At 65.3% G+C, this 42,861-nt stretch carries 44 protein-coding genes and 7 tRNA genes (1 of these 51 only partly in view); 18 read left to right on the plus strand and 33 right to left on the minus strand.

Translation table 11 applies throughout. The features are described 5' to 3' along the window. Window positions 1-299 carry the 3' portion of a hypothetical protein gene (locus B5X73_RS06915; RefSeq protein WP_079521078.1) on the plus strand. It extends 85 nt beyond the left edge of the window, so only the last 299 of its 384 coding nucleotides appear in the window; its start codon lies off the left edge, out of view; its stop codon occupies window positions 297-299. Between the two features lie 209 nt (window positions 300-508). Further along, window positions 509-1,555: a tyrosine-type recombinase/integrase gene (locus B5X73_RS06920; RefSeq protein ID WP_217699743.1), complete on the plus strand. Its 1,047-nt coding sequence runs from the start codon at window positions 509-511 to the stop codon at window positions 1,553-1,555. An 84-nt stretch (window positions 1,556-1,639) separates the two neighbouring features. Here the strand turns inward: B5X73_RS06920 and B5X73_RS06925 are convergent. The 9 genes from B5X73_RS06925 to rlmE form a co-directional block, all read right to left on the minus strand. Further along, a tRNA-Leu gene (locus tag B5X73_RS06925) sits at window positions 1,640-1,724 on the minus strand. Window positions 1,725-1,768: 44 nt separating this feature from the next. Continuing rightward, on the minus strand, window positions 1,769-3,421 hold the full coding sequence (locus B5X73_RS06930) for a phosphoethanolamine transferase (protein ID WP_079521080.1): 1,653 nt from the start codon (window positions 3,419-3,421) through the stop codon (window positions 1,769-1,771). Window positions 3,422-3,515: 94 nt separating this feature from the next. Further along, window positions 3,516-3,591, minus strand: a tRNA-Lys gene (locus B5X73_RS06935). Between the two features lie 28 nt (window positions 3,592-3,619). Further along, window positions 3,620-3,696 (minus strand) — tRNA-His (locus B5X73_RS06940). A gap of 14 nt (window positions 3,697-3,710) precedes the next feature. Next, window positions 3,711-3,787: transfer RNA gene (locus B5X73_RS06945), tRNA-Arg, on the minus strand. 24 nt (window positions 3,788-3,811) lie between these two features. Then, window positions 3,812-3,888, minus strand: a tRNA-Pro gene (locus B5X73_RS06950). A 145-nt stretch (window positions 3,889-4,033) separates the two neighbouring features. After that, a tRNA-Arg gene (locus tag B5X73_RS06955) sits at window positions 4,034-4,110 on the minus strand. 185 nt (window positions 4,111-4,295) lie between these two features. Next, window positions 4,296-6,224 (minus strand): ATP-dependent zinc metalloprotease FtsH, encoded by a 1,929-nt coding sequence (gene ftsH, locus B5X73_RS06960; protein ID WP_176167763.1) that lies wholly within the window; start codon window positions 6,222-6,224, stop codon window positions 4,296-4,298. Further along, window positions 6,221-6,871 carry a 23S rRNA (uridine(2552)-2'-O)-methyltransferase RlmE gene (rlmE, locus tag B5X73_RS06965; RefSeq protein ID WP_036112043.1) on the minus strand — a complete coding sequence of 217 codons (651 nt, stop codon included), beginning with the start codon at window positions 6,869-6,871 and terminating at the stop codon, window positions 6,221-6,223. The genes ftsH and rlmE overlap by 4 nt, the downstream gene beginning before the upstream one ends. A gap of 84 nt (window positions 6,872-6,955) precedes the next feature. Here rlmE and B5X73_RS06970 point away from each other — a divergent pair, with 84 nt between their 5' ends. The 3 genes from B5X73_RS06970 to panE are packed head-to-tail and all read left to right on the plus strand — an operon-like array spanning window position 6,956 to window position 8,570. Continuing rightward, window positions 6,956-7,252 (plus strand): YhbY family RNA-binding protein, encoded by a 297-nt coding sequence (locus B5X73_RS06970; protein WP_036112039.1) that lies wholly within the window; start codon window positions 6,956-6,958, stop codon window positions 7,250-7,252. Between the two features lie 5 nt (window positions 7,253-7,257). Then, window positions 7,258-7,635: an Mth938-like domain-containing protein gene (locus tag B5X73_RS06975; RefSeq protein ID WP_043694775.1), complete on the plus strand. Its 378-nt coding sequence runs from the start codon at window positions 7,258-7,260 to the stop codon at window positions 7,633-7,635. 5 nt (window positions 7,636-7,640) lie between these two features. Continuing rightward, window positions 7,641-8,570, plus strand: a complete 930-nt coding sequence (gene panE, locus B5X73_RS06980) for a 2-dehydropantoate 2-reductase (protein WP_079521081.1) — start codon at window positions 7,641-7,643, stop codon at window positions 8,568-8,570. Here the strand turns inward: panE and B5X73_RS06985 are convergent. From B5X73_RS06985 to surE, 4 genes are read right to left on the minus strand one after another with little or no spacing between them, the layout of a single operon-like run. Further along, window positions 8,563-9,558 (minus strand): peptidoglycan DD-metalloendopeptidase family protein, encoded by a 996-nt coding sequence (locus B5X73_RS06985; RefSeq protein WP_079521132.1) that lies wholly within the window; start codon window positions 9,556-9,558, stop codon window positions 8,563-8,565. The two genes, panE and B5X73_RS06985, sit on opposite strands and share 8 nt — an antisense overlap. 29 nt (window positions 9,559-9,587) lie before the next feature. After that, window positions 9,588-10,196, minus strand: coding sequence for a YqaA family protein (locus tag B5X73_RS06990; protein WP_036112032.1), 609 nt, complete (start codon window positions 10,194-10,196; stop codon window positions 9,588-9,590). 29 nt (window positions 10,197-10,225) lie between these two features. Then, window positions 10,226-10,909, minus strand: coding sequence for a protein-L-isoaspartate(D-aspartate) O-methyltransferase (locus B5X73_RS06995; protein WP_036112029.1), 684 nt, complete (start codon window positions 10,907-10,909; stop codon window positions 10,226-10,228). Beyond that, on the minus strand, window positions 10,909-11,691 hold the full coding sequence (gene surE, locus B5X73_RS07000; protein WP_036112027.1) for a 5'/3'-nucleotidase SurE: 783 nt from the start codon (window positions 11,689-11,691) through the stop codon (window positions 10,909-10,911). Before surE ends, B5X73_RS06995 begins: the two co-directional genes overlap by 1 nt. Before the next feature lie 116 nt (window positions 11,692-11,807). Here surE and B5X73_RS07005 point away from each other — a divergent pair, with 116 nt between their 5' ends. After that, window positions 11,808-12,350: a Smr/MutS family protein gene (locus tag B5X73_RS07005; protein WP_079521082.1), complete on the plus strand. Its 543-nt coding sequence runs from the start codon at window positions 11,808-11,810 to the stop codon at window positions 12,348-12,350. A 6-nt stretch (window positions 12,351-12,356) separates the two neighbouring features. Here the strand turns inward: B5X73_RS07005 and truD are convergent, their stop codons facing one another. The 8 genes from truD to B5X73_RS07045 form a co-directional block, all read right to left on the minus strand. Beyond that, on the minus strand, window positions 12,357-13,376 hold the full coding sequence (truD, locus tag B5X73_RS07010) for a tRNA pseudouridine(13) synthase TruD (protein WP_079521083.1): 1,020 nt from the start codon (window positions 13,374-13,376) through the stop codon (window positions 12,357-12,359). Between the two features lie 10 nt (window positions 13,377-13,386). Beyond that, a complete protein-coding gene (gene mgtE, locus B5X73_RS07015) occupies window positions 13,387-14,814 on the minus strand; it encodes a magnesium transporter (RefSeq protein WP_079521084.1) in 1,428 nt (475 codons plus the stop codon). Next, on the minus strand, window positions 14,811-15,284 hold the full coding sequence (ispF, locus tag B5X73_RS07020; RefSeq protein WP_079521085.1) for a 2-C-methyl-D-erythritol 2,4-cyclodiphosphate synthase: 474 nt from the start codon (window positions 15,282-15,284) through the stop codon (window positions 14,811-14,813). Before ispF ends, mgtE begins: the two co-directional genes overlap by 4 nt. Next, window positions 15,284-15,973: a 2-C-methyl-D-erythritol 4-phosphate cytidylyltransferase gene (ispD, locus tag B5X73_RS07025; protein ID WP_079521086.1), complete on the minus strand. Its 690-nt coding sequence runs from the start codon at window positions 15,971-15,973 to the stop codon at window positions 15,284-15,286. Before ispD ends, ispF begins: the two co-directional genes overlap by 1 nt. Next, on the minus strand, window positions 15,973-16,302 hold the full coding sequence (gene ftsB / locus B5X73_RS07030; protein WP_036117324.1) for a cell division protein FtsB: 330 nt from the start codon (window positions 16,300-16,302) through the stop codon (window positions 15,973-15,975). The genes ispD and ftsB overlap by 1 nt, the downstream gene beginning before the upstream one ends. Window positions 16,303-16,325: 23 nt before the next feature. After that, the gene (eno, locus tag B5X73_RS07035; protein ID WP_043694793.1) at window positions 16,326-17,624 is read right to left on the minus strand and encodes a phosphopyruvate hydratase; all 1,299 of its coding nucleotides are present in this window, start codon (window positions 17,622-17,624) and stop codon (window positions 16,326-16,328) included. Window positions 17,625-17,634: 10 nt separating this feature from the next. After that, window positions 17,635-18,018, minus strand: a complete 384-nt coding sequence (locus B5X73_RS07040; protein WP_036111998.1) for a hypothetical protein — start codon at window positions 18,016-18,018, stop codon at window positions 17,635-17,637. 97 nt (window positions 18,019-18,115) lie between these two features. Next, complete coding sequence (locus tag B5X73_RS07045; protein WP_036111996.1) at window positions 18,116-19,807, minus strand: CTP synthase; 1,692 nt, start codon at window positions 19,805-19,807, stop codon at window positions 18,116-18,118. 104 nt (window positions 19,808-19,911) lie between these two features. Between B5X73_RS07045 and B5X73_RS07050 the strand changes: the two genes are divergently transcribed. Both B5X73_RS07050 and parE read left to right on the plus strand, forming a co-directional pair. Beyond that, window positions 19,912-21,711: an aminopeptidase P family protein gene (locus B5X73_RS07050; RefSeq protein WP_079521087.1), complete on the plus strand. Its 1,800-nt coding sequence runs from the start codon at window positions 19,912-19,914 to the stop codon at window positions 21,709-21,711. Window positions 21,712-21,835: 124 nt separating this feature from the next. Next, complete coding sequence (parE, locus tag B5X73_RS07055; protein ID WP_036111990.1) at window positions 21,836-23,725, plus strand: DNA topoisomerase IV subunit B; 1,890 nt, start codon at window positions 21,836-21,838, stop codon at window positions 23,723-23,725. Between the two features lie 13 nt (window positions 23,726-23,738). Here parE and B5X73_RS07060 read toward each other — a convergent pair whose 3' ends face one another. From B5X73_RS07060 to pcnB, 7 genes are all read right to left on the minus strand, one after another. Then, window positions 23,739-24,596 carry a hypothetical protein gene (locus B5X73_RS07060; RefSeq protein ID WP_139382687.1) on the minus strand — a complete coding sequence of 286 codons (858 nt, stop codon included), beginning with the start codon at window positions 24,594-24,596 and terminating at the stop codon, window positions 23,739-23,741. Window positions 24,597-24,753: 157 nt separating this feature from the next. Beyond that, a complete protein-coding gene (gene pgi, locus B5X73_RS07065) occupies window positions 24,754-26,388 on the minus strand; it encodes a glucose-6-phosphate isomerase (RefSeq protein ID WP_079521089.1) in 1,635 nt (544 codons plus the stop codon). Between the two features lie 253 nt (window positions 26,389-26,641). Beyond that, a complete protein-coding gene (gene panD, locus B5X73_RS07070) occupies window positions 26,642-27,022 on the minus strand; it encodes an aspartate 1-decarboxylase (protein ID WP_036111981.1) in 381 nt (126 codons plus the stop codon). A 137-nt stretch (window positions 27,023-27,159) separates the two neighbouring features. Then, window positions 27,160-28,005 carry a pantoate--beta-alanine ligase gene (gene panC, locus B5X73_RS07075; RefSeq protein ID WP_036111978.1) on the minus strand — a complete coding sequence of 282 codons (846 nt, stop codon included), beginning with the start codon at window positions 28,003-28,005 and terminating at the stop codon, window positions 27,160-27,162. Between the two features lie 10 nt (window positions 28,006-28,015). Further along, window positions 28,016-28,843, minus strand: a complete 828-nt coding sequence (gene panB, locus B5X73_RS07080; RefSeq protein WP_079521090.1) for a 3-methyl-2-oxobutanoate hydroxymethyltransferase — start codon at window positions 28,841-28,843, stop codon at window positions 28,016-28,018. A gap of 69 nt (window positions 28,844-28,912) precedes the next feature. Beyond that, on the minus strand, window positions 28,913-29,398 hold the full coding sequence (gene folK / locus B5X73_RS07085; protein WP_254857250.1) for a 2-amino-4-hydroxy-6-hydroxymethyldihydropteridine diphosphokinase: 486 nt from the start codon (window positions 29,396-29,398) through the stop codon (window positions 28,913-28,915). Beyond that, on the minus strand, window positions 29,395-30,759 hold the full coding sequence (pcnB, locus tag B5X73_RS07090; RefSeq protein WP_079521091.1) for a polynucleotide adenylyltransferase PcnB: 1,365 nt from the start codon (window positions 30,757-30,759) through the stop codon (window positions 29,395-29,397). Before pcnB ends, folK begins: the two co-directional genes overlap by 4 nt. 183 nt (window positions 30,760-30,942) lie before the next feature. On the opposite strand from pcnB, the gene B5X73_RS07095 reads away from it, so the two are divergent. Next, a tRNA-Glu gene (locus tag B5X73_RS07095) sits at window positions 30,943-31,018 on the plus strand. A 29-nt stretch (window positions 31,019-31,047) separates the two neighbouring features. Next, a complete protein-coding gene (gene fdxA, locus B5X73_RS07100) occupies window positions 31,048-31,371 on the plus strand; it encodes a ferredoxin FdxA (protein WP_036111970.1) in 324 nt (107 codons plus the stop codon). Window positions 31,372-31,734: 363 nt separating this feature from the next. Here fdxA and B5X73_RS07105 read toward each other — a convergent pair whose 3' ends face one another. Both B5X73_RS07105 and B5X73_RS07110 read right to left on the minus strand, forming a co-directional pair. Beyond that, window positions 31,735-32,550 (minus strand): hypothetical protein, encoded by an 816-nt coding sequence (locus B5X73_RS07105; protein ID WP_079521092.1) that lies wholly within the window; start codon window positions 32,548-32,550, stop codon window positions 31,735-31,737. A gap of 216 nt (window positions 32,551-32,766) precedes the next feature. Further along, the gene (locus B5X73_RS07110; protein WP_139382688.1) at window positions 32,767-33,690 is read right to left on the minus strand and encodes a hypothetical protein; all 924 of its coding nucleotides are present in this window, start codon (window positions 33,688-33,690) and stop codon (window positions 32,767-32,769) included. A 142-nt stretch (window positions 33,691-33,832) separates the two neighbouring features. Here B5X73_RS07110 and B5X73_RS20975 point away from each other — a divergent pair, with 142 nt between their 5' ends. Both B5X73_RS20975 and B5X73_RS20980 read left to right on the plus strand, forming a co-directional pair. Continuing rightward, complete coding sequence (locus tag B5X73_RS20975; protein WP_176167764.1) at window positions 33,833-34,090, plus strand: hypothetical protein; 258 nt, start codon at window positions 33,833-33,835, stop codon at window positions 34,088-34,090. 23 nt (window positions 34,091-34,113) lie between these two features. Further along, window positions 34,114-34,398 (plus strand): hypothetical protein, encoded by a 285-nt coding sequence (locus B5X73_RS20980; RefSeq protein WP_090351042.1) that lies wholly within the window; start codon window positions 34,114-34,116, stop codon window positions 34,396-34,398. A gap of 122 nt (window positions 34,399-34,520) precedes the next feature. Here B5X73_RS20980 and B5X73_RS07120 read toward each other — a convergent pair whose 3' ends face one another. From B5X73_RS07120 to dapA, 3 genes are all read right to left on the minus strand, one after another. Further along, window positions 34,521-35,483 carry a hypothetical protein gene (locus B5X73_RS07120; RefSeq protein ID WP_079521094.1) on the minus strand — a complete coding sequence of 321 codons (963 nt, stop codon included), beginning with the start codon at window positions 35,481-35,483 and terminating at the stop codon, window positions 34,521-34,523. Between the two features lie 208 nt (window positions 35,484-35,691). Further along, entirely contained in the window at window positions 35,692-36,276 is a 585-nt protein-coding gene (locus tag B5X73_RS07125; RefSeq protein WP_079521095.1) for a hypothetical protein, read from the minus strand. 29 nt (window positions 36,277-36,305) lie between these two features. Further along, on the minus strand, window positions 36,306-37,199 hold the full coding sequence (gene dapA / locus B5X73_RS07130; RefSeq protein ID WP_079521096.1) for a 4-hydroxy-tetrahydrodipicolinate synthase: 894 nt from the start codon (window positions 37,197-37,199) through the stop codon (window positions 36,306-36,308). Between the two features lie 180 nt (window positions 37,200-37,379). Between dapA and B5X73_RS07135 the strand changes: the two genes are divergently transcribed. The 6 genes from B5X73_RS07135 (at window position 37,380) to B5X73_RS07160 (ending at window position 42,487) form a co-directional block, all read left to right on the plus strand. After that, complete coding sequence (locus tag B5X73_RS07135; protein WP_036111955.1) at window positions 37,380-37,940, plus strand: glycine cleavage system transcriptional repressor; 561 nt, start codon at window positions 37,380-37,382, stop codon at window positions 37,938-37,940. 22 nt (window positions 37,941-37,962) lie between these two features. After that, window positions 37,963-38,424 carry a peroxiredoxin gene (locus B5X73_RS07140; protein WP_036111952.1) on the plus strand — a complete coding sequence of 154 codons (462 nt, stop codon included), beginning with the start codon at window positions 37,963-37,965 and terminating at the stop codon, window positions 38,422-38,424. 82 nt (window positions 38,425-38,506) lie between these two features. Continuing rightward, window positions 38,507-39,895 (plus strand): PhoH family protein, encoded by a 1,389-nt coding sequence (locus B5X73_RS07145; protein ID WP_079521098.1) that lies wholly within the window; start codon window positions 38,507-38,509, stop codon window positions 39,893-39,895. A 242-nt stretch (window positions 39,896-40,137) separates the two neighbouring features. Beyond that, complete coding sequence (thiD, locus tag B5X73_RS07150; protein ID WP_079521134.1) at window positions 40,138-40,932, plus strand: bifunctional hydroxymethylpyrimidine kinase/phosphomethylpyrimidine kinase; 795 nt, start codon at window positions 40,138-40,140, stop codon at window positions 40,930-40,932. 76 nt (window positions 40,933-41,008) lie between these two features. Next, complete coding sequence (locus tag B5X73_RS07155; RefSeq protein ID WP_036111945.1) at window positions 41,009-41,956, plus strand: aspartyl/asparaginyl beta-hydroxylase domain-containing protein; 948 nt, start codon at window positions 41,009-41,011, stop codon at window positions 41,954-41,956. Window positions 41,957-42,028: 72 nt separating this feature from the next. Next, on the plus strand, window positions 42,029-42,487 hold the full coding sequence (locus B5X73_RS07160) for a hypothetical protein (RefSeq protein ID WP_079521099.1): 459 nt from the start codon (window positions 42,029-42,031) through the stop codon (window positions 42,485-42,487). Window positions 42,488-42,861 lie beyond the last annotated feature (374 nt).

Here is a 42,861-nt window from a genome sequence, read left to right on the forward strand (position 1 = left end):
AGCTCAGCCTCGCGGCCACGGCAACGCTGTTCGCCGCGATGAAGAACCCCGGCGAGCTTCAATTTGACCTTGTGAAAGAGGTGGGCGGCGTAACTGCTGCCGCTATCTCACGTCAGATCGACGTCCTCGACGGCAACACAAAGACGAAGGCGGGCGAGTCCATCCCCCGCCTCCTCCAGCGCAACCGGGCCAACACGAGCCGGGTGAACAACCAGATCGACCTCACCCCTGAAGGGGAGGCATTCGCGAAGGAATTCGCGGAGTACATGAATACGCTGCTGGAGCGCGCAACGCGCTAGCTCCCGGCTACATCCGAAACAAATCGAACCCGCCCTCGTGGCGGGTTTTTTATTGGGAGTTCGAAATGCCCCTCGCCCTCAAGGGAACCGTAAAGCCCGGCCAGCCGGACAAGCGCTATTACATGATTCGCGTGCAGGTTAATGACCGCCGCGTCGTCGTGTCCTCGGGCACGCGTGATCGCGTACGCGCGGAGGCGAAAGAGCGTTTGGTGATCGACGCGCTCGACGCCAACCGTGACCTTACACAGGCTGAGCTGGTAGCGCTGGTTCGCGGAGAGGGCCACGTACGTTCCATCGCTGCGCTGCGCGCCAGCGGAGGGCTGACTCTCAAGACAGCATTCGATCGCTGCTTCGCCGACCCGCATGTGTGGCGAAGCATCCGCGCCCAGGCGACCTACCAGACAAACTGCAAGCACGTGATGAAGCACTTCGGCGAGGACCGCGTGATCGCATCGATCACGTTCTCCGACGTCCAGGCGTACATCACCGCCCAGCTCGACTCCAAGCCGCCCAGCGCGCCCGGAACCATCAACCGCCGCCTCGCCTGCCTCGGCCGCATGTTCAGCGCCATGAGCGAGCTGCCTGACGGCCCCAAGACGATCCCGAAGATCAAGTACCTCCCCGAGCTGGGCGCGCGTAAGTTCTCCTTTACGCACCAGCAAGAAGCCGCGATGTTCAAGGCGGTCGCCGAGCTGGATTCCCTGGTGCCAGGCTCCAAGGGAGGCCCTCCGCGTCGCCGTGACGCACATCTCTACCTCAGGCTATTCAAGGTCCTCGTGGAGACCGGCGTGCGCCTTGGCGAAGCTCTCCGGCTGCGCTGGTCCGACGTCCAGGGCATCGAGCACGACGCCGGAGTCATCCGGCTGTACCGCATGAAGGAGATCAAAAACAACAAGGCGCGGTCAGTGCCGCTGACGGCGGAGGCTACGGCCATCCTGCTCGCGATCAAGGCTGAGGGCACACGCCCGGTAGGTCCATTCCAAGACCTCGGAAAGGATCGCGCCGAGCACGTCTGGAACGCTGCTAAGAAGCTCGCTGGAATCGTTGACCACGACTGCGTGATCCATGCGCTACGGCACACATGCGCGACGCGCCTGCTGAAGGCCACGGGCAACATCAATCTCGTGAAGGAATGGCTGGGCCATACGACGATCAAGACGACCGCCGACACGTACGCACACGTCGAGACAGACAGCATGGTCGACGGCGCTGCGGCACTCACTTCCCTTCGCGGCACCTCGCTTGCGAGGTCGTGAGCGTTACGGGACAGAGATTGTTACGTCAGATATAACTCTTACGACCTCGTAACCCCTAAGTGCATGATTCAATTCACTTGGGCGTGGTGCGAGAAGGGGGACTCGAACCCCCACGGGTTACCCCGTCAGAACCTAAATCTGGTGCGTCTACCAATTCCGCCACTCTCGCTCGCGGCGCCATTCTAGGCGCCCGCAGGACGCAGGTCTACCGACTCAGCCGCGGCAGCCGGAAAGCAGGTCGAGCTCCGGCTTGTACACCGACGTGCGCGTGCCGAAGAAGCCCAGCAAGGTATGGAACAGGTTGTCCTGACTGGCCGGCTGCACGCGTCGCTGATTGAGGCACTCCAGCCGCATGCCCGTGTCGCTTACCCAGCCGGGTGAGAACCACATCAGCATCGGGATGTGCTTCTGCTGTGTGGGGGCCGTATCCCAGTCCGCGCCATGGAGATAGATGTCGTGCTCACCCAGCGACTCGCCGTGATCGGACAGGTACATCATCGCGCTGTCGATGTCGGGCGCGGCCTTCAGCGTATCCACGACCCGGCCAAGGATATGGTCGGTGTAGAGAATGGTGTTGTCGTAGCTGGCCACGGTCTGCGCATAGGTGCACGTCTGCACTTCGGCGGTCTCGCAGCCGGGTTTGAAGACATTGAAGGCGGACGGATAACGCTGGAAGTAAGACGGCCCGTGGCTACCCTTGATGTGCAGCACCAGCAACGCGGGTGAGCGCATCTTCGCCAGACGCTCAGGCAGGTCCGCCAGCAACACTTCGTCGACGCAACCATCCGCGTCGCACAGACCCGCGACCCTGGCATTGGTCAGGTCATCGTTGGGCACTCGGGCGCAGACGTCCTTGCAGCCTTCATCGTTGTCACGCCAGAACACGTCCACGCCGGCGTGCTGAAGCACATCCAGCGCATTCCAGTGCGACTTGGCGACCGGCTTATCGAACTTCGCGCGCGTCATGTCCGAGAACATGCAGGGGACCGACACCGTCGTCGCCGTGCCGCACGACCAAGCATCGCTGAAATAGATCGCGCCCGCCCGCTTCATCTCGGGATTGGTGTCGCGCGCATAACCCTGCAGCGACTGATTTTCCGCGCGCGCCGTCTCGCCCACCACCAGCACGACAACACGCTTGCGCGGAGCGACGGACGCATCCGTCGGTGGCAGCGTCGCGTCGGTGCCGATCGGCACCATCACCCTCTTCCGACGGAACACATCGCGCTGCAGGTAGTGAAACGTGCCGCTGAGCGCCGCGTAGGGATTGAAGACCTCGTACATCGTGCGGTGATTGCGCTCGAAGTAGACGTAGGTGCGACCCATCAACATGGGCGGCACGAGCATCAGCGCGGCCGCGACCAGCACGATGACGGCACGCCAGCTGAGGCTTCGCCAGACAGGCATGAAACGCACGGGCACGAGCAGAACGAGGACGGCGGGCAGCACGCCGAACAGCGCGATCCATGTCACCGACCCGGTCGTGATCATCGCCATCGCTTCGGCGCGCTGCGTCTCGAAAATGCTCTGGATGATTTCTTCGTTCAGCCGCACACCGAAGGTGTCGGCGTAGAAGGCGCTCGCGGCGGAGATAACGATCAGCAGCGCAAGCAGCGCTTTACCGATACGCGGCCACATGACCAGGGCGAGCGTCAGAACCAGATTGCCAACCAGCCGACAGCAAACTGTCACGCTGAGACCCCAGAATCCTTGTATGCCCTGCGATGCTGCCAGAGCCGCGTGCAGCTCCGTCCACAAGCCACGATTCAACACGGCGAGGATGTACACGGCGACCACGGCGCCGAGCGCCCATGCCGGTAGCGCTCGCCTGGCGCGGCGCTGAGACGGCTGGTCTTGAATGATCATCGGGTATCCATCCTGGCCCGAGACAGTCGCGAGCACATGAAATATCGCACATAAGAAAAAGGCACCTAGATTTCTCTAAGTGCCTGATTCAAATTGGTGGGCCGTGTAAGATTCGAACTTACGACCAATTGATTAAGAGTCAACTGCTCTACCAACTGAGCTAACGGCCCGTTTTAAACTTGCAAACCACACTAAAAGTGGGGTGGACGATGGGACTCGAACCCACGACATCCGGAATCACAATCCGGTACTCTAACCAGCTGAGCTACGCCCACCATAAAACACGATCTGGCGCGCCCGACAGGAATCGAACCTGCAACCGTCGGCTTAGAAGGCCGATGCTCTATCCGGTTGAGCTACAGGCGCAGGCACTGTACGTAGAACGCCAATTGGTCGGGGCAGAGGGATTCGAACCCCCGACATCCAGCTCCCAAAGCTGGCGCTCTACCAGACTGAGCTATACCCCGAACTTCTAAGCTGCATCCCGATGACCCGGGGTGAAGCCGTCAAATGTTACGGGTCTAACTCAAGCCCGTCAATCCGTATGAACACACCACACTTTCAACTACCGCTACCGTCGCGCATGTACCGCGCCGGCTTACCGCTTAAAGATGGTGCGCCCGGAGAGATTCGAACTCCCGACCACCAAGTTCGTAGCCTGGTACTCTATCCAACTGAGCTACGGGCGCACACTTTAAACCTTTAACCCGGCGACTTCCGCTGCGAAGCGTTGGCGCCGTGTCGAGAAGCGGAATTATTCAGATATCGGAGCTGTGCGTCAACCCTTTTCTGCATCTTTTTTTCTCGAATCGGTAACACGCAGTTCAAATAGCCGTCCGAATGAAGAAGGGCGGCCATGGGCCGCCCTTCTCTTTTACAGCTGTGTCGCTGGTTTACCGACTTTGTCCGGCGCCGGACCCGTGTCGCGCGGCGGCGGCGGCGGGGTCGAACCCGGCTTCTGCCAGTCGGCCGGCGGACCCGGCTCACGACCATTCATGATGTCGTCGATCTGGCGCGCATCGATGGTCTCGTAGAGCAACAGTGCTTCGGCCATACGGTGCAGCTTGTCGATGTTCGTCGTCAGGAGGTCCTTGCTGCGCGCGTAAGCGCGATCCAGGATCGTCCTGACCACTTCGTCGATCTTGCGCGCGGTCTCGTTGGAGACGCTCTTGTGCTGCGTGACGGAGCGACCGATGAAGACCTCGTCCTCCTCCTCGCCGTACATCACCGGACCGAGTTCGTCCGACAAGCCCCACTTGGTGGCCATGTTGCGGGCCATCTTGGTGGCGCGTTCGATGTCGTTGGAGGCACCGGTAGTGATCTTGTCGTGGCCGAAGATGACCTCTTCCGCGACGCGGCCGCCGTACAGCGAGCACAGCTGCGATTCGATCGCGACCTTGTTCATGCTGTAGCGATCGCCTTCCGGCAGATACATGGTCACACCGAGCGCGCGACCGCGCGGAATGATGGTGACCTTGTAGACCGGATCGTGCTCGGGCACCAGGCGGCCGATGATGGCGTGGCCGGCCTCGTGGTAAGCGGTCAGCTTCTTCTCTTCGTCGTTCATGGCCATCGAGCGGCGCTCGGAGCCCATGAGGATCTTGTCGCGCGCACGATCGAGGTGGCTCATGCGGACTTCGCGCGCATTCTCGCGCGCCGCGAACAGGGCGGCCTCGTTAACCAGGTTGGCCAGGTCGGCGCCGGAGAACCCGGGCGTGCCGCGCGCGATGACCATCGCTTCGACATCGGCCGCTGTCGGCACCTTGCGCATGTGGACCTTGAGGATCTGCTCACGCCCCTTCACGTCCGGCAGGCCGACCACCACCTGGCGGTCGAAACGGCCCGGACGCAGCAGCGCGGGATCGAGGACGTCGGGACGGTTCGTGGCGGCGATGACGATGATGCCTTCGGTACCCTCGAAGCCGTCCATCTCGACCAGCAGCTGGTTGAGGGTCTGCTCGCGCTCGTCGTGACCGCCGCCCATGCCGGCGCCGCGATGGCGACCGACGGCGTCGATTTCGTCGATGAAGATGATGCAGGGAGCGTGCTTCTTGGCCTGCTCGAACATGTCGCGCACGCGGCTCGCGCCCACGCCGACGAACATCTCGACGAAGTCCGAACCGGAGATCGAGAAGAACGGCACCTTGGCTTCGCCCGCGATGGCCTTGGCCAGCAGCGTCTTACCGGTACCGGGCGGACCCACCATCAGCACGCCGCGGGGGATCTTGCCGCCCAGCTTCTGGAACTTGCCGGGGTCGCGGAGGAACTCGACCAGTTCGCCCACCTCTTCTTTCGCTTCGTCGCAGCCAGCGACGTCGGTGAAGTTGACCTTGACCTGGTCCTCGCCCTGAAGCTTGGCGCGGGAGCGCCCGAAGCTCATGGCACCGCGACCGCCCGAGCCGGCCTGCATCTGTCGCATGAACCAGATCAGGACGGCGACGAAGATGATGATGGGCAGCCAGTTGAAGACCAGCCCCAGAAGGGAGAAGCCGTTATCGGCCGGCTCCTGGCGCAGCTCGACGCCCTTGTCGCGCATCTGCTTGACCAGGTCGCTGGTCGACAGGCCGACCACCGGCACGACGGTGCGGTAGGAACCGCCGTCTTTCAGTTTGCCGGTGATGGTCGGAGGTGCCGTCGACGTAATGGTGCCGCTGGCTACGTTCCCGTTATCGACCTGCTGGGCGAAGGTCGTGTAGGACATGTCCTGCGACGATCCGCCGTGCGGGTTGAAGGTCTGGAACACGGTCAGGAGGACCACCGCGATGATCAGCCAGAGCAACAGATTTTTTGCCATCTCATTCATGCGCGGTTCTCGCCTGGTTGCCGGGTCGCGGACTTCAGTCCGGTCGCCAGTGCATACACCTCCGGCGAACGTGCGCGGGAGGCTTTCGGTTTACGCATCGTCACGCGACTGAAGTCAGCGCGCAAGGTCTTGAGGTACTCGTCGAATCCCACGCCCTGGAACAGCTTCACGAGAAACGACCCGCCCGGCTTCAGCCATTCGAGGCTGAACTCACGAGCGAGATCGCAAAGGTCCATCGCGCGGATCTGATCCGCCAGTGCCACACCGGACATATTGGGGGCCATGTCCGACAGGACAAGATCGACCTTCTGGCCGCCAAGCATGGATTCCAGCTCGCGCAGGACCGATTCCTCACGGAAATCGCCCTGCATGAACTCGACCCCGGCCAGGCTGGCCATCGGCAGGATGTCCATGGCGATGACCTTGCCGGTGTCGCCCAGGCGCTGGCGGGCCAGCTGCGACCAGCCGCCCGGGGCGGCGCCCAGATCGACCACGGTCATGCCGGGCTTGATCAGGCGGTCGCGCTCGATCAGCTCTTCGAGCTTGTAGATGGCGCGCGAACGCGCCCCCTCGGCCTGAGCCTTCTTGACGTAAGGATCGTCGAAGTGCTCTTTAAGCCAACGGGAGCTGGTCTTGCTGCGTGCCATGGGCTTTTGCCGGATTCTTAATAAGGAGCGGGCCTTGCATGATACCCTTTGCCGCCTATCCGCCGCACATCGAACCTGAACGCAATGTCGCTTTCCCCTACACAGCGCCGATATCTCCGTAGCCTCGCCCACGACCTGCGGCCGGTCATCCTGCTCGGCAACAAGGGCGCGACCGAAGCCGTCGCCAAGGAGCTCGCCCAGGCCCTGGATATCCACGAGCTCGTGAAAGTGAAGCTTTCCGGCGGCGACAAGGACGAGCGCCAGGCTCAGATCGCCTTCCTGTCGGGCCAGACCGGTGCCGAGAACGTCCAGGAAATCGGCCACATCGTCGTCCTGTTCCGCCGTAACGAACAGGATCCGAAGCTCGCCCTGCCCCGGTAAACCCCATGGATCTCTCGTTCGAACACCCGGGTGAGTACCTGTTCGTGCGCCGGGTTGGCCCCGGCACGGTCACCGTGGTCGACCGCGACTTCCGTACGAGCCTCCTGCTGACGCCCGAGCGGGTGGTCGAGGACTGGGCCGTGAGCGACGCGAGCCAGCTTACCGCCGACGATGTCGAGACCTTCGTTGCCCTCGGCCCCGAGCTCGTCCTGCTCGGTACCGGCGAGCGCCAGGTGTTTCCGCCGGCCGCCTTCATGGCGGGACTGCTGAAGAAAGGTATCGGCGTCGAAGCCATGACCAACGGATCGGCCGCCCGAACTTACAGCCTGCTGGCTGGCGAGGGCCGCAAGGTCCTGGCCGCCTTCATCCTTCCCAAGGTCTGAACCCCATGCGACTCCTGGTCCTCGGCGCCGGCGGGACCGGCGGTTACTTCGGGGGCCGGCTCGCACAGGCCGGCTCCGATGTCACTTTTCTCGTCCGCCCCGAGCGCGAGCGCATACTGGGCGAACAGGGACTGGTGATTCGCAGCCCGCTCGGCGACGCGACGGTGAACGTCGCAACGGTCACCGCCGAAACGGTCGGCAACGCGGGCGCGTTCGATATCGTCCTGCTTTCCTGCAAAGCGTATGACCTGCATTCCGCCATCGAGGCCATCGATCCGGCCGTAGGTCCCCGGACCGCCCTCCTTCCGATCCTGAACGGTCTGGCGCATTACCCGACGCTCGACCGGCGCTTCGGGCCGGACGCCGTCATTGGCGGACTTTGCTTCATCAGCGCGGCGAAGGGTCCGCACGGCGAAGTTCTGCACTTCGGCAACGCCGCCTCGGTCACATTCGGCGAACGTGACGGCCAGGCGCATGACAACCGTTGCGCTGCCCTGGCACAGGCCTTTACCGCGGCCGGGGTCGACCACGCTCACTCGACGGACATCCACCGCGACATGTGGGCGAAGTTTTCCTTCCTGACGACGCTCGCCGGCGCGACCTGTCTGTTCCGCGCAAGCATCGGCGACATCGTCGCCACCAACGACGGCCGCCAGCTGATCGAGCGCATGTACGAGGAGTGCCTGATGGTGGCGCGCGCCTCGGGCCATGCCGTGCCCGACACCGCACGCTCGTTCGCCTGGAAGACGCTCACGCAGGAAAGCTCACCGCTGACGGCCTCGATGCTGCGCGACCTGGAGTCGGGGCAGCGGGTCGAAGCCGATCACATCGTCGGCGACATGCTGACGCGGGCGCGGGATGCGGGCATCGCCGCGCCGATGCTGGAGGTGGCGTTCGCGCACCTCCAGGCGTACGAGGTAAGGCGCCCTACTTAGCCGGCAGATACTGCAACGGATCGACCGGATTGCCATCCCGCCGGATCTGGAACTGCAGTTCGTCGCGCGTCGCACCCGACGAGCCCATCTCGGCCACCGACTGCCCCGCCTTCACCTTCTCGCCTTCCTTCACCAACCGCTTCCGGTTGTGCCCATAGGCGGAGAGGAAGCTGTCGCTGTGTTTGATGATGACGAGCTCGCCGTAACCGACCAGTCCGTTGCCGCTATACACCACGACACCGTCGGCGGCCGCGCGCACCGGATCGCCCGACTTGCCGGCGACCTCGATGCCAGGGATGGCATCGCCCGACGCGAATTTCTTGATCAGCGTGCCGTCGGCCGGCCAGCGCCAGTTGATGCCGCCCGCACTGCGCGTCGCGCCGCTGGTGACGATCGGCGTCGCCGCCGGCGGGTTCTCGACCGGCGCCGGGGCGGCCGCGGGAGCGGAAGGCGTCGGCGCCGGAGGCACGAGCGACTCGCCGGGCTTACCCGCCACGACCACCGGCGTATTGGTGGTCGTAGCCGGCGCGGGCACGGACGGCGGAGCCGACTCGGCGGCGGTCACATTCTCGAAGGCGGGCCTGGTCGGCTGCACGGGCGGTGGCGATGAAGCCGGTGCCGGATGCCCGGCAGGCGGCGGCACGGCAACGACCACCGGCGGAGCGGCGTGCGACGGAGCCGGTGCATTCTCATGGCCTGGCGGCGACAGGCGAAGATCCTGCCCCGGCCAGATGGTGTACGGCGAAGCGATACCGTTCCAGCCGGCCAGATCGCGGAAATCGACCTTGTTCCGGAATGCGATGCTGTAAAGCGTATCGCCCTTGACCACGCGGTAGCTCCCACCCGGGGGCGGCGACGGCGATGTGGCGGCGTGCGCCGGACCGTAACCACCCGGTGAGCGGGTCACGACCACGGTGCGGGTCGGCGCGCAGGCGGAAAGAGCCACAGCCAGGCCCAGCACGACGGCCAGGGCCAGCGGACGGGTCATGAGCATCGCGGATTTCCTTTCTCGGGCACTCATCGCAACAGGAACCACCAGACGGCCAGGAGGACGACCGCCACGATAACAGCCCAACCTATCCACTCGATGTGTTTGCGGAGCATCTTTTCGGCACGCTCGCCGAAGATGCGGATCAGCAGCGCCAGCAGCCAGACGCGCTTGCCGCGACCGATGAGCATGCACAGCAGGAAGGGCAGCAGGGGCACGCCGACTATGCCCGAGGCCCAGGTGACGAACTTCATCGGCACCACGGGCTGCAACGCGGCCATGGCGAGCACGATGTACAGCCCGAACGAGTGCGCCTCCATGTCCTTCTGCAGGTTGCCCACGCCCGTCATGATGGGCGCCAGGAGGTGCATCGACTCGAGCAGCGGCTTCAGCGCTTCGAAGGCGTAGTGGCCGAGCATGTAGCCGACCAGCGAACCCAGCAGCGAAAACAGCAGGCTCCAGTTAGCGAGGCGGAAAGCCTTGCGCGGCTCGGCCAGCATCATCGGCGCGAGCATCACCTCGGGCATCACCGGAAAGATGAAGGCCTCGACGAACGAAAGTCCCGCGAGGTAGCGGACCGCGTGACGATGGCGTGCCCAGACGATGGCGCGCTCGTAGAGCGATGAAAACATCCGCATTCAGCGGTTTCCCTTATGGTGTGAGGGCATCAGCCGATGCCGCCGAGCAGCGGAACGAAACTCACCGCGCCGAGTTCTTCGCGCACGACCTCACCGTCGTCGCCCTTGCGCAGGCGGAGCAGCAGCTGCTGGCTCGGACTACCGACCGGCGCGACCAGTACCCCGCCCGGCTTGAGCTGATCGAGCAGCTTCGCCGGTACGCGATCGCCCGCGGCGGTCAGGATGATGGCGTCGAACGGTGCGTCGGACTCCCAGCCCAGCTTGCCGTCGTCGTGGCGCGAGCGGAGGTTCTCGATACCCAGCTGGCGGAACCGGCGGCGCGCCTGACGCAACAGCTCTTCGATCCGCTCGACGGTGTAAACGGTCGGCACGATGCCGGCGAGCACGGCGGCCTGGTAACCCGAACCGGTGCCGATCTCGAGCACGCGTTCGGGGACGCCGTGCTCGATCAGCGCTTCCGTCATGCGCGCGACGATCCACGGCTGCGAAATGGTCTGGCCGTGGCCGATGGGCAGCGCGGTGTTCTCATAGGCGCGCGAGTGCAACGCCTGATCGATGAAGTGATGCCGCGGGAGCTGGCGGATTACTTCCAGGACACGCTCGTCGCGAATGCCCTCCTCCACCAGCCTGGCGACGAGACGATCGCGCGCCCGTTGCGAGGTCATGCCTTCGCCGCGCAGCGCGGAAGGAGGAAGGGCGTGCAGGTTCACCATCAGGCCGCCTCCTCGCTGTCCATCGCCGAGGAGAGCGACAGCATCCAGCTGCTCACTTTCTCCAGTGCCTGAAAGCGCGTCAGGTCGGTGTGGATCGGCGTCACCGAAACGAAGCCCCGGCGCACGGCATCGAAGTCGGTCCCCGGACCGGCATCGTCGATTTCACCGGGCGGACCGATCCACCACAGGGTGCGCCCACGCGGATCCTCGCCGCGGATCGCCGGAGCGGCGCGATGGCGACGGCCGAGGCGGGTTACTTCAAAACCCCGGATGGCTTCCCAGGGCAGATCGGGGACGTTGACGTTGAGAATGGTGTCGGCAGGCAGCGGATCGACGATCAGGCGCTGCATCAGCATGAGCACGGCGCTCGCGGCCGAATCGAAATGCCGGCCGGTGCCCTCGCCCGTCACCAGGGAGACCGCGATGGCGGGCAAGCCAAGGAAGCGCCCCTCCATCGCCGCGGAGACGGTACCGGAGTAGATGACGTCGTCGCCCAGATTGGCGACGTTGTTGATGCCCGAGACGACGATGTCGGTCTCGTGATCGAGCAGACCCGAGAGCGCCAGATGCACGCAATCGGTCGGCGTGCCGGCGACACGGTAAAAGCCATTTTCGAGACGCTGCGCACGGATCGGCGCATCGAGGGTGAGCGAATTGCTCGCCCCGGAGCGATCGCGGTCGGGCGCGACGACCGTCACCGCGCCGAACTCGCCCAGACGCCCGGCGAGGACCCGGATGCCCGGAGCCTCCACGCCGTCGTCGTTGCTAACCAGAACTTGCATGCTGATCCAGATCGAAAAACGGGTACGGCGGCCACAGCTGTAACGATGGCCGCCCGACCGCCCAAGTCTACCGGACCGGGCAGCGGGATTCACGAAAGGCCGCTAGGATGTGAGGCATGAAGCGACGCTCGCCCACGGTCAATGAGGACGACAGCCAGCTGTTTCGCGAGGCGATCGGCGACGTTCGGCCCATGGCGCCCGTCGAGCCCGTGCCAGAGCGCCCCCGGCCGGCGCCGCACCCGCACATGCGCGACGCGGACGAAGCCGCCGTGCCCGCGGATTCGATGCTGTTCGATTACGACCCGGCGGACCTGGAGGTGGGTGAGGAACTCTCCTACCTTCGCGACGGCTATCCGCCGAAACTGCTGAAGCAACTGAAGCGCGGGCAATTCAGCATCCAGGCGGAGGTGGACCTGCACCAGATGAACGCCGCCGCCGCGCAGCTGACCATTGCCGAGTTTCTGGCCGAGTGCCGGCACGACGGAATCCGCTGTGTGCGGATCATTCATGGGAAGGGACTGCGGTCGAAGGCGGCGGGGCCGGTGCTCAAAGGGCTGACCGACCGGCTGCTGCGGCGACGGGACGATGTCGTGGCGTTCGCTTCGGCGAGGCCGGCACAGGGTGGGACCGGCGCGGCGGTGGTGTTGTTGAAGGGGTGACCCGGGTTACGAGGTCACCGCCACTTCCCGAAGCACGGTGGTCGCATACGCCCCGGCCGGCAGCCCGAACGACACTTCCAGCGCGCCGTCGTCCAGCCAGCGCCACGCCAGGTCGCGCGGCATCAGACGCAGCGCCCGGCGCTCCTGATCCAAGCGCGCACCCGCAAGTCCCCTGACGAGGACGTCATCCCGCGCGGCGACCGAACGCTCCAGCTCACCGACCGCCTCGGTGGTCGGCGGCTCACCATCGCCCCACAACGGTCCGGACGGATGGATGTCGAAACGTCCCAACCGCTCGGCCAGCGTCTCGTTGAACGGCTCCGGCCCGAACCACGAGCGCGAGCCATCGAGGGACCAGATCTCGCCGTCCATCGGCGTGTCCCACTGCCCGTTGCGGACACGCTCGGCGAGCACGCCGTTATAGATGTGCGAGCGTGCGGCGGAAAGCAGGATCGACCGTTTGTCGCGATCCACTCGGCGACCTCCGAACATCGCCTTCGCCTGCTCGACGTTGTTGCCACCCAGGCCGAAACGCTGCTCACCGAAGTAATTGGGCACGCCACGCGCGGCGATCTCCGTCAGACGCGCATCGGCGGCCGCGCGATCGCCCTCGATCTCGCGCAGCACCAGGACGAAGCGGTTTCCACGCAGGGCACCGCGCTTGATCTTGCGCGAGTGACGCGCGGCCGAGACGATTGTCACGTCCTCATGAGGAAACGCCGACCAGTCCGGATCGGCCTTGCCCGGCAGATGTGCCGTGAATACCTGGCGCGTCACGGCGTGACGGTCCTTCATGCCCGCATAGCCGACGTTCATCGCCTGGATACCGGCGAACTTCGCCAGCTCGCGGGCCACCCACTCGGTGTTCTGACCGCGTTTCTCGACGACGAGAAACGCATGCTCGCCCGCACCGTCGGCTTCGTAACCGAGGATTTCCTCGACGAAGAAATCCTCGGGCGCGGAGCGCAGGCGACCGCGCAACGGCGGTTCGCCGTAGGCGTAGGGAAGTTCGTTATGGTCTGTCATGTTCGGGCCTTCAGAGCAGGAAAATCGTCGCCAGCCCCAGGAAAATGAAAAAGCCGCCGCTGTCGGTCACCGCCGTGATCAGCACGCTGGAGCCCAGCGCCGGATCGCGGCCGAGTCTGGTCATGAGCATCGGGATACCGACCCCCATGAACGCGGCGAGAAGAAGATTGAGTGTCATGGCCGAGGTCATCACCAGACCGAGCGACACGCTGCCGTAGAGCAGCCATGCGACCACGCCGATGCAACCGCCCCAGACGACACCATTGATCAGCGAGACGCCGAGCTCCTTGCGCCACAGACGCTTGGCCTGCGACGGACCCACCTGCTCCAGCGCCATGGCGCGGACGATCATGGTGATGGTCTGGTTGCCGGAATTGCCGCCGATGCCCGCGACGATCGGCATCAGTGCCGCGAGCGCGACGAGCTTTTCGATCGAGTGTTCGAACAGGCCGATCACCCGGGAGGCGATGAAGGCCGTGATCAGGTTGATCGCCAGCCACGCCCAGCGATTGCGCACGGACTTCCATACCGAGGCGAAGATGTCTTCCTCTTCGCGCAGACCGCCGCGCGACAGGGCTTCGGTCTCGCTTTCCTCGCGGATGAAGTCGAGCATCGCGTCCACGGCGATACGGCCGATCAGGCGCTGCTGGTGGTCGATGACCGGCGCCGTGACGAGGTCGTAGCGTTCGAACGCCTGGGCGACGTCGTAAGCGTCGTCTTCCGGACGGAACGTATTGACGTCGGGCGCCATGATCTCGTGAACCATCTTGTCCGGCGAGTTCACCAGCAGCCAGTGCAAGGGCAGTACGCCGGTGAGCACGTTCTCCGAATTGACGACGAACAGCTTGTCCGTCTGCGCGGGCAGTTCTTCGAACCGACGCAGGTAGCGCAGCACCACCTCGAGGCTGATGTCCTCGCGGATGGTGACCATGTCGAAGTCCATCAACGCGCCGACCTGGTCGTCCTCGAAGGACATGGCCGCCTGCACGCGCTCGCGCTCCTGCGCGTCGAGGCTGGCCATGAGTTCGGGCAGCACATCGGTCGGCAGGTCGTCGACGAGGTCGGCGAGTTCGTCCGCGTCGAGCGGCTCGACGGCGGCGAGAATCTCGCTGTCGTCCATGTCCGCGATCAGCGCTTCGCGCACCGAGTCGGAGACTTCCAGCAGGATCTCGCCGTCCCGGTCCGAACGCACCCGCTGCCAGACCGCGAGGCGATCTTCCAGCGGCAGCGATTCGAGCACGTCGGCGAGATCCGCCGGATGCAGTTCATCCAGGCGTGACTGGAGCTCCGCATCGGTCGCGCCGAGCGCGGTCTCGTCGTCGTTGGGTGCCGCACCCGCGTACTCGAGCAGGCCTTCCCGGCGCCGCAGCAACTCGGTGATCGCCTCGAGCCTGTCGTGCAGGCGCGGCGTCGAGGTGCGCGGTTCGGCCTCGCTCATGCGCGCAGCACCAGCACGGTGGCCAGTGCCGCGATGCCTTCGCGACGACCGGTGAAACCGAGGGTTTCCGTCGTCGTCGCCTTGATGCTGATGCGGTCGATGTCGACACCGAGATCCTCGGCGATGATCGCCCGCATGGCCTGCGCGTGCGGACCGACCTTCGGCGCCTCGCAGATCACGGTCATGTCGGCGTTGCCGAGCTCGTAGCCGCGCTCGGCGAGAAGATCACGTACGGCGCGGACGAACGAACGGCTGTCCGCGCCCCGCCACTTCTCGTCGGACGGCGGAAAATGCTTACCGATATCGCCAAGCGCCAGCGCACCGAGCAATGCATCGCAGAGCGCATGCAGCACGACGTCGCCATCGGAATGCGCAAGCACGCCCTGACGGTGCGGCACGCGCACGCCACCGAGCATCACATGGTCGCCGTCGCCAAACGCGTGGACGTCGAAGCCCTGGCCAATACGCATCACCGAGTTCTCCCTGACAGGAACTCCGCCAGGGCGAAGTCGGCCGGCGTCGTTACCTTGATATTGTCTTCCGAACCTTCGACCAACAGCGGCGAAACACCGGCCCGCTCCATCGCCATCGCCTCATCGCTGACGACGATACCCGCGTCGGCGGCAAGGCGAAGTGCACGCGCCAGCGCGCCGCGCCGGAACATCTGCGGGGTGAACGCACGCCAGCGGCCGTCGCGCGGCTCGGTCGCCACGCTGCGATCCTGCCCATCCGCCCGTTTCAGCGTGTCACGCAGGGGTGCGGCAAGCAGGCCACCCTCACCCGCCGAGGCGAGCTCGATCAGGCGGGAGATGTCGGTGGCGCGCACGCACGGCCGCGCCGCGTCATGCACGAGCACGAAATCACCCTCACCGACCGACGGCGGCAAGGCCAGCAGGCCCGCGAGGACGGAATCGCTGCGTTCGCCACCACCCGTGGCCACGATCAGCGGCTTGCCGCCCACCGTGTCCACGGAAGAAAAGTGCCCATCGTCGGCCGCGATGACCACCACGAAGCCAGCGATGCGCGGATGCGCAGCGAGGCGTTCGAGGGTGCGGTCGAGCATCGGCCTGCCGGCGATAGGCTGGTATTGCTTGGGTCGATCACCGCCGGCCCGGACGCCCTTACCGGCGGCGGGAATCACACACCAAAGCGCGTCCATTACTGGCCGCCGGGCGCGACGGGCGGCGGAGCCGGCGGCGCGCTGGTCGCGGCCCCCGGCTCGACGACCTGGTAGAACGTTTCGCCCGGCTTGACCAGACCCAGTTCCTGACGCGCACGCGCCTCGGTGGCCTGCTCGCCGTGCTTGAGGTCTTCCACGTCCGCCGCCAGCGCCTGGTTGCGCTTCTGCAAGGCGGCATTGTCTTCGGTCTGTTTGGCGACCGACGCGCGCAGCGAATCGACCTCGGCCATCCCCCCACCGCCGACCCACAGCTTCAGCTGCAGCGCGATGAGGATGATGACGAGGATCAGGCCGATCCACCGCAGGATTGCCGCATTGCTCAAGTGACGACTCAGCCCGGCAGCTTGGACAGGCTCGGGAACGCATGGCGACCCGCGTACTTCGCCGATGCGCCGAGAGCTTCCTCGATACGCAGCAGCTGGTTGTACTTGGCCACGCGATCCGTGCGGCACAGCGAACCGGTCTTGATCTGCGTCGCCGTGGTGGCCACGGCGATATCGGAGATCGTGGTGTCTTCGGTTTCACCCGAGCGGTGCGAGACGATGGCCGCGTACTTCGCGCGGTCGGCCATGGCGATGGCTTCGAGCGTCTCGGACAGCGTACCGATCTGGTTGACCTTGATCAGGATGGCGTTGGCGATCTTCTTGTCGATGCCTTCCTGGAAGATCTTCGGGTTGGTCACGAACAGGTCGTCACCGACCAGCTGGATGCCCTCGCCGATCGCGCGCGTCAGGTGTGCCCAGCCTTCCCAGTCGCCTTCACCCATGCCGTCTTCGATGGTGACGATCGGGTACTGCTTCGACCACGAGGCCAGCGTGTCGACCCACTGCTCCGGCGTGAACACCTTGCCTTCGCCTTCGAGGTCGTATTTGCCGTTCTTGAAGAACTCCGAGCTGGCGACGTCGAGGCCGAGGAGGATCTCGCTGCCGACCTTGAAGCCGGTCTTGTTGACGGCTTCCAGGATCGTGTCGAGCGCTTCGACGTTGGACTTGAGGTTCGGCGCGAAGCCACCCTCGTCGCCCACCGACGTGTTCAGCCCGCGACCCTTCAGCACCGACTTCAGCGCGTGGAAGATCTCGGCGCCATAACGCAGCGCTTCGGCGAAGCTGGGCGCGCCGACCGGCAGGACCATGAACTCCTGCACGTCGACGTTGTTGTCGGCGTGGGCGCCACCGTTGATGATGTTCATCATCGGCACCGGCAGCGTGCCGCCGCCGTCGACCATCAGGTACTGCCACAGGGCCTGCTTCTTCGAGGCGGCAGCGGCGTGAGCGGCGGCCATGGAAACGCCGAGCAGCGCGTTGGCGCCCAGCTTGCCCTTGTTGTCGGTACCGTCGAGTGCGATCAGCTTGTCGTCGAGACCTTTCTGGTCGAGCGCGTCGTAGCCGGCCAGCGCCCTGGCGATGTCGCCATTGACGTTGGCGACGGCCTTCGTGACGCCTTTGCCGCCGTAACGGGACGTGTCGCCGTCACGCAGTTCCACGGCTTCGCGGGTGCCGGTGGAGGCGCCGCTGGGCACGGCCGCGCGGCCGAACGAACCGTCGGCCAGGGTGACTTCGGCTTCGAGGGTCGGGTTGCCGCGGGAATCGAGGATTTCGCGGGCGTGAATTTTGGTGATCGAAGTGCTCATGCTGTTCCCGTTACGAGTTGGAATGACGCAGGACAGTACCGAGCAGCATGAGGCCGCCGGTACCGATCAGGATGAAAACGTTGAGTCCGAGCCCGATCGCGCCGAACGTGCGGCGGCGGTCCTGGCGGCGCAAGGCGATGAAGCCGAGCACGACGCCGACGAGGGCGAGGACGAGAAAGGCGATGAGGATGAAGCCGATGGTGCCGAACACCGCGAGGTGCTCTTCCGGGTTACCGGCCATCATCAGGGAGGCGGCGAGCGAGATGCCGAAAGCGATGGCGAGACCGGAGACGATGGCTAGGACGAACGAGGCGATGCCGTGACCCGACTGCGGCAGACGTGCCGCACGCTGGCGACCTTCACCGGCGGTAGGGATCCCGTTGTCCTCAGTCATCCAGCCTGTCTCCCCGGACCCTTTGCGGCCCCAGCGTTGGCATCGCCGGCGCACCTCGCGCCGGCATCCCGTCAATCATACCGTTTCAGGGAAACGATCAGGCGTGGCTCGATGCCGCCGGCGCCTCGGAACGGACGGCGAGCTTTTCACCCTCACGGACAGCCTTGTACTCGCGGGCGGCGCGGACGAATCCGATGAACAGCGGATGGCCTTCGCGCGGCGTCGAGGTGAATTCCGGGTGCGCCTGGCAGCCCAGGAACCACGGATGCACATGGCGCGGAAGCTCGACGATTTCGACCAGGAGATCGTCCATCGACTTGCCCGAGATCACCAGGCCGAGGTCTTCGAACGACTGGCGATAGCGGTTGTTGAACTCGTAACGGTGACGATGGCGCTCGCGCACCACGTCTTCGCCGTAGAGCTCGCGGGCCAGCGTACCGGCCTTGAGGCGGCACTCCTGCGCGCCCAGGCGCATGGTGCCGCCCAGGTCGGAGCGCTCGCTGCGCTGCTCGATTTCACCAGTGGCGGTGGTCCACTCGGTGATCAGGCCGATGACCGGATCCGGCGTGTTGCGGTCGTTCTCGCTGGAGTCGGCCTGGGTGAGGCCCGCCGTATTACGGGCGAACTCGACCACCGCCGCATGCATGCCGTAGCAGATGCCGAAGTACGGCACACCGGCTTCGCGGGCGAACTGCGCGGCCAGGATCTTGCCCTCGAACCCGCGCTTGCCGAAGCCGCCGGGCACGAGGATGGCGTCCGAGTCGCCTAGCACGGTGCGCGCGCCACGCGCTTCCACGTCCTCGGAATCGACCCAGTGCAGGTTGACCCGCGTGGACTGGTTGATGCCGCCGTGACGCAGCGCTTCGGCCAGGGACTTGTAGGCGTCCTTGTGCTCGACGTACTTGCCGACGATGGCGATGTTGATCTCGTCGCGCGGGTGCTCGACGGCTTCGACCGTGCGCACCCAGCTGGAGAGGTCCGCCGGGCCGGCGTCGAGGCCGAGGCGCTTGATGACCAGTTCGTCCAGACCCTGCTCGTGCAGCCACATCGGCAGCTTGTAGATGACGTCGACGTCGATCGTGCTGATGACGGCGTTCTTCGGCACGTTGGTGAACAGGGCGATCTTGTGGCGCTCGGCGTCCGGAAGGGGCTCCTCGCAGCGGCAGAGCAGCACGTCGGCCTGGATACCGATGGAGCGAAGTTCCTTCACCGAGTGCTGGGTCGGCTTGGTTTTGATCTCGCCCGCGGCCTTGATGTACGGCACCAGCGTGAGATGCACGAACATGCACTTCTCGGCGCCGTGCTCGATACGCAGCTGGCGGATGGCCTCGAGGAACGGCAGGGACTCGATATCGCCCACGGTGCCGCCGACTTCCACGAGCGCCACGTCGTAACCGCGCGTCGCTTCGTGGATGGAGTGCTTGATCTCGTCGGTGATGTGCGGGATGACCTGCACGGTGGCGCCGAGGTAGTCGCCGCGGCGCTCCTTGCGGATCACCGACTCGTAGATCTTGCCGGCGGTGATCGAATTCTTGCCGGTGAGGCGCGTGCGGACGAAGCGCTCGTAATGGCCCAGGTCGAGGTCGGTCTCGGCACCGTCGTCGGTGACGTAGACCTCGCCGTGCTGGAAGGGACTCATGGTGCCCGGATCCACGTTGATATACGGATCGAGCTTCATCATGGTGACGGAGAGACCCCGCGCCTCGAGAATGGACGCGAGCGACGCCGCTGCGATGCCCTTCCCGAGGGAAGACACCACACCGCCGGTGACGAAAATCAGGGGAGTCATGCGAGCAGCCAGTGCTGGAAATCGGTATTTTACCCGAGTGCATCCCTACTCGCGAGGGGCATGATGAACGTGCCGGACGGGCGCCTTCGTTTTACCATGGTGAAATGACCGCTACCTCCATCCCCGCCCGTCTCCAGGCCCTTCGCGCCGCCATGACCCGCGAAGGCATCGCCGCCGTCGTCGTTCCCACGGCCGATCCCCACCTTTCCGAGTACCTGCCGCCCCGCTGGCAGGGCCGCGAGTGGTTTTCCGGCTTCACCGGCTCGTCCGGCACGCTGATCGTGACCGCGACCGGCGGCGGGCTGTGGACCGATTCCCGCTATTTCTCGCAGGCCGAAACCGAGCTCGCGGGCAGCGGCCTGCCCCTCATGAAGCTGAACGTGGCGCACACGGCGGAGCACGTCAGCTGGCTGGCGGAGCAGGTCGGCGAAGGCGATACGGTGGCTGTCGCCGGCGACAGTGTCTCGCTCACGGGTGCCGAAAGCCTGGGCAAGCGGCTGGCCGCCGTCGGCGCCTCGCTGCGCACCGACCTCGACCTTCCCGCCGCCGCCTGGCCTGATCGTCCGGGCAGGCCCGATGCACCGGTGTTCGCCCATCTGGCTCCGTTTGCCGCGGTCGATCGCGCGGACAAGCTGCGCCATGTGCGCACGGCGATGCGCCGCGCGGGCGCCACGCACCACTTCCTGTCCAGCCTGGACGACATCGCCTGGCTGACCAACCTCCGCGGTGCGGACGTCGACTACAACCCGGTATTCCTGGCGCATCTGCTGATCGCGGAGGATCGGGCCACCCTGTTCGTCGATGCGGCCAAGGTGCCGGGCGAGGTCAAAGCGGCGCTCGCCGCGGATGGCATCTCAATCGCCGATTACGCCACGGCCGCCTCCGCGCTGGCCGCCCTGCCCGACGAGGCCGTGCTGCTGATCGATCCGGCCCGTGTCGTCGTCTCCGTTCTGGAGGGTCTGCCCCCGACGGTGAAGCAGGTTCATGCCGCCGCGCCGTCCACGGCGCAGAAAGCGCGCAAGACACCCGAGGAACTCGACCATATCCGCGACGTCATGCGTCGCGACGGTGCCGCGCTGGCGCGGGCCTTCCGCCGTATCGAGACCGGTCTCGTCGCCGGTGAGCCGCTGACCGAGCTCGATGTCGACACGATCGTCCGCGACGCACGCAGCGCCCAGACCGGCTTCGTCGGCGAGAGCTTCTCCACGATCGCCGGGTATCAGGCCAATGGCGCCCTGCCCCATTACCGGGCCACCGAAGGCCAGTTCAGCCCGCTGGCCGCCAAAGGCCTGCTGCTGATCGATTCCGGCGGCCAGTACCTGGGCGGCACGACCGACATCACCCGCGTCCTCGCCCTCGGCCCCGTGACCGACGAGCAGCGCCGCGACTCGACCCTCGTGCTCAAGGGCATGATCGGCCTGTCCCGCGCCCGTTTCCCCAAAGGCGCCAGCGGCCCGCAGCTGGACGCACTCGCCCGTGCGCCGCTGTGGGCGGCCGGCATGGACTTCGGCCACGGCACCGGCCACGGCGTGGGGTATTTCCTGAATGTGCACGAGGGCCCGCACGGTATCCGCCCACCGGTGACCGGTGGCGCGCTGGTACCGCTGGAGACCGGGATGATCACCTCGATCGAGCCGGGCCTGTACAAGCCCGGCCGTTACGGCATCCGCCACGAGAACCTGGCGGTGGTGACGCAGGCGGACAGCACCGAGTTCGGCGAATTCTTCGCCTTCGAGACGCTGACACTGTGTCCGTTCGATCGTCGGGGGCTGGAACCGCGCCTGCTGGAGCCCTCGGAGCGCGCCTGGCTCGACGACTATCACGCCACCGTACGCGCGGCGCTGTCACCGTTACTGGACGGGGCGGATCGCGAATGGCTGGAGTGGCATTGCGCGCCGTTGTGAATCGTCGCGAACAGCGGGTGCTTCCGCCATGCCGATCTCATCCTCTGATACGCGGCGGTCCCACGCTTGACCATTCCGGGGCACTCACCCCATCCTGCCCGGCTACGAACGGCCTCGATACCTAATGAATACTCGCTACAACGCCTCAGACATCGAAGTCCTCAGCGGTCTCGATCCCGTCAAGCGCCGTCCCGGCATGTACACCGACACCTCGCGGCCGAACCATCTGGCCCAGGAAGTCATCGACAACTCGGTCGACGAAGCCCTCGCCGGCCATGCGAAAACCATCGATGTCACCGTCTTCGAGGACGGCTCCGTCGAAGTCACCGACGACGGCCGCGGTATGCCCGTGGACATCCACCCGGAAGAGAAGGTGCCGGGCATCGAACTGATCCTTACCCGCCTCCATGCGGGCGGCAAGTTCTCGAACAAGAATTACGCGTTCTCCGGCGGCCTGCATGGCGTGGGCGTGTCGGTGGTCAATGCGCTGTCGACGCGCGTGGACGTCACGATCCGCCGCGAGGGTCAGGAATACCGCATGAGCTTCGCCGACGGCGACCGTGCGAGCGACCTCGAAGTCATCGGCACGGTGCCCAAGAAGAAGACCGGCACCACGCTGCGCTTCTGGCCCGACCCGAAGTACTTCGACACGCCGAAGATCCTCGTTTCCAAGCTCAAGCACCTGCTGCGCGCCAAGGCGGTGCTGTGCGCCGGCCTCACCGTTCGCCTGACCGACGAAAGCTCCGGCGAAACCACCGAGTGGTACTTCGAGGATGGCCTGTCCGATTACCTGCGCGCCGAACTGCAGGGCGCCGAAGCGCTGCCGTCGGAGCTGTTCGTCAAGCATTTCTCACGCGAGACCGATGCACTCGACGTCGCCCTGGCCTGGCTGCCGGAAGGCGACCTCGTGCAGGAAAGCTACGTCAACCTGATTCCGACCGCGCAGGGCGGCACGCACGTCAACGGTCTGCGTTCGGGCCTGACCAACGCCATCCGCGAGTTCTGCGACCTGCGCAACCTGCTGCCGCGTGGCGTCAAGCTGGCACCGGAAGACGTCTGGGAGCGGCTGGCCTTCGTGCTCAGCGTCAAGCTGCAGGACGCCCAGTTCGCCGGCCAGACCAAGGAGCGCCTGTCCTCGCGTGCTGCCGCCGGCATCGTCGAAGGCGTGGTGCACGACGCTTTCAGTCTCTGGCTGAACCAGCATGTGGACCTCGGCGAGAAGATCGCCCAGCTCGCCATCGAACGCGCCAGCGCGCGTCTCAAGGCGGCCAAGCAGGTCGTCCGCAAGAAGATCACCGCGGGACCCGCCCTGCCCGGCAAGCTGGCCGACTGCGCCTCCACCGACCTCACCCGCACCGAGATCTTCCTGGTCGAGGGTGACTCGGCGGGTGGCTCGGCCAAGCAGGCGCGCGACAAGGACTTCCAGGCGATCATGCCGTTGCGCGGCAAGATCCTGAACACCTGGGAAGTCGAGTCGACCGCCGTGCTTGCGTCGCAGGAAGTGCACGACCTGGCGGTCGCCATCGGTTGCGATCCCGGCAAGGACGACCTGTCCGGTCTGCGCTACGGCAAGGTGGTGATCCTGGCCGACGCGGATTCCGATGGCCTGCACATCGCCACCCTGCTCGCCGCCCTGTTCCTGCGTCACTTCCCGACCCTTGTCAGCCAAGGCCACGTCTTCGTCGCCATGCCGCCGCTGTTCCGTGTCGACGTGGGCAAGCAGGTGTTCTATTGCCTGGACGAGGAAGAGAAGCGTCTGATGCTGGAGAAGGTCGAGCGCGAGAAGATGAAGGGTGCCGTCAGCGTGACGCGCTTCAAGGGCCTGGGCGAGATGAACCCGGCGCAGCTGCGTGAGTCGACCGTGCATCCCGATACGCGTCGTCTCGTGCAGCTGACCATCGAAGCGGAAGACGGAACGGCGAAGCTGATGGATATGCTGCTGGCCAAGAAGCGTGCGAGCGATCGGAAGCAGTGGCTGGAAGAAAAGGGTGATATGGCGACGCTCGAGGTTTGAGCGTCGCCTTGCTTCAGTTGAGGATGGCCTGGTCGGCCGCGTTGTACGCAAAGGTCGCGCGGCCACCGATCGACGTCGCGGGTGTCCACTGGATCACCGGAACCCAGCGACCCGCCGTCGTCCTGAAATCCTGCTGATCCAGCTTCGCGCTGGCGAGGCCGGAAGCATTTCCCGAGATATAGAAAAACGCCTCGAGCGGCATGTTTGCGTAGGTGTTCTGGGGCCATGGCGCCACCATGATTTCGTTCCACGTAAAGATGCTCCGCGCTTTACGGACCTCGACGATCTGCATCCATGCGACGGCGGCATCCGGAGCGGCGTCCCCGGGGGCGATCTTGAATGCACAGCCATAGGACCCCGCGCCGTACTTCGCCAGCCATTGGGCGGCGGTGTAGACCGTTTGCGCGTGACACGGCGACCGGCACTTGTCGGGGAGCCCGTTCGTTCCCGCGTTGATGACGTAGCCGCAGTTCACCGTCAGGTGGTAGAAGTTTGGTGTGTCCGAATAGAAATGCGGATACACGATAAACCCGTTCGGATAGGCCGACAGGCCGAAATTCGAGTCCTGCCGCAGCCACGAGAAGGAGACGCCACCGGCCGCGTTTGCCGGGTTCGGAATCCACGAATGGTAGCCCGTGGACCATACCGTCCCACGCATCAGGACGCCCGTGCAGAGCACCGCGGGCGTATAGCTGGGCCGACATTCCGTATAGAGCTGGTCGTACCGATCCTGGATGTGCTGCGCCACCGTGGCACCGTCCTCCTGCGTCGAGGCATGTGGCGTGAGTCGGCGGGGCGACTCCGTGGCGCAGCCGGCAAGCAACAGCAGAAGGGCGAAAACCTTCCACATTCCAGTGTGTCGTGTCGTCATGACGCGTCTCCATCCTTGGGAACTTCGCGCTCACTGTGCGCCCGATGGCAACAGCACCGCGATAGGCCATTGGCTGTAGGCGCGACCTGTGTTTTTCCGGCATGTAAAAACGAAAAGCCCGGCATATGCCGGGCTCTTCGTGTGTTAGCGATGCTCGTTACCGACGCCCGCGAATCGCCCCGATCAATGCACGTGTCGCGCCATCGAACTGCGACAGATCACCGACGTCCTTATCGCTGGCGAGCGACGGATAGATCTGCTTCGCAATCACCTTGCCCAGCTCCACGCCCCACTGGTCGAACGCGTTGACGCCCCACAGGTGGCCGAGCAGGAACACCTTGTGCTCGTACAGCGCGATCAGCGCACCCAGCGAATGCGGGGTGAGCGAGTCGAGCATGAACACGGTGCTCGGGCGATCGCCCTTGAAGGTGCGCTGCGCAGCCAGGGCGCGACGCTCTTCTTCCGTGCCGGTCTTCGCTTCGGCCAGGGCCTCTTCGAAGGTCTTGCCCAGCGACAGCGCAGCGGCCTGCGCCAGCAGGTTGGACAGCAGCACGTCGTGGTTCTCGCGCAGCGGGTGCGCCGGCTTGACCAGACCGATGAACTCCAACGGCACGATATCGGTGCCCTGGTGCAGCGCCTGAAAATAGGCGTGCTGCGCGTTGGTGCCGATGCTGCCCCAGACCACCGGGACGGTCTTGCCCGTCACTTCGCTGCCGTCGCCCGGATGCACGTGCTTGCCGAGGCTTTCCATCTCGAGCTGCTGCAGGTAGGACGGCAGGTCGGCGAGGGAATCCACGTACGGCACGACGGCACGGCTACTGCGGCCGAGGACGTTGCGGTTCCAGACTTCGGCGATGGTCAGCAGGACCGGAAGGTTGTCCTTCCACTCCGCGCTGCGGAAATGATCGTCGGCCTCGGCAGCGCCCGCGAGCAAGTCGCGGAAGCCCTTCATGCCGATGGCGAAGGCAATCGACGCGCCGACCGCCGACCAGAGCGAGAAACGGCCGCCGACGTAGTCCCACATCGGGAGCACCTGCGAGGCGCCCCACTTGTGCACGGCTTCGTCGTTGGAACTGACGGCGATGAAGTGCCTGGTGGTCTTCGCCTCGTCGCCGTCGTTGGCCTTGAGAATCCAGTTGCGGAACACGCCACCGTTGAGCAGCGTCTCCTGCGTGTTGAAGCTCTTGGAGACGAGAATCACCAGCGTGTGCGCCGGGTCCAGCACCTTCATCAGGTCCGTCGCTGCCTGGCCGTCGACATTGGTCAGGAAGTGGCTGCGGATGCCGTCGACATGGAACTGTTCGAGCGCGTGCACGGCCAGACGGGGACCGAGGTCCGAACCGCCGATACCGATGTTGACCACGTCGGTGACGCGACCGATCAGGCCGACCGACTCGCCTTCGCCCTTGTGGACGGCATTGACCAGGGTTTCCATCTTGTCGAGCGCATCGGCGACTTCCTTACGGACGTCGGCGGGCGCCGCAGGATGTCGCGAGGCACCGCCGCGCAACGCGGTATGCAGCACCGCGCGGTCTTCGGAGGTGTTGATGTGCTTGCCTTCGTACATCGCGTCGCGCGCGGCTTTCCAGCCGGTGCTTTCGATGTACTCGCCGACGGCGTCGAGCGCCGCGACGTCGAGCTTCTGGCGGGACACATCGAGAAGGATGGGGCCCATACGGCGACGCAGGCGCTCACCGCGGGCATCGTCCTGGACGAGTTCGCGAAGCGTGGTCCTGGCAAGGCGGGAGGCGTGCTCCTCGAACGAGGGCAGACGGTCGTGCTGTGATTCCATGGCTTCCACTTGGCTGCAACGGATAGGGAATCCCGATGTTACCGCAGTGCAGCGTAAGTGGATTGTATGGATGTCGCTCCGGGACTCGCGAGATCGTGCGGCCATGCGGCGGATGTGGCCACGCTGCGGCTGGCCACCCCGCTGATGTAGGAGCGCGCCCTGCGCGCGAAAAGCCTACAGGGCGATGATGGGGTGCCGCTTCATCGCTTTCTTGGCTTTTCGCGCGCGAGGCGCGCTCCTACACAGCAGGCGGCTACGCCGCCTGCTTCGGAATCGAATGATTCGTATGCGTGATGCGGTTGTTCGCGTCGACGTAGACCAGGTCCGGCTGGTACTTGGCCATTTCGGCCTCGGACAGGGTGGCGAACGCGGCGATGATCACGAGGTCGCCCACGGAGACGCGACGGGCGGCGCTGCCGTTGACGGAAATGATGCCCGAGCCCTCATCCGCGCGCAGCGCGTAGGTGACGAAGCGTTCGCCGTTGCTGATGTTCCAGGCATGGATCTGCTCGTACTCGCGGATACCCGCGGCGTCGAGCAGGTTGCCGTCGATGGCTATCGAACCTTCGTAGTTCAGCTCGGCGTGAGTCACCGTGGCGCGGTGGATCTTGCACTTGAGCATGTTGAGCTGCATGGCGGTCTCTGGGTATTGGCGGTTACAAAAACGCCCATTCTAACGGAGGGTTGCCCGTCCGTCGCGTGGGCTTCCTCTGTCGGTGCGCTTTATGGGGGACAGCGCCTCGAAACGCAAGTCCCCGTTTGTGAAGGGATTCAGTCGAACGGCAGGTTGTCGATCAGGCGGGTATTGCCCAGCCGGGCAGCCACGAGGGCGACGAGGCCGTCGCGCTGCTCCGCCGTCGGCTCCGTAAGGTCGTCAGCACGGCGAATCGCCACGTAGTCGGGCACGAAGCCGGCCCGCTCCAGACGGGCCCTGGCGGCCTGCTCCAGCGCCTGCCAGCTGTGACCCTGACCGAACAGATCGCGCATCTGTGTCAGGGTCGCGTAGATCTGCGGCGCGCGGGCGCGCTCCTGGGTCGACAGATACTGGTTGCGCGAGCTCTTGGCCAACCCATCCTCGTCACGCAGGGTGGGCGCGGACATGACCTTCACCGACAGCGAAAGGTCGGCGACCATCCGCTCGATCACCTTGAGCTGCTGAAAGTCTTTCTGGCCGAACACGGCGAGGTCCGGCTGGACCAGGCTGAACAGCTTAGCCACCACGGTGGCGACGCCGTCGAAGTGTCCCGGGCGATGCGCACCCTCGAGCGTGTCGGTGATGACCGGCACGTGGATGCTGACACTGGCGGCCGGGCCGAACGGATACATCGTCGACACCTCGGGGGCGAAGAGGATGTCACACCCTGCCTCGGCCAGGCCAGCCTGATCCTGAGCCAGGGTACGCGGGTAGCGCTCGAAGTCCTCGCCCGGACCGAACTGGGTCGGGTTGACGAACACGCTGGCGACCACGCGGTCCGCGCGGGCACGCGCCAGCTTCAGCAGCGAATGGTGGCCGGCGTGCAGGTTGCCCATCGTGGGGACGAAGCCGACGTTGTGGCCGGCGGCGCGCCAGCCACGGACGGTGGCGCGGAGCGCGGCGGCATCGGTAACGGTCTGCATCGGGTGGTCCTCAGGTGAAGCTGTGTTCGGCGCCGGGGAAGCGCCGTTCGCGCACATCCTCGACATAGGCGGCGATCGCGCCCTGAATGGAATCGCGGCCGGCGAGGAAGTCCTTCGAGAACTTCGGGCGCTTGCCGGGGGTGAGGCCGAGCAGGTCGTAGACGACCAGCACCTGGCCGTCGCAATCGACGCCCGCGCCGATCCCGATCACGGGAATGGACAGCTCGGCGGTGATGCGTTTTGCCAGCGCGGACGGCACGCATTCGAGCACCAGCAGGTCGGCACCGGCGGCTTCCACCGCCTTCGCGTCCGCCAGCAGCTTGTCGGCGGCATCCTGCGTCTTGCCCTGCACCTTGTAGCCGCCGAACTTGTTGACCGACTGTGGCGTAAGACCCAGATGGCTGCAGACCGGAATGTCGCGTTCGGCCAGCGCGGCGATGACCTCGCAGATACGCCCGGCGCCCTCGATCTTGACCATGGCGGCACCCGCCTGCCCCACCAGTCGCGCGGCCGCGTCCATGGCGGTCGCCACGTCGCGATCGCTCATGAACGGCAGGTCGGCCACCAGCAGGGTCGCCGACAGCCCGCGCGCGGTCGCGGCGGTGTGATAGACCATCTCGTCGACCGTGACCGGCAGGGTGCTGGAACGACCCTGTACCACCATGCCCAGCGAATCGCCGACCAGGGCGATATCGACCCCGGCAAACTCCAGCTGCGCGGCGAAACTCGCATCGTAGGCGGTGAGCATCACGATCTTCCGGCCGTCGGCTTTCATCGCCTTGAGGCCCGGCACGGTCACCGGCTTACGCGCCGGCGCACTCGTTTTTTCGACGTACACGCTCTTCTCGCCAGATTGGGTGAAACGGGAATTGTCCGCCTACACGAGCGGCATCTCAAGGAGATGACATCAGCCCAGCAAGACGCAGCCGGCCGCGTCGACCTGACCAAGCAACGCGTCGACCCGTCCGATCCCGGGCAGGATCAGCGTGGGAGCGATGTCCGCGAGGGGCAACAGCACAAAGGCTCGTTCAGCGATGCGGGGATGTGGCACGGTAAGCCGTTCGTCGTCGATCGTGCGATCGCCGTACGCCAGCAGGTCCAGATCGAGCGTGCGCGGCCCCCAGCGCTCGCCATCGCGAACACGCCCGAAGTCGCGCTCGGTGGCAAGCAGGACATCGAGGAGGTCATGCGGGCCCATGGTGGTATCGATCGCGACCGCCGCATTGACGAAGTCCGGCTGGTCGACGTTGCCCCAGGGCGGCGTACGGTAGAACCGCGAGCGAGCCCCCACCGAAACACCCGGCACCCGGCCGAGCGCGTCGATGGCGGCCGCGAGCCGCGCACGCACGTCACCCAGGTTGCCACCCAGGCCGATCAGCGCGGTCACGCTCACGCGTCGCCCGAACCGCCCTTACCGCGACCCGTCGGCTTGCGGCGACGGCGACGCTTACGCGCGGGCGCCGACGACGAGGTGGAAGGCTCGTGCACCGGCACGCCACCGCCACCGAGGGCGGCGGCGAGCATCTCGGGAGGCAACTGCTGGGCATGCGCCCACCACTCGCCCAGCTCGCGCATGCCATCCGATTCCGGGGCACGCAGGAGAAGGAAATCGAACGCGGCCCGGAAGCGCGGGTGCGACATCAGACGGAACACCCGCTTGCGGTGGATCTGCTCGAACCGTGGCTGCAGCGACCAGATCTCTTCCATCGTGAAGGTGAAACGACGCGGGATCGCCACACGCTGGCACTGCTCGCCGACGACACGCACCGCGGCGTGCTGCCATGCTTCGTTGGCGTCATAGCCCTGAGCGATCCAGCCCTGGGCCTGGTCGCGCACTTCGCCCCACAACAGCACCGCATACAGGAAGGCCGGCGTAACCGACTTACCCTCGGCGATGCGTGCATCGGTGTTGGCGAGCCCCTGCTCGACGAGCGCACGCAGGGCGTTGTCGCCCCGCTCGAGCGCCCGCGCGGTGGCGGGAAACAGGAATTTCAGCAGACCGCACGCCTCGAGCATCTTGAAGCTCTTCAGGCCGTGACCGCCCAGGAAAAGCTTGAGCGACTCGTCGAACAGGCGGGCGGGTGCCGCCTCGGTCAGCAGATGTCCCAGCGTCGCGAAGGGCGCGGACGCGGCGGCATCGATGGTGAAGCCGAGCTTCGCGGCAAGGCGGGCGGCGCGCAGCATGCGCACCGGGTCTTCGCGATAGCGCTGATCGGGGTCGCCGATCAACCGCATGGTGCGGTCTTCGAGGTCCTGCATGCCGCCGACGAAATCGCGCACGCTGAAATCGGCGATGTCGTAGTAAAGCGCGTTGACCCTGAAGTCGCGGCGCACGGCGTCTTCCTCGATCGTGCCCCATATGTTGTCGCGGACGATGCGGCCGTCGGTGGCGATGTGCCGGTCGCCCTCGCCGCCTTCCTCGCCCGTGCCACGGAAGGTCGCTACCTCGATGATCTCGGGGCCGAACACGACGTGGGCCAGACGGAAGCGTCGGCCGATCAGGCGGCAGTTGCGAAACAGCCCCTTGACCTCGTCGGGGGTGGCGTCTGTCGCCACGTCGAAGTCCTTGGGATGGCCGCCCAGCAGCAGGTCGCGTACCGCGCCTCCGACCAGATAGGCGGCGAAGCCGGCGTCGTGCAGCCGGTACAGCACGCGCAGGGCGGCTTTACTGATGTTCTTGCGGGAAATGGAGTGCTGTTCGCGCGGGATGACGCGGAGCGTCGGCGGAACCTCATTCCTGGTTTCGGGATTCAAGCGGTCTTGGTCCTGGCGGGCGCGTCCGCGTCCGTTCAAGTGGCTGCCCCCACCGGCAGCCGGTGTCGGGATGAATGGGTCAAATGTAACGAATCTGACCCGATCCGACGAGCGGGCAAAAAAAGCGTTGCTGGCCACCGGATTTTGGCTATACTAGCGCGCTTCGTACCCCGGGTACGACCTGCTCCCTTCGTCTAGTGGTCTAGGACACTGCCCTCTCAAGGCGGGAACACGAGTTCGAACCTCGTAGGGAGCACCACTTTCCTCTTCGGCGCATAAATAGTCCGCATGACCTTTGTCGTTACCGACAACTGCATCAAGTGCAAGTATACGGACTGCGTCGAAGTCTGCCCCGTGGATGCCTTCCATGAGGGCCCGAATTTCCTCGTGATCAATCCGGACGAGTGCATCGACTGCACCCTCTGCGAGCCGGAATGCCCGATCAACGCCATCTACCCCGAGGACGACGTCCCCGCGGGCCAGGAAGCGTTCGTGGCGCTGAATGCCGAACTCTCGAAAGAGTGGAAGGTGATCACCGAGCGCAAGGACGGCCTCCCCGACGCGAAGGACTGGGAAGGCAAGCCGGGCAAGATCGATCTGATCGAGCGCTGAGGCGCCGGGCAAGGGACGGGCGGACGTGTCCGTGCCGCCCCGCCAGAACTGTCAGAAGACGTTATACGTTCCGCATGCCTTGCAGTAGATTCCGCCACCTCCTGGCGGGGTCGGTGCCGGACCCGGCGGCGGAGGCGGAGGCGGAGGCGGCGGCGGAGGCGGCGACCCTCCTCCCGGAGGAATGACACGAAAGGGCTCAATGCCACCCTCCGACGCAACCGGCTGCTGAAGCAGCTCGATCAGCTTCACCACCTCTGCCAGCTTCGTCGCCAGCTCGCTCCATCGATCACTCATATCCGCTCTCCCGCGTTGATGCGCGGAGTCTCCGAGGAGACCTCCGTCGCAGTGATCCCACGCCCCGCCTCAGGGCGTGTAAGTGAATGAGGCCGGGCCGTTCGGACTGGTCGGCAGGGTCAACTGAATGACCGGCACCCAATGCCCGGTGACGGCCTGGAAGTCGGCCTGATTCGCGCGCGCTTCCGCCAGACCGACCGCGCTGCCAGCAAGAAAGAAGAACGCTTCGACAGGAACGCGGGGGTCGTTCTGAGCCCACGTGGCGACCATCAGCTCGTCGTGCAGCCACATCTCGTTCGGCAGGGCGGCTCGTATCGCCGGGAGCGCCATGAAAACGGCAGCCGCGTCCGGCGTGCCGGCGCTGACGCGGAAGCCGCATTGCATGGTGTAGCGATCGGCGGCGACTTTAAACCGGCGGAGCCACTGGTCGGCATTGAAAATGTCCTGCGACTGGCACGGCGCCGTGTTGGTGCGGTTCTCGGTGTCATGGGGAGAGCAGCCGTCGCGCAGGCCGGTTGTGCGGTTGTACGTATCGGCGTCATAGGCATAGACGCACTGCACTTCCAGTGCCGTGTATCGGCCTGGCAAACCCAGCGCCGTCTGATAGGGCACCACGATGAAGCCATTGGTGTAATTGAAGACCATCCCGCTGAACGCCGCGTCCCGGCGCAGCCAGGAGAAAGGCACTCCCCGCGGCGTGCGGCTTACCGGATTGGGATTCCAGACGCGATAGGCACCCCGCACCGTCGCCCGCATCAGCACACCGGAACATGACACGGCCGGCAGGCCGCCAGGACACGCGGTGACGGCGCTGGCGTAGCGCGCCTGCAGGGCCGCCGCCACCGAGGGTCCGTCAGCATCCTGGACACCGACGGAGTACGTCATCCCGGGCCCGGCTCCCCGACTGTCATGAGCAACCAGCGGCGAGACGTCCGCCCGATGCGACGCGACCACTGTCGCCCGCTCAGGGGAGGCCGGACGAGTGCCGGGCACACTTGAGCAGGCGGCCACCGTCGCTATCGCGAAGGCCACACCCCACGCCCGGTAGCGTCGAATCCATACATGCTTCATGACTCACCTTCCTTGGCTGAATAGCTCCGATCAGGGAATGGCCTGATCCTGCGGGCGATACGTAAATGTGGCTCGGTCTCCCGCCGACGGCGCCAGCGTCAGGCGAATCACTGGCACCCAACGGCCGGCAACTGCCTGAAAATCACGCTGGTAGGCCATCGCCCCGCGCGGACCGTCCTGCCCCGAGATGTAAAAGAACGCCTCGATCGGCAACCGGGCGTCATCGCCAAACGACCACTCCTCCACGACCAGTTCGTTCTGCTCACGGAACGACTGCTGCTTGATGACACGCATGGCGCCGAGAGCTTCCTGAAAGATGGCCGACGAGTTCGGTGTGGCGGACATCACGGCAAAGCCGCACTGATGGTTGCGCTGCTCGTATTCGCCTGACACCTTGACGTAGTGAAGCAGCCACGCCGCTGCCGTCACGATGCCTTGCGACTGGCACGGTCCACTGTCGGAAAGGTACTTGCGGTGGGCCCCACACCCGCGACTGGCGCGCTCATCGGATGCACCGTCGATGGCATACGCACAGAGGACCTCCATGTTCCGGAACGGCCGGCCGTCATAAAGCAGCACGGGAATCAGCACGAAACCCTGCGTGTACCCGTGTGCCACTTTGTTGAACTGCGCGTCACGTCGCATCCAGGAGAACGAGATACCCCCCGGCTTGGGATTGGTTGCGCCCTTGGGGTCCCAGGCGTGACCGCTGGCCGGGTAGCCCGTACTGCGGAGCATGACGCCGGAGCAGAGAAACGAGGGAGCGGTGGCCGAACCGTTGCAGCGGACATTCGTCGAGTCGTCGTACCTGGCCTGGATAGCGCGGGCGACCCTGAGACCGTCGCCGTCATGCGCCATCGGCGCAGGATGGCGAACGGTGTGACTACAGGAGGCCAGGAGGCAACACAGCCCCAGCCCACCGGCACGCAACCCTTCCGAAACACGCCGTTCCATGACGAATCCTTCCCTGGCAACCCGGAACCGCTAAAGGCGACACCGCACAAACCGCAAAAACCGCGGATCGCTGTGCGGTGCCGCGCTACCTCATAACGCGTTACCGCAGGTCATGCAGTAACGCGCCCCCTGAGGATTCACCGTGCTCCCACACGTCCTGCAGGCGCTCCCCCCTCCCGGCGGCCGTGGCGGCGGTGACGGAGGCGGTGGATACGGCCCCGGGGGCGGCGGCACCGGCACAGGAGGGGGCGGTGGCGGTGGCGGTGGTGGCGGTGGTGGTGGCGGTGGTGGTGGCGGTGGCGGTGGTGGTGGCGGTGGCGGTGGCGGTGGCGGTGGCGGTGGCGGTGGCGGTGGCGGTGGCGGCACCGTCCCAAAACACGGACACGGGATCCAGACCTGATTGGTCGAGATGCCACCGGAAAAATGCTCGATCTGCCCCTCCAGGATCGTCTGGAGGTATTCCGATGCCAACAAGGCATGCCGCCGCGCAAGCGGGCCGCGAGCCTCATCGACCACGTTCCGGTCCCGCGACGTGGCGAGCAGATCGTGCTGCCTTTTCAGAAGATACTGCCCCCAACGGGCGGCACTGACCTCCGGATGCGATTCCGCATCCGCGTCCTCCCCCACCTCGTCGTTTATCGATCCGGCAGCACTGAGCTGCGCGCCACCCACATCCGTTCGCGCGTCGAGTTCATCGAGCAGGCCTAACAGCGCCACCCGCAACCGCTCGGTCGCATCGCTTCTTTGGGTCATGACGGTCTCCTTCCCGACGATACGTTATCCATGGCGGCCAGCTTGCCCCGCCTCGTTTTTGACTACGCCCTCAAGGCTCAGGGAATCTGCTGATCGGCAACCACGTACGTGAATGCAGCCGGCCCATTGATGACCGTCGGCATCGTTACCTTGATGATCGGCACCCACCGACGAGTGGCGGCCTGGAAGTCCCATTGATTCAGTCGCGCATTGGCCAGCCCTGTGCCCCGGTCGTCGTAAAAGAAGGCCTCAAGAGGGATGTGTGCATCGTTTTGCGCCCACTTCCCCACCATGACTTCGTTATGTGTCCCGAAGAACTGCGCCAGTTGTGTCCGAATGCTCGCCTGCGCCTGAAACGAGAGAGAAGCGCCAGGCGTCCCGGCCGTCAGCGTGAACCCGCATTGATCGCGATAGCGATTTGCCGCCGCGCCAAACTTAGCCAGCCATTGGGCCGCTGTTTCAATCTTCTGCGCCTGGCAGGGACCCGTACCCGCCGTCGTCCCATGCTGACCGCAGCCGTCGTTTTTATCCCCTATCCGATTCAGCGTATCCGCGTCAAAAGGAAAGATGCACAACACGGCGAGCTGGGTATAACCATCCGACGGCGAATCCGCGAAGAAGTGCGGCAGGATGATGAAGCCGTTGTCGTAGTTGAAAACCAGGCCGCCGAACGCGGAATCCCTGCGTAGCCAGGAGAACGATACCCCGTACTTCAGGGGCGACGCGGGGTTGGGGTTCCAGACATCGTAGTTCCCGCGCACGGTCGTGCGCAGCAGAATGCCCGAGCAGAGCACCGCTGGCAGCGGATTGGGATCGCTCGCGTTTTTTCGGCAATCCGCCGCCGTGTCGTCGTAGCGATCTTGCAGGTGGCGCGCGACGGCCTGCCCATCGCTGTCATGCGCTCCCTGGACCACCATGCCCGCACGGGTCCGGGACGCCTCCGGCGACGGCGGCTGCCGCACGGCCGGTGCACACGCGAGGAGCAGGACCAGCCAACTCGTGACCAAAGCCGTACGCAGCAACGCTTTCCCGTGCTTCATGTCCCTGTCCTTCCCTGGATCGATCGCCATCGTGGCGGGCTGCCTCGCCCTCACCCGATACGCTAATGCGGGTGTCGATCCGGGGCCATCCGCCTTTCGCTGTAGGCGGCGCGAGGCGATTTTCGGCACGTCGACGGGTAACAGGTGCCGCCCCAACGCAAAACGCCGCCCGAAGGCGGCGTTTTGCGGAATACGCTGATGAGCGAGGTTATTTGCTGCCCATCCGCGATTTCAGCGAGTCGACCACGCGGCGAACGCCACCGGCGTCACCCTGCGCGCGGACTTCGCTGCCGGTGCCGCTGGCGGTCACCGCCAGCACGACCGTGTGGTTACCACCCTGCGCCGACGCCGGAGCGTCCTGCGCGTCGTCCTTCTTGCCGCCACCGAACATGCGCTTGAACAGACCCGGGCGGTTCTCCGGCGCGCTGGTGGTCGCGGCGATCTGATAGGTGTGGTTCGCATCGTCGTGGGACACGACCTTGCCAAGGTCACCCACGCTCAGCAGCTCGCCGATGCGGCGGTAGGCGGCTTCCGGATCATCCGAGAGGATGAAGCCGTCGGAGACCGGTGCGGCGATCGCGGCCGCCTTGGCATCCGCAGCGCCCGAACCGACGTCCGGCACAACCAGCGCAGCGCTCGTCGACGGCGTATCGAGACCCGGCGGGATCTCGAGCGGGGCCTCCTGCTGGGCCTTCTGCCACTCCTTGGTGGAGCGGAACGCGCCACAGCCCGACACCAGCAGGGCGGACAGGAGCAGTGCCGGGACGACCAGCGCGTACGAGGTTTTCTTCATGAATCGGGGTTCCGTTGAAATGAGATGCTTCAGGCGGCAGACGCCAATGGTGCCAGAGCGGAGAGCGTTTCGCGCAGCTTCGCCAGTTCGGGGCCGGATTCCAGCTCGACCAGCGGCAGCCGCGGCGCGGCGGAACCGAGCCCCAGCGCGCTCAGCCCCGCCTTGACCGGGATCGGGTTCGGTGCGCAGTTAAGCGCGTCGATCAGTGGTGCCAGACGTGCGGTTTCTTTCGCGGCCCGCGCGGCATCGCCCGAACGGGCGGCATCGCAGAAGGCACGAAAAGCGTCCGGCACGAGGTTGGCCACGACCGAGATCGTCCCCGCGGCGCCCGCCAGCATGGCCTCGTGAGCCGAACCGTCGTCGCCGCTGAGGTAGACGAAATCCGGGCGGATAAGTTCCGCCAGCGCGCGAATGCGTTCCGCATCGCCCCGGGCTTCCTTGATCCCGATGATGCCCGGGTGGTCGCGCAGCACCGCCACGGTGGCCGGCGCGATATCGCAGCCGGTGCGCGGCGGCACGTTGTAAAGGATGACCGGCAGGCCGCCCTGATCGGCTACCGCAAGGAAATGCTGACGGAGGCCTTCCTGGGTGGGCCGCACGTAGAACGGCGCCACGACCAGCGCCGCGTCCGCGCCCAGCGCCTTCGCGCGGCGCGTGGTGACGATGGTTTTGGCCGTACCAGCTTCCCCGGTGCCGGCGATGACGGGGATGCGTTTGTCGACGTGTTTCACCGCGAAGGCGAGCAGGCGCTCGAATTCGTCATGCTCGAGGAAATGCGACTCGCCCGTGGAGCCGGCCACGACCACGCCCTGCGTGCCGCCCGCGATCTGCTGGTCGAGCAGGCGACCGAAAGCGTCGAGGTCGAGGGAACCGTCGGCGGCAAAGGGCGTTGCCAGCGCGGTGATGCTTCCTGAGATGTCCAAGGTGGAACCCGTTGAGTAATCAGCCCTTCGCATGTTACCGGGGCGGTTCCGGCGAGTCCATTCAGCCAATCCCCGCCTGAACGACGCAGCGTGTCTTGCTAGCGTGCGACAGGGCCAAGTAAGCTGCTCCCAAAGCGATGGTTCCGCGCCCCGCGGGACGCGCCACGGGTAAATTCCGCCTTGAATCGTTCCGCAGCACGTAGCGCCACCACCGATAACCAGCTCCTCATCTCGACGCTGTCGCCGGCGCACCGCGCCCCGATCCTCGCGCTGGCCAAGCGCATCGCGGATTCCGGCTGCAACCTCGCCGACGCCCGCGTCTCCACGATCGGCAACGACACGTCCGTGATGCTGCTGGCTTCGGGCGCCTGGGACGCCGTGGCCAAGCTGGAGACCTCGCTGGGCAAGCTGGCCCGCGACGAAGAACTGCAGATTGTCCATTACCGCACCACGCCGCGCGAACCGACGGCGCACCTGCTGCCCTACCTGGTCGAAGTGATCGCCGCCGATCGTCCGGGCATCCTGGTCAAGATCATCGAGTTCTTCTCCCGGCGCGACATCAGCGTCGAGCAGCTGTCCTCCATGCGCTACCAGGCGATGCAGACCGGCGCCGAGATGTTCCAGGCGCAGATCACCATCGGCATTCCGTCCGAAACCCACATCGCCGCCCTGCGCGACGACTTCCTCGAGTTGTGCGATGGCCTCAATCTCGACGCCATCATGGATCCCGTGAAGTTCTGACCGAAGGATTGAAGACCCACGCATGACTGGCAAGACCACGAAACTTCCCAGACTCGAAGGCACCCTCGGCGACGGCTCGTCGCTCTCGCTGGCCTCGTTGAAAGGCAAGTGGGTCGTGGTGTTCTTCTACCCGAAGGACAGCACGCCCGGCTGCACCAACGAAGCGAAAGACTTTCGCGACCTTTACAGCGAATTCCAGGCGCGCGGTGCCGAAGTGATCGGCGTATCCCGCGACTCGGTGCGCTCGCACGCCAACTTCGCGGCCAGGCAGGAACTGCCCTACCCCCTCGTTTCCGACGCCGACGAAACCTGGTGCAACGCGTTCGACGTCATCCACGAAAAGGTGCTTTACGGTAAGCGCTATCTCGGCGTGGTCCGCAGCACCTTCCTGATCGATCCCAACGGCAAGATCGCGGCCGAGTGGCGCGGGGTGAAAATCCCGGGTCATGCGCAGGCCGTGCTAGAGCGTGTTCCCACCGCGTGACGGATTCCGCGTCATGCGGCTCCCATCCCCGGCCGTCGCCGTGCGGCCGGTCTTCGCAACCTCCACATGAGGTGACTTCCGTATGACCGGAAGCAAGCGCATCTACGCCCTCGACACCAACGTGCTGCTGCACGATCCAACCTCGCTGTTCCGCTTCGAGGAACACGATGTCTTCATACCGATGACGGTGCTGGAGGAACTGGACGAGAAAAAGAAAGGCGGTTCGGAAGTCTCGCGTAACGGACGGCAGGTCAGTCGATTCATCAACGAGCTCATCGAACGCGGCGGCGGCGAAGGCATCCGCGGAGGCATCGAGCTTTCCAATCCGCAGGGCGTCAAGCTCCAGCGCACCGCGGTCGGCCGGCTGTTCTTCCAGCAGCGCGCCGGGCACGGGAACGGGAAGGCCGACAACCAGATCCTCGCCGCGGTGCTCGATCTGCGCGATCAGTACCCCGATCGCCCGGTCATTCTCGTCAGCAAGGACATCAACCTCCGGATCAAGGCGTCGATCTACGGGATCGACGCGGAAGACTACGAGAACGACCGTGCGCTGGACGATTTCGCCCTGCTCTTCACGGGCTCCGACGCACTGCCGGAAGACTTCTGGAGCCGGCATCCCGAGCTTCGTTCGTGGAACGAGCGCGGCCGCACGTTCTACGAAGTGAGCATGCACGAGGACGAGGCGTGGTACGCCAACGAATGCCTCTACATGCCGGGTGAGAACGACGTCGAACTGCGCGTCCTGGAAATCACCGGCGACGAGGACGATCGCAAGGCAAAGCTCGTATTGCTGGACGACCACACGCATGCCGCGCATGGCGTCTGGGGCATCGCGGCACGCAACCGTGAGCAGAACTTCGCGCTCAACCTGCTGATGGATCCGGACGTCGACTTCGTCACCCTGCTCGGCACCGCCGGCACGGGTAAGACGCTCCTCGCGCTTGCCGCCGGTCTGGCCCAGGTCATGGACCAGCAGCGTTACCGCGAGATCATCATGACTCGCGCGACGGTTTCCGTCGGCGAGGACATCGGTTTCCTTCCGGGTACGGAGGAGGAGAAGATGACCCCGTGGATGGGTGCGCTGACCGATAACCTCGAAGTACTGGCCAATCCTGAGGAGGGTGGGTCGTGGGGACGTCAGGCGACGAACGATCTGCTCGCGTCGCGGGTGAAGATCCGTTCGCTGAACTTCATGCGCGGTCGTACGTTCCTCAGCCGTTATCTGATCATCGACGAGGCGCAGAATCTGACGCCGAAGCAGATGAAGACGTTGATTACGCGTGCGGGGCCGGGGACGAAGATCGTCTGCCTGGGTAACGTGGAGCAGATCGATACGCCGTATCTGACGGAGACGACGTCGGGTCTTACCTATGCCGTTGACCGGTTCAAGATGTGGGCTCATTCGGGGCACATCACGCTGAAACGCGGTGAGCGGTCGAGGCTGGCTGACTTCGCTTCTGAAGCGCTTTAAGTAAGCTGCTATGAAGAAAAGGCACGGGTCGTGGCTCGTGCCTTTTCTTTTGCCTGGCGGGGCTCGGCTTCGCCATCGCGGGCTCTTGCCGCGTTTCGGCAGGGGAGCCGCCGGTTGCCATTCTTGTCGCTAAGTCCTCCTTCGGCCGTCGCCTACGTGCGGAAGCGCTCCAATAATGGCAACCGGCGGCTCCCCACGAACGTGACGTCGGGTTGTGGGCCGAGCGATACCCGCAAGCCTGGATGCGCCGCTATCCTTCGGTTATGACGATGCGCCCTAACACGCTCACCATTGCTGGCTCCGACTCCGGGGGTGGCGCGGGTATTCAGGCTGACCTGAAGACATTCCACGCGAGGGGTACGCACGGCCTGACGGCCATTACCGCGGTGACGTCGCAGAACACGCGTGGCGTGACGGCGGTGCACACGTTGCCGTTGGCGCATGTGCGTAGCCAGATCGATGCGGTGTTTGACGATTTTTCCATCGCCGCCGTAAAAACCGGGATGCTGGGGAGTGCGGCCGTCACACGACTTGTGGCGAAGGAAATGCGGCGGCGGCAGCCGGCGTGGCTGGTGGTGGATCCGGTGATGATCGCCACCAGCGGGGCACGATTGCTGGATGAGGATGCGCTTGAGGCGCTGGTGACGCGGCTGATTCCTCTTGCCGACGTGCTGACGCCGAATCTTCCTGAGGCCGAGGCCCTGCTGGGTCGGCCGCTGGGGCGCGATATGGATGCCGCGGGGGCCGACTTGTTGGCCCTGGGAGCTGCTGGAGTGCTGCTCAAAGGCGGCCACGGAAAGGGGCGCGAAGTCGTCGATCGCTATTACGACGCCAGTGGGGTTATCGAGGTCCGGAATCCGCGCCTCCCCTTCGAAGGGCATGGAAGCGGCTGCACGCTGGCGTCGGCGGTGGCGGCGGGGCTGGCTCGGGGCAAATCGCCGCAATCGGCTGTCCGCGAGGCAATTGCGTGGGTTAACAAGGCCTTCCAGCGGTCCTGGCGGCCGGGCCGGGGCACGGTGCACGTGCTGGGGCACTGAGGGGGGAGTATCCTATTCGCGTTGATACGGGCCGCTTCGGCCACATGTATCGCTCGTCCTTGTCGAGTCCACGCGCATGAATTTCCTCGGGCCACGCTTCATCGTCCTGTACCTCCTGATCCTGTTCACGCTTTGCGTGCTGCTGGTGCATCTGCGCGGCCGTTCGCGCTTGCGCTTCGATCGCCAGCTGGTGGATCACTCGGCGATCTTCGCGCCGTACAACCTGCTGATGTACGCCTTCTCGGCCGTGCCGGCGCGGCCGATCCTCGATCGTCGCGGCTTTCCGCAGCTCGACCTGCTGCAGAACAACTGGCAGGCGATCCGCGCGGAGGCGATGCATCTGTTCGACGAGGGCTTCATCCGCTCGGCGGAGAAGCACAACGACGCGTCGTTCAACTCGTTCTTCAAGCAGGGCTGGAAGCGTTTCTACCTCAAGTGGTACGGCGAACCGCTGTCCTCGGCCGAGGCGCTCTGCCCCGAGACGGTCAAGCTGCTCAACTCGATCCCGAGCGTCAAGGCCGCGATGTTCGCCCTGCTCCCGCCGGGCAGCAAGCTCAATGCGCACCGCGACCCGTTCGCCGGTTCGCTGCGTTACCACCTCGGCCTGATCACGCCCAACTCCGACGACTGCCGCATCTTCGTCGACGGCGAAATGCACGCCTGGCGCGACGGCAAAGACGTCGTGTTCGACGAGACCTACGTGCACTGGGCCGAGAACCGCACGGACCAGACCCGCGTGATCCTCTTCGCCGACGTCGAGCGTCCGCTGAAGAGCCGCCTGATGACAGGCATCAACAAGCGCGTCGGCGCTTTCATGGGTTCGATCACCGCCTCGCCCAACAGCGACGACGGCAACGAGCAGGTCGGCTTCGTCAATCGCATGTTCGCCCTGAACAAGCGTGGCCGCGAGCGCACGCGCAAATTCAAGAAGGCGAACCCGAAGCTGTTCCGCCTGATCAAGTACGTCGGCATCGTGCTGATGATCTGGCTGATCTTCCTGGCGCCCTACCCGTTCTACCGCTGATCGGGTCTTAACATCGCGCCGCGCGCGTGGCGCGATACTCCGGGCGGGGTGAGCCTGAACGGAGTACAGGTTATGAGCCAGCGAGCGTTCTGCCTTGCGTTATTGATGCCCATCGCCGCGGCCGCCTCTGCCGCGCCACCGCCCGCGCCCGACCTGGCGCCTCTGGTCTCGAAGCTGGTGGACGACACGGCAAGGGATTCGGACAGCGAACGTCGTGCGTTCGATGCGCTGATGAATCTCGGCAGCGCGGGCGTGCCGTATATCGTCAGTCACCTGGGCGACGGTCGTCGCCTTCCCGAGCAGTCGATCTGGGTGCGCCGCACCGGCTCACGCGATCGGCAGGGGCAGCCCTGGTATGTCCATGACGGGCTGGAGTTCGTATTGAAGGTGGTGACAGGTCGAGCCTTCGGTCCGCAGAACGGGCATCTGTTGCCGAGTCAGCGTGAGAAGAACACACGCAAGTGGGTGGCGTGGTGTGTCGATCATTATCCGGCGCAGGCTTCGGTTTGCCGGAGCGGCTCACGCGACTAATCGACGGCGTTCGCTGCTCAGGTCAAAGCGCCGCGTCCGGGCTCGGCTTCGCCATCGCATTTGTCTTGAAGCCTCGCCTCGGGGCAAGGGCGCCGCCGCCTGCCATTCCTGTCGCTAAGTCCTCCTCCGGCCTTCGCCTCCGTGCGGAATCGCTCCAGGAACGCCAGACGCCGACGCCCCTCCGAACGCTGACGCACCCCGGCTCGTTGTAGGAGCGAGCCTGCTCGCGAACCCTCAGCGTGAGGTAAATCGAAAGATGCGGTGCACCCATCCGTGGCGGCTGTTCCCCAACATCAAACCTTGTCCCACTCCATCTTCGCGTGCGCCCGCGCGGCGCACTGCACACCCATCGTAATCAATGCACCGACGCCACC

The organism is Luteibacter sp. 22Crub2.1, from assembly GCF_900167995.1.
Classification (GTDB): domain Bacteria; phylum Pseudomonadota; class Gammaproteobacteria; order Xanthomonadales; family Rhodanobacteraceae; genus Luteibacter; species Luteibacter mycovicinus.

What these genes read in the sequence shown, in the direction of transcription:
- B5X73_RS06930 (WP_079521080.1), bottom strand. Translation starts at nt 3,421, where the DNA reads ATGATCATTCAAGACCAGCCGTCTCAGCGCCGCGCCAGGCGAGCGCTA.
- ftsH (WP_176167763.1), bottom strand. Translation starts at nt 6,224, where the DNA reads ATGAATGAGATGGCAAAAAATCTGTTGCTCTGGCTGATCATCGCGGTG.
- rlmE (WP_036112043.1), bottom strand. Translation starts at nt 6,871, where the DNA reads ATGGCACGCAGCAAGACCAGCTCCCGTTGGCTTAAAGAGCACTTCGAC.
- B5X73_RS06970 (WP_036112039.1), top strand. Translation starts at nt 6,956, where the DNA reads ATGTCGCTTTCCCCTACACAGCGCCGATATCTCCGTAGCCTCGCCCAC.
- B5X73_RS06975 (WP_043694775.1), top strand. Translation starts at nt 7,258, where the DNA reads ATGGATCTCTCGTTCGAACACCCGGGTGAGTACCTGTTCGTGCGCCGG.
- panE (WP_079521081.1), top strand. Translation starts at nt 7,641, where the DNA reads ATGCGACTCCTGGTCCTCGGCGCCGGCGGGACCGGCGGTTACTTCGGG.
- B5X73_RS06985 (WP_079521132.1), bottom strand. Translation starts at nt 9,558, where the DNA reads ATGACCCGTCCGCTGGCCCTGGCCGTCGTGCTGGGCCTGGCTGTGGCT.
- B5X73_RS06990 (WP_036112032.1), bottom strand. Translation starts at nt 10,196, where the DNA reads ATGCGGATGTTTTCATCGCTCTACGAGCGCGCCATCGTCTGGGCACGC.
- B5X73_RS06995 (WP_036112029.1), bottom strand. Translation starts at nt 10,909, where the DNA reads ATGGTGAACCTGCACGCCCTTCCTCCTTCCGCGCTGCGCGGCGAAGGC.
- surE (WP_036112027.1), bottom strand. Translation starts at nt 11,691, where the DNA reads ATGCAAGTTCTGGTTAGCAACGACGACGGCGTGGAGGCTCCGGGCATC.
- B5X73_RS07005 (WP_079521082.1), top strand. Translation starts at nt 11,808, where the DNA reads ATGAAGCGACGCTCGCCCACGGTCAATGAGGACGACAGCCAGCTGTTT.
- truD (WP_079521083.1), bottom strand. Translation starts at nt 13,376, where the DNA reads ATGACAGACCATAACGAACTTCCCTACGCCTACGGCGAACCGCCGTTG.
- mgtE (WP_079521084.1), bottom strand. Translation starts at nt 14,814, where the DNA reads ATGAGCGAGGCCGAACCGCGCACCTCGACGCCGCGCCTGCACGACAGG.
- ispF (WP_079521085.1), bottom strand. Translation starts at nt 15,284, where the DNA reads ATGCGTATTGGCCAGGGCTTCGACGTCCACGCGTTTGGCGACGGCGAC.
- ispD (WP_079521086.1), bottom strand. Translation starts at nt 15,973, where the DNA reads ATGGACGCGCTTTGGTGTGTGATTCCCGCCGCCGGTAAGGGCGTCCGG.
- eno (WP_043694793.1), bottom strand. Translation starts at nt 17,624, where the DNA reads ATGAGCACTTCGATCACCAAAATTCACGCCCGCGAAATCCTCGATTCC.
- B5X73_RS07040 (WP_036111998.1), bottom strand. Translation starts at nt 18,018, where the DNA reads ATGACTGAGGACAACGGGATCCCTACCGCCGGTGAAGGTCGCCAGCGT.
- B5X73_RS07045 (WP_036111996.1), bottom strand. Translation starts at nt 19,807, where the DNA reads ATGACTCCCCTGATTTTCGTCACCGGCGGTGTGGTGTCTTCCCTCGGG.
- B5X73_RS07050 (WP_079521087.1), top strand. Translation starts at nt 19,912, where the DNA reads ATGACCGCTACCTCCATCCCCGCCCGTCTCCAGGCCCTTCGCGCCGCC.
- parE (WP_036111990.1), top strand. Translation starts at nt 21,836, where the DNA reads ATGAATACTCGCTACAACGCCTCAGACATCGAAGTCCTCAGCGGTCTC.
- B5X73_RS07060 (WP_139382687.1), bottom strand. Translation starts at nt 24,596, where the DNA reads ATGACGACACGACACACTGGAATGTGGAAGGTTTTCGCCCTTCTGCTG.
- pgi (WP_079521089.1), bottom strand. Translation starts at nt 26,388, where the DNA reads ATGGAATCACAGCACGACCGTCTGCCCTCGTTCGAGGAGCACGCCTCC.
- panD (WP_036111981.1), bottom strand. Translation starts at nt 27,022, where the DNA reads ATGCAGCTCAACATGCTCAAGTGCAAGATCCACCGCGCCACGGTGACT.
- panC (WP_036111978.1), bottom strand. Translation starts at nt 28,005, where the DNA reads ATGCAGACCGTTACCGATGCCGCCGCGCTCCGCGCCACCGTCCGTGGC.
- fdxA (WP_036111970.1), top strand. Translation starts at nt 31,048, where the DNA reads ATGACCTTTGTCGTTACCGACAACTGCATCAAGTGCAAGTATACGGAC.
- B5X73_RS07105 (WP_079521092.1), bottom strand. Translation starts at nt 32,550, where the DNA reads ATGACGTACTCCGTCGGTGTCCAGGATGCTGACGGACCCTCGGTGGCG.
- B5X73_RS07110 (WP_139382688.1), bottom strand. Translation starts at nt 33,690, where the DNA reads ATGGAACGGCGTGTTTCGGAAGGGTTGCGTGCCGGTGGGCTGGGGCTG.
- B5X73_RS20980 (WP_090351042.1), top strand. Translation starts at nt 34,114, where the DNA reads ATGCTCGATCTGCCCCTCCAGGATCGTCTGGAGGTATTCCGATGCCAA.
- B5X73_RS07120 (WP_079521094.1), bottom strand. Translation starts at nt 35,483, where the DNA reads ATGAAGCACGGGAAAGCGTTGCTGCGTACGGCTTTGGTCACGAGTTGG.
- B5X73_RS07125 (WP_079521095.1), bottom strand. Translation starts at nt 36,276, where the DNA reads ATGAAGAAAACCTCGTACGCGCTGGTCGTCCCGGCACTGCTCCTGTCC.
- B5X73_RS07140 (WP_036111952.1), top strand. Translation starts at nt 37,963, where the DNA reads ATGACTGGCAAGACCACGAAACTTCCCAGACTCGAAGGCACCCTCGGC.
- B5X73_RS07145 (WP_079521098.1), top strand. Translation starts at nt 38,507, where the DNA reads ATGACCGGAAGCAAGCGCATCTACGCCCTCGACACCAACGTGCTGCTG.
- thiD (WP_079521134.1), top strand. Translation starts at nt 40,138, where the DNA reads ATGCGCCGCTATCCTTCGGTTATGACGATGCGCCCTAACACGCTCACC.
- B5X73_RS07155 (WP_036111945.1), top strand. Translation starts at nt 41,009, where the DNA reads ATGAATTTCCTCGGGCCACGCTTCATCGTCCTGTACCTCCTGATCCTG.
- B5X73_RS07160 (WP_079521099.1), top strand. Translation starts at nt 42,029, where the DNA reads ATGAGCCAGCGAGCGTTCTGCCTTGCGTTATTGATGCCCATCGCCGCG.